This window comes from Bacillus sp. PK3_68 (assembly GCF_003600835.1).
Taxonomy (GTDB): Bacteria; Bacillota; Bacilli; order Bacillales; family Domibacillaceae; genus Pseudobacillus.
Genome location: NZ_NQYC01000001.1, coordinates 1,320,326 through 1,377,996, shown reverse-complemented (window position 1 = coordinate 1,377,996; position 57,671 = coordinate 1,320,326). Strand labels below are relative to the sequence as shown.

Below are 57,671 nucleotides of genomic sequence, written 5' to 3'. Positions count from 1 at the left end.
GTTGGACTGAACATAGGAATAGAGGAACTTGAAGCCCATATCCAGGCAGTAGCCGGGGGGCAAAATCCAATGCGTATGCAATTAATGATTATGCACCATCTTCTGAGAGAGAATAATGCATTTGGAGGGGTATCCGCCAAAGAACTGGATGAGGATATCCGTCTTCGGTCTAAAGGAAGAGCTCGTCTGGACAGTGCTAAATTGTTTCAAGATGGATCTATTCAAGGGCTGACGGCAGCGTTGCGAGAGCCTTATTATAGCAATTCTGAGTTATATGGTGACTTGATCCATGAGCAGAGGGATTTTAATTTAGAAGTGCTGGATCTGCACAAACGCGGTTATCGAGTGACAATACATGGCAATGGCGACCGGGCGATCGCATCTAATTTAGATGCTTTTGAGTTTGCTTTAACTAATCATCCCCGCAGAGACCATCGCCATCGCATCGAGCACGTGCAAACAGCGACAACGGCCGATCTGGACCGAATGAAGAAATTAGGTGTAGCCGGCTCATTTTTCATTAATCATGTTTATTACTGGGGAGACCGTCATGAAAAAATGTTTCTCGGACCGGAAAGAGCGGCCAGAATAAATCCAATAAAAGATGCGCTGGATCGTGATCTACTGTTTACGCTGCATTCAGACTGTCCGGTGACTCCTATCTCTCCGCTGTTTTCCGTTTGGGCGGCAGTCAACCGTTTAACGAAGGAGGGCAAAGTATTAGGAGCAGATCAAACATGTGATGTGGAAAATGCTTTAAAGTCGATGACGATGTGGGGAGCTGTGCTTAATTTTGATGAACAACATTCCGGCAGCATTGAATTAGGAAAAAGAGCGGACTTTACCCTTCTGGCAGAAGATCCTACAAAAGTTCAGCCGCAAGAAATTAAAGATATTGAAATCATGGCCACGTTGATCGACGGCGGTGTAGTCTACGAGAATAAAATGTGTGTATTGTAGTTACCCATTTATGGGAACCTGAAGTCCTGCAGAAGGCTAAATTTATTTGTTTTCTTAAGTAGGTAAACAAGTTTTTGCTGAATCAGCGGAAAGGTGGAGATGGCGTTGGCATCACGTCAAATAGGAAGTTTGTTCATCGGTATCGGCATACCGTTCCTGGCGATTTTGGGAGTTGTTCCGTTTATTGCTACAGCGGATGTGAGCGTTCTAGGGTTCCCTATTCTTTATTTTTGGATATTTCTCTGGTTTCCGTTGACTACTCTTTGTCTTTGCCTCTCTTGGCACTTCTTTGACCGGCATCAATACGAGGATGAAAAAAATTGACAAAAAAGGGGTAGTGAATGATGACAGTTTTCGTTTTCGGATTCATTTTACTTTTGTCATTGGGCATCGCACTAAATAGCCGTGGGAAAAAGAAGAAAATGGATGTGGAAGAGTACCTGGTTGGAGGCCGGTCATTCAGCGGGATTTTACTTTTCTTTCTGGCGGTGGGGGAAATATATAGCATAGGGACGATGATTGGCTTTCCGGGAGGTATTTATGCAAAAGGCCCAAGCTATGGACTATGGTTTTTAGGCTACATTCTATTAGCGTACCCTATTGGCTATTTTTTCGCTCCGTTGCTTTGGAGAACAGGCAAGAAGTATGGGGCAATGACGATTCCCGATTTATTTAAAGGTCACTATTCCAACCGCAGTTTAGAGTTGGTAGTGACGTTATCTGCGTTGCTTTTTTTGATTCCTTGGGGACAGCTGCAATTCGAGGGGCTCATTGTTGCCCTTAGCTCCTTGGGCTTTAATTTGTCACCTGCAGCAGCGGTCATCATTGCTGGATGTATAGCTTTTCTTTATATTTCAGTGTCAGGTGTGAAGGCTCCAGCAATGATTTCTATTTTAAAGGACATTTTAATGTTCCTAGCTATTATTATTGCGGGGATAGCTGTTATTAGGGAAGCGAACGGCATTTCTAACCTATTTTCCATGGCAAAAGAACAAGGGGCCTCAGTGACTATAGACCAGCCTGAAAGTTTAGTTTTCAGTTTGACAACCATTTTCTTTCAAGCATTAGCTTTATATTGCATGCCGCTTATTGCATCCGTCATTTTTACTGGCAAATCGGAGGGAACAATCAAAAAAACACAAAGATTTATGCCGCTTTATATGCTGATGTATCCTTTCTTAATTCTCTCTTCTTACTTTGCTTTAGTCCATATTCCAAATTTGCAAAATCCTAACCAAGCATTTATGGCTACTGTAATGTCTATTCTTCCCGAATGGGCGGTTGGACTTGTAGCCGCAGGGGCCGCTCTTTCTGGAATTTTGGTGCTGGCGATTACAAGTTTAACTGTCGGTGGACTCGTCTCGAGAAATTTAATGCCAGCCGTTCCGGAAAATTCTCAAAGAAAATGGGTGCAAACGATCGTTGTTCTTTATCTTTTAAGCTCAATGGCACTAACCTTGCTCGCACCAAGCTTAATGTTAAATTTAATCAATACAGCATACTATGGATATGGACAATTTTTGCCGGGGTTATTGGCTATCTTTTTCTCCCGTACCATCAAACCATTGGGAATAGCTGCTGGCTTAATTACCGGTAACGTATTTGCCTTAAGTATGCACTTGATTGAAATCAATCTGTTTAACATAAATATAGGATTGATTGCACTTGTCTTGAACTTTATTGTGACTTATATAGTAAGTATGGTTACGAAAAAACAATCAGCAGGAAAAGAGCCTGTGGCACGGAAATCAAATGGTTCAGATGCTAAATCCAAGGAGGAATTTAAAGGCACACCGCCTGTTGCAGCTAAATAAAGGAATGGTTAAAAAGTTCATCTTCAGTCATTCCTGTATAATATTTGACAGGAGCTGGTGTTCTCGGATAGGGAACACCAGCTTTTTATTACTTTTTCGTACAGGGATCTATAAATATCCGTATTGATATTTGCATGGGAGTTGCGAAGGCACTCCGTCATGCATGGTGTGGAGTCAAGGGCATCATTCAATATTCTACAGAATGACGGAGAGAGAGGATTGTGTTGAAAGCGACGCGGCTGGAGTGCAAATAAACACTCATTATTACGGAGTCTAATACATAAAAATCAATTCATGATAAAATATTTATAATATTCAGAAACAAGAGAGAGGGGGGATACATATTTGAAGATTAAAGTAGCTGTATTCGGGGCACCTGACCTGGTGGAACTAGTAATGATGGTTGGAAAACAGTTTGAAGATCTCGATTTGCTTCAAGCCGTTTATACTCATCCAGATCAGGTAGTAGAGCTGGTGGAAAAGTATCATGAGGAGGCAGATATTTTATTATTTGCGGCCCCTGTCCCTTATTTATTGGCGCGTGATTATTTAAATCACTTCGCTATGGAGTTGAATAAGCCAATGATTTTTATTCCGTATACTGAAGCTTCTTTTTACCGGGGGCTTTTTATGGCTTTTAAGCAAACAGGGGTGAGTGCGGATAAATTATATTTCAGCATTGATTACCTTCCTGAAACAGGTGCGCAGGAGTGCTTAGAAGAGTTAGAGATCAACGTCGAAAAAATGTATAAAAAGAAATGCAAGCTTTATCAGGATCTGGACAAACTTTTTCATTTTCATTATGAATTATGGAAGCAAGGGAAAATTGTGTCGGCTATGACGAGTTATTATCTTGTTTATGAAAAGCTAAAAAAAATGAAGATCCCTGTTTTTCGAGTTACACCAGCAAAATCAGCTATTCGACATACGTTACAGCAAGTATTGCTTGAAGGGAAAAGCCTCTACCAAACGGAAAGCCAAATTGCCATCATGATTGTCGGTTTTAATCGCAAGGCCGACCAATCGAAGGAGAGTGTAGCTAAACACACTAGTAAGCAAAGAGAAGAAATGTTACAACAGATTATTACTCAATACGGAGAAGATATCCAAGCTTTAAGTGACTGGTCAGAACAGGGTGACATCCGGCTTATTACGACGAGAGGGGAGATCGAGCAGCATACCCAATCTTTTCGAAAATTTCCTATGCTGCAACCTGTGCGCAACAAGTTAAACATCCCTGTTTTCTTTGGGATTGGATTTGGACATACAGCAAACGAAGCAGAACTAAAAGCGAACGAGGCTTTTTCTAAAGCTAAATCCACCGGCAATAGCAACTGTTTTGTTGTTGAATCAGATGGGAAAGTGCACGGTCCAGTTGGAGAACCTTTCCAACTGGAATATACAGTGCGTAGCAAGGACCCTAGCCGGCTTTTGATTGCCAAACAAGCCGGATTAAGTATTGGAACGATCAACAAGTTAATTTCATTTAATGAAAGCTGCGGAAATAAAACGATCACTGCCGGCGATTTAGCCGATGGTTTTGGGATCACATCGCGAAGTGCGCGCAGAATTTTAAGCAAGCTTGAGCAACATAACTACGCCCGAATCATTGGAGAGGAGCAGCCAGTCAATAAAGGGCGCCCCCGCCAAATATACCAATTGACCCTAGATGATAGGCCTTGATAGGAGGAGGTAAAATAACGCCTAAAAAGAAGAAAGACATTGTTGCGCTTTACAAGCCGATATCGGCTCTTTTCTAACTCATGAAAGTTCCTTAACTAACTGTTTGAAATATCTTTACCATACATGAAATTTTCTCTGCCACTAATACTAAGCAGAGGAGGTCATGTCATGATAAAAAAATTGCTTTTATGCTTCTTTTATTTTTGGCGGTATCTCCGCTTGTGCCTCAAGCACAGAGTTTTACCGTTACAGATGAAAATATAAATGAGACCGTTACGCGTAATCATTTTCTTCTTTTTCCAACAGAAACCTCATTTATGGACTTAAACAAGCTGCAAGTATTCATGAATCGTTTAGACAAAAAAGTGTATAAGGAACCGGTCAACGCTACCTTGAATGAAGGAGGAGAAATTGTTCCTGCACAGTCAGGAACAGCTCTTGACCGAGAGGAATTCATCAAGCAATTTTACACCTTTTTTTATGGGGGCCAATCAACCGCAATAGCCATTCCGAAGAAAGGAGTTTATCCAAAAGTTGACAGCGAGCTGTTGGCAGAAATTAGCACGAGGGAAATTGGCCGCTTCACTACTTATTTTGCGGAAAGCAACAAGGAACGTTCTTACAATATTTTTCTTGCAACAAAGGCGGTTAATAACTATGTGCTGTTTCCAGGAGAGACGTTTTCCTTTAATAAAGTGGTTGGCGAACGCACAGAAGCGAAAGGATATAAGCGCGCGCCAGTCATTGTTAAGGGAGAGCTTGCAGAAGATATTGGGGGAGGGATATGCCAGGTTTCTTCCACATTGTTTAATGCGGTAAATGTAAAGGGGATTCAAATTGTCGAGCGTTATTCACATAGTAGAAGAGTCCCGTATGTCCCGCCGGGAAAAGATGCTACAGTTAGCTGGTGGGGGCCGGATTTTGCATTTAAAAACGAATATAACTACCCCATCCTAATCAGGGCAACCTCAAGAAACGGTAAAATGATGATCCGGATATTATCATCGGAGGACGTCCGGATGAGGACTAATAATAAATAAAACGAAGGGTCTCCAGCTTTTTGTTTGTAAAAGTGAAACGGTTTGTCACTGGGCTTTGCCTTTTCCATATGGCAAAGCCTTCTTAGATGGTTTATAATTGAAAGGAATATTTTTAATATTCAAAATGAACGGGGAGGGATGGAAATGAGTATTCGGCCTTGGCTTGCGAATTATCCGGAAGAGATACCCGCTTCACTTACCTATGAAGAACAGCCTGTTCAATCGTATTTAACAAAAGCAGCAAAAGAGCACCCCAACAAAATAGCTATTCATTTTATGGGAAAAGAGTTAACATTTAAGGAAGTATATGAATCTTCTTTGAAAATGGGGCGCTATTTAAAAAAACTCGGTGTTAAAAAAGGAGAACGGGTGGCGATTATGCTTCCTAATAGTCCGCAGGCAGTGATCAGTTATTTCGGCGTCTTGTATGCCGGGGGAATCGTCGTTCAGACAAATCCTCTGTATACGGAAAGAGAAATCGAATATCAAATGAAGGACTCAGGCTCCATCGTAGTTATCACCTTGGACATTTTATATCCTCGTGTACGGCAGGTAATGAAACATACAAACTTGCAGCATATTATTGTAACCGCTATCAAGGACTATCTCCCCTTTCCAAAAAATATTATTTATCCTTTTATACAGACAAAACAAACGGGGTTGAGAGTGTATGTGGAAGAGCGGGGGACAAATCATGAGTTTACACGCATCATGGAAAGGGAGTCAGCCGAAGAGCTAACCGTTCCTTTCCGTTTTAATGAGGATCTTGCCCTGATCCAATATACTGGAGGAACAACGGGGTTTCCGAAAGGTGTTATGCTTACTCATAAAAACCTTATCGCCAATACATCAATGTGTGCTTCATGGATGTATAAGTGTAAAAAAGGAGAAGAAGTAATTTTAGGGATCTTGCCATTCTTTCATGTATACGGTATGACCACAGTTATGATATTGTCAATTATGCAAGCTTATAAAATGGTGCTTTTGCCTAAATTTGATGTAAAGACGACACTAAAGACTATTGAAAAGCAACGCCCTACACTATTTCCGGGTGCCCCCACGATTTATATTGCCCTGTTAAATGATCCTGATTTGAAGAAATACAACTTATCTTCCATTGGCTCATGTCTTAGTGGCTCAGCACCGCTGCCTGCAGAAGTGCAGCAAAAGTTCGAGAGAGTTACTGGAGGAAAGCTTGTGGAAGGGTATGGGCTATCTGAAACTTCCCCGGTCACTCATTCAAACTTTCTATGGGATAGCGAGCGGGTAAAAGGCAGCATCGGTGTTCCCTGGCCGGATACAGAGGCAGCTATTTTATCGATGGAGACTGGAGAGGTCCTGCCGCCAGGAGAAGTTGGAGAAATTGTAATTAAGGGCCCGCAAGTGATGAAAGGGTATTGGAACCGGCCGGAAGAAACGGAAATGGCTTTCAAGAACGGCTGGCTATTAACCGGGGATGTCGGCTATATGAATGAAGATGGTTATTTCTTTGTTGTTGATAGAAAGAAGGATATGATCCTTGCAGGCGGCTACAATATTTACCCTCGAGAAATCGAGGAGGTGTTATATGAGCATGAGGCGATACAGGAGGTCGTAGTGGCAGGCGTGCCAGATTCATATCGCGGTGAAACGGTGAAGGCCTATATCGTCTTAAAAGACGGCTATTCAACGACAGAAGAGGAATTAAATATATTTGCGCGCGCCCATCTGGCCGCTTACAAAGTACCAAGAATCTATGAATTCCGAAAGGAGCTGCCGAAGACAGCCGTCGGTAAAATTTTGAGACGCACATTAGTGGATGAAGAAAAAAGGAAACAAGAGAAAACAAGCTAAGTAGAGCCAAAAGAAAACTGCTTGTCCCCTCTTGACTCTTCTTTCTTAAAACGGTAAGATAAAAACATGAATGAATAGTCATTCATTTTATTGATGCTGAAAGATTGGGAGGGGGCAGCCTGTGAAAAGGAACAAACCAAAATACCACCAAATTATAGATGCTGCTGTTATAGCGATTGCAGAAAACGGCTACCACCAGGCTCAGGTTGCAAAAATAGCCAAGCAAGCTGGAGTCGCAGACGGCACAATCTATCTGTATTTTAAAAATAAAGAAGACATATTAATTTCATTGTTTCAAGAAAAAATGGGAAGTTTTGTGAAGAAAATTCAAGAAGCTTTAGCAGGAAAAAACACAGCCGCGGAGAAGTTATTATTATTGGTGGACCATCACTTTACCATGTTGTCAGAAGACAGGCATTTAGCTGTAGTCACCCAGCTGGAGCTTAGACAATCAAATAAAGAACTTCGCCTGAAAATTAATGCCGTGCTGAAAGGCTATTTGTTGCTGATTGATGAAATATTAAAGGAAGGCATCGAGAAAGATGAATTCAGGCCGTCACTGAACGTTCAGCTTGCAAGACAAATGATTTTTGGAACGATTGACGAAACGGTTACAACCTGGGTGATGAATGATCAAAAGTATTCTCTTCCAGCGCTTGCTCCTGAAGTAGGGGATATGCTGCTAAATGGTTTTTCTATTCACTGATCTATTGTCAGGCACAAGGGGAGGTAAGAAAATGGAGTACATATCATGGAAAAGAGAGGGCCGGACGGCAGAAATTCTTATTCAAAGACCGCCGGCTAATGCTCTCTCGAGTGCGTTGATCGCTGACATTGAGCAAGCGTTCAGCGAGATCGAACAAGATCATGAAGTCCGTGTCGTTCTTATCAGCGGAGAAGGAAGATTCTTTTCAGCCGGTGCAGACATTAAGGAATTTACAACAGTAAGCAACGGCAAAGAATTCACTGAGCTTGCTGCTCGTGGGCAGCGAGTATTTGAACGGATTGAGAATTTTTCAAAACCGGTTATCGCCGCTATTCATGGCGCAGCGCTTGGCGGCGGTCTGGAATTGGCGATGAGCTGTCATATCCGTCTTGTTTCAGAACAGGCCAGACTTGGCTTGCCAGAGCTTTCCCTTGGACTCGTTCCTGGATTTGCGGGATCACAGCGTCTTCCGCGATATGTCGGAACTGCAAAAGCGGCAGAATTACTGCTGACGAGTGAGCCAATTACCGGCATAGAGGCCGCTCAATTAGGGCTGGCCAATCACGCTTATCCGGAGGAAGAATTGCTCTCCAAGGCGCGCGAAATGGCCGCTAAAATTGCTCTTAAAAGTCCAATTAGCATGAAAGCAACGATTGAATTGCTTAATTTTTCAAAGCATGCCGAGTATTACAAAGGGGCAGAGAGAGAAGCAGAGCTGTTCGGTGAAGTATTCGAGTCTCAAGATGCCAAGGAAGGAATTAGCGCTTTTATTGAGAAAAGACAGCCGGAGTTTAAGGGGTAATTCATTTTTTCGAAAAAATATTTTCAATTTTTCAAATGAACAGAAAAGAATAAAGCGGGAGGGGAAATTATGAATATTTATGTACTTCTAAAAAGAACTTTTGATACCGAAGAGAAAATCAGTGTGGTAAATGGCCAAATTCAAGAGGACGGAGCAGAGTTCATCATCAATCCGTATGATGAGTACGCCGTTGAGGAAGCGATTCAAATTCGCGATGACAAAGGCGGTGAGGTGACGGTTGTTTCCGTCGGCAGCGAGGAAGCAGAAAAACAGCTACGGACCGCATTGGCAATGGGAGCTGACAAAGCCGTATTGATCAATACGGAAGATGATGTCGAAAGCGGCGATCAATATACAACAGCAAAGATCCTAGCTGAGTTTTTGAAAGACAAGGAAGCAGACTTGATTATCGCAGGAAATGTGGCGATCGATGGTGGCAGTGGGCAGGTGGGCCCGCGAGTAGCTGATCTGCTTGGCATTCCTTATGTGACCACAATTACGGATATTAAAATCGAAGGTGAAAGCGTTCACATCGTTCGTGATGTAGAAGGAGATTCCGAGAAAATTCAAACAACACTGCCATTGCTTGTAACGGCGCAGCAAGGGTTGAATGATCCGCGATATCCTTCACTGCCAGGGATCATGAAAGCGAAAAAGAAGCCACTTGAGGAGCTGGAGCTGGACGATTTGGGTCTTGATGAGGACGATGTAGAAGCAAAAACGGAAACCATTGACGTCTTTTTGCCGCCGAAAAAAGAAGCTGGTCGCATTTTGGAAGGGGAATTAAACGATCAGGTGCAAGAGCTTGTAAGTTTACTGCATAACGAAGCAAAGGTCATTTAAAGGATAAACTGGACAGGAGGGGATCAACATGTCAAAAAAAGTATTGGTATTGGGAGAAGTACGTGATGGGGCACTAAGAAACGTTTCGTTTGAGGCGATTGCAGCAGGTAAAAAAGTTGCACAGGGTGGCGAAGTTGTCGGGGTGCTGATAGGGGAATCGGTTAGCAGTCTTGCGGAGCAGCTTATTCAATATGGAGCAGACCGTGTGGCCACCGTAGAAAACGAAAAGTTAGCACAATACACATCGGACGGTTATTCGCAGGCATTGCTTGCGGTTGTGGACCGGGAAAATCCAGAGGCTATTATCTTTGGCCATACGGCACTTGGGAAGGATTTATCGCCGAAAATTGCATCAAGACTCCAGGCAGGGTTAATTTCTGATGCAACGGCAGTTGAAGAAGAGAGCGGAGAGGTTATTTTTACCCGTCCGATTTATTCAGGGAAAGCCTTTGAGACAAAAAAAGTGAGCGAAGGGCTTGTGCTAGCTTCTGTACGTCCAAACAATATTTCGCCCCTTGAGAAGGATGAATCCCGTTCAGGAGATGTCTACCCTGTCACTGTAGACATTACAGACATTCGCACCGTTATTCAGGAGGTCGTTCGCAAAACGTCAGAAGGCGTTGATTTATCAGAAGCAAAAGTAATTGTTGCTGGCGGACGCGGTGTCAAAAGTGAAGAAGGCTTTAAGCCGCTGCAGGAGCTGGCTGATGTGCTCGGCGGAGCGGTCGGTGCTTCCCGCGGCGCATGCGATGCGGACTATTGCGACTATTCACTGCAAATTGGACAGACAGGGAAGGTTGTTACGCCTGACTTGTACATTGCCTGCGGAATTTCCGGAGCGATCCAGCATTTAGCCGGTATGTCCAATTCAAAAATTATTGTTGCGATCAACAAAGATCCAGAAGCTAGTATTTTCGGTGTAGCCGATTATGGCATTGTCGGTGATTTATTCGAAGTGGTACCGATGCTGACAGAAGAATTTAAAAAGTTAAAGGTAGCTTCCTCTTGATTAGCTAAACAAAGAGCTGATGCTTTAAGCATCAGCTCTTTGTTTGTTCTTTTATGATAGGCTTTCAATTTGCGGTAAGATATTCTTATACAAGCTGGTAGAACAGGAGTAGAGGCACTTCAAAAGGGGAAAATAAAATGTAAAGCAAAAAAATAGCATCCAATTATAATCGGTGCTATACTGACCATAGTATACGTAACTTTAGGAGGGTTTTTGATGGCAATTGTAAAAGCGACTGACCAAAACTTTAATAACGAAACAGCTAGCGGCCTTGTGCTGGCAGACTTCTGGGCTCCATGGTGCGGACCATGTAAAATGATTGCTCCTGTATTGGAAGAACTTGATGCAGAGTTAGCCGACAAAGTAAAAATTGTAAAAATTGACGTAGATGAAAACCAAGAGACAGCTGGAAAATACGGTGTGATGAGCATTCCAACACTTATTTTGTTTAAAGACGGCCAGCCTGTTGATAAAGTGATCGGTTTCCAACCGAAAGAAGCATTAGCAGAATTAGTAAACAAACATGCTTAATTTAATTACAAAAAACCGTCTTCTGTCTGGGACAGAAGACGGTTTTTTGTACAAATAAAGTGATTGAACAAAAACTCGTCCGGGAGGTGGGAGAATGAATCTAACTATTAAAAATAAACTGGCGCTGCTTCCGGACAAACCCGGTTGCTATTTAATGAAAGATCGCCAAGGAACCGTTATTTATGTAGGGAAAGCCAAAGTGTTAAAGAATCGTGTCCGTTCCTATTTTTCCGGCTCGCATGATGCAAAAACGCAGCGACTCGTTAGTGAAATAGAGGACTTTGAATACATTATTACTTCATCCAATCTCGAAGCCCTCATCCTTGAGCTAAATTTAATTAAAAAGCACGATCCGAAATACAATATCATGCTGAAGGATGATAAAAGTTACCCATTTATCAAACTAACAGCGGAGAAACACCCGCGTCTTATTATCACTAGAAAGGTGAAAAAAGATAAAGCGAAATATTTTGGTCCTTATCCCAACGCTTATGCGGCTAATGAGACAAAAAAGCTGCTTGACCGCTTGTACCCGCTTAGAAAGTGTATCAACTTACCGGATAGAGTGTGTCTGTATTATCATATGGGCCAATGCCTTGCTCCTTGTGTGAATGAAATAACAGATGAGCAGTATAAAGAAATGACGAATGAGATTGTCCGTTTTCTAAATGGAGGGCATCAGCAGGTAAAAGAGCAGCTGACTGCAAAAATGCATGAAGCAGCTGAAAACCTGGAATTTGAACGGGCAAAGGAGTTCCGGGATCAAATTGCTCACATTGAGGCCACGATGGAGAAGCAGAAAATTAATACGACAGATTTTACAGACCGGGACGTATTTGGCTACGCTGTCGATAAAGGCTGGATGTGTGTGCAGGTGTTCTTTATCCGCCAAGGAAAGTTAATCGAGCGCGATGTGTCCTTATTTCCTATTTACGATGAACCAGAAGAAGAGTTTTTAACTTATCTCGGACAATTTTATGATCAGCCAAATCACTTTAAACCGAAAGAAATTCTTCTGCCTGAAAAAGTAGATGAGGCACTCGCTGAGCAGTTAATTGAAGTGAAAATGATTAAGCCTCAAAGAGGAAAGAAAAAAGAGCTTGTTCATCTAGCAGCAAGCAACGCCCAAGCGGCTCTGGCAGAAAAGTTTGCGTTGATTGAACGAGATGAGGAACGGACGATTAAAGCGGTGGAACAGCTGGGAAGGATAATGAATATTCACACACCGCTCCGCATTGAGGCGTTTGACAACTCAAATATCCAGGGAACAGATCCAGTCTCGGCCATGATTGTGTTCATTGACGGCAAGCCGGCCAAAAAAGAATATCGCAAATTCAAAATTAAAACCGTTCATGGACCGGATGATTATGCCTCGATGCGTGAAGTGATACGCCGCCGCTATAGCCGGGTGCTAAAGGAAGGGCTTCCGCTTCCAGATTTAATTATTATTGATGGTGGAAAAGGGCAGATTGAAACAGCAAAAGATGTCTTGCTTAATGAATTAAATTTGGATATTCCGGTTGCCGGCCTCGCAAAGGATGATAAACACCGGACGTCACAGCTTCTTTATGGGTCACCGCTCTCCGTTGTACCACTTTTGCACAATAGTCAGGAATTTTACTTATTACAGCGTATTCAGGATGAGGTTCATCGTTTTGCTATTACCTTTCACCGCCAGCTTCGTGGAAAGGGAACATTTCAGTCCATTTTAGATGACATTACTGGAATAGGGCCGAAGCGTAAAAAACAGCTATTAAAACATTTTGGTTCCGTGAAGAAAATCAAAGAAGCAACGAAGGAGGAACTGCGGGCTATCGGTATTCCCGAGAGAACCGCGGAGGATCTTCTTGAGCAGTTGCAGAGGAAAAACGAAGAAAAGTAAAGAGGTAAGGCTGTCCAAACGAAGAGAAACGGTCAATTGTAGGACAGCCTTTTTATGATGCCTTAAAACCTTATTCCCATTTTACAATGAGCGTGACTTTTTTCGTCCGTTTTTGTATATCAACGACTGATTCCGCCTCAGCCTGTTCGTTGGAGGAGATCTGTTCAGCTAAAAATCCGCTTTCAAGAGAGAAGGAGGGCTCGGATTGAACAGAAAATCTCCTTTCAATGAAAGGGCCGCTCAGTTCAAAAGTTTTTTCCCGTTTTGCTTCTTTTAAGAGGGTAAGCGTCCCCCAGCCAGCCTCTTCAAAAAAGGAGCAAAGGTCTTCGCTGTTTTGGCAAGGAAACTTTCTAGCAAGTGATTTACCTGCCCAGTAAAGAATTGGACCAGCCTCTTTTCCGAGCACATCTGCTAATAGAGCATCCCTGATTAATTCATAACCGAAAATAGGCACAGAGAGGCTTTTTGTCTCTTGTTGATCGAGTTGATTTGTCAATTTTTATCCCCACTTTCTGTTATCCATTATATACAACAGTTGGAAGAGAAAAAAGGAATTTATTAGCTTAGTATTGTGATATAATAAATCTCTAAAGAAAAACAAAAATACTGAAGAAACATTCAGTTTTGGTAGCTTTTTTACAATATAAAAAGAGCACACCTGTCCTTGACGCTTCATATGGATGAGAGTAAAATGGTCTTGTCACAAAATAGTTACAATATGAAGCTTTGCCGAAAGAAGAGAGGATTTGTCGGATGCTTCAAGATTAAGGGGGGTAAAACATGGCTGACAACCGAGAATTTTTTTATCGCAGGCTGCACTCATTGCTTGGTGTCATACCTGTAGGGTTGTTCTTAACGCAACACTTAGTCGTAAACCACTTTGCAACAAAAGGCGAGGAGGCATTTAACCAAGCTGCCGGTGTTATGGAAGGTTTGCCATTCCGTTATTTATTGGAAACATTTGTTATTTTCCTACCACTGTTATTCCATGCTATTTACGGATTGTATATTGCTTTTACAGCGAAAAACAACATTGGCAGATTCGGCTATTTCCGGAACGTTATGTTCTTCTTGCAACGTGTATCTGGTGTGATTACGCTTGTATTCATTGCGTGGCACGTATGGGAAACAAGAATTCAGGCGGCCCTTGGCGCTGAAGTGGATTTCCAAATGATGGCGGATGTATTTTCTAATCCATTAATGATTGGTTTTTACATAATTGGTGTCATCTCAACTGTATTCCACTTTGCTAATGGTCTGTGGTCTTTCAGTGTAAGCTGGGGAATTACTGTTTCTCCTCGTTCACAGCGCATTATGACATATGTCACAATGGTTATTTTTGTTGCGCTTTCTTATGTAGGTGTTAGTGCAATTCTTGCGTTCGTATAAGTAAGTTCTTGAATTAAGTTAAGTTTGGATTTGGGAGAAAAAGGAGTGAGTCTCAATGAGTAATGGAAAAATTGTTGTAGTCGGCGGCGGATTGGCCGGTTTAATGGCTACAATTAAAGCAGCAGAAGCAGGAACACAGGTTGACTTGTTTTCTCTAGTTCCCGTTAAACGCTCCCACTCTGTATGCGCGCAAGGCGGCATTAATGGTGCGGTTAACACAAAAGGTGAGGGCGATTCACCTTATATTCACTTTGATGACACAGTTTATGGCGGCGACTTTTTAGCGAACCAGCCACCTGTAAAAGCAATGGCAGAGGCTGCGCCGGGCATCATCAATTTAATGGACCGTATGGGAGTTATGTTTAACCGAACTCCAGAAGGATTGCTTGACTTCCGTCGTTTCGGCGGTACGCAGCATCACCGGACAGCATTTGCTGGAGCGACAACAGGCCAGCAGCTTTTATATGCATTGGACGAGCAGGTTCGACGCTTTGAAGTAGCAGGACTAGTTACAAAATATGAAGGATGGGAATTCCTCGGTGTAATTCTTGATGACGAAAACATTTGTCGTGGGGTCGTTGCTCAGAATTTACGGGATATGCACATCCAATCATTCCCTGGTGATGCCGTTATCATGGCTACCGGAGGGCCTGGTATTATTTTTGGTAAGTCTACGAACTCTGTTATTAATACAGGGTCTGCAGCTTCTATCGTTTATCAGCAAGGTGTAAATTATGCAAACGGCGAATTTATCCAAATTCACCCAACAGCTATTCCAGGAGACGACAAACTTCGTCTTATGAGTGAATCAGCACGCGGAGAAGGCGGACGGATTTGGACATATAAAGACGGTAAGCCATGGTACTTCTTAGAAGAAAAATATCCGGCATATGGAAACCTCGTACCACGTGACATTGCGACACGTGAAATTTTTGATGTGTGCGTAAATCAAAAACTTGGTATTAACGGAGAGAACATGGTATACCTTGATCTTTCTCATAAAGATCCGCATGAGCTTGATATTAAGCTTGGCGGTATCATTGAAATTTATGAAAAGTTTATGGGTGAAGATCCACGTAAAGTACCAATGAAAATCTTCCCTGCTGTTCACTATTCAATGGGTGGACTATGGGTGGACTATGAGCAACAAACAAATATTCCTGGTTTATTCGCAGCTGGTGAGTGTGATTACTCACAGCATGGTGCGAACCGCCTAGGTGCGAATTCCCTTCTGTCTGCTATTTATGGCGGAATGGTTGCCGGTCCGAATGCGGTAAAATACATTCATGGATTAGAAAAATCAGCGGATGCCATTTCTTCCTCTGTTTTTGATAGATATGTGAAACAAGAAGAAGCAAAATGGAATGATATCATGTCCTTGGACGGCAAGGAAAATGCCTACTTGCTTCATAAAGAGCTCGGTGAGTGGATGACAGCCAATGTTACAGTTGTCCGCTACAATGATAAGCTTAAAGAAACAGACAATAAAATTGTTGAGTTGATGGAACGATATAAAAACATCAATATTAACGATACAGCGAAATGGAGCAACCAGGGCGCGGCCTTTACACGTCAGTTGAAAAACATGCTTCATCTTGCCCGTGTAATTACAATCGGAGCTCTTAACCGCGATGAGAGCCGTGGAGCTCACTACAAGCCGGACTTCCCGGATCGTAATGATGAGGACTTCCTGAAAACAACAATGGCAACATTTAAAGGGGAGAACCAAGCTCCTGCTTTCCATTACGAAGAGGTAGATGTTTCCTTGATCCCTCCACGCAAACGTGACTATACGAAAAACAAGGAGGAGAAATAAAGATGAGTGAAAATAAAACAGTTCGCTTTATTATTACTCGTCAAGACGCACTGAATTCGGCTCCGTATGAAGAAGAATTCGTTCTCCCATATCGTCCGAATATGAACGTTATTTCAGCGCTCATGGAAATTCAGCGTAACCCGGTTAACGCTAAAGGTGAGAAAACAACACCGGTTGCCTGGGATATGAACTGTCTTGAAGAAGTCTGTGGTGCTTGTTCAATGGTTATTAACGGTAAGCCGCGTCAAGCTTGTACAGCTTTGATCGATAAGCTGGAACAGCCTGTTCGCCTGGCGCCAATGAGCACATTCCCGGTTGTTCGTGATTTACAGATTGACCGGGAGCGCATGTTTGATTCAATGAAACGAATCAAAGCTTGGATTCCAATTGATGGCACGTACGAACTTGGACCTGGTCCGCGTATGCCAGAAAGAAAACGCCAGTGGGCATATGAGCTATCTAAATGTATGACTTGCGGTGTTTGTTTGGAAGCATGTCCGAATGTAAACAGCAAATCTGACTTTATCGGTCCTGCATTCATTTCTCTTGTTCGCTTATTCAATTCCCATCCAACTGGTGCAATGAATAGAGATGAACGATTGAATGCATTAATGGGTGATGGCGGCTTGCAAGATTGCGGAAACTCTCAAAACTGTGTGCAGGCATGTCCAAAAGGAATTCCTTTAACGACATCCATTGCAGCAATGAACAGAGCAGCTACTGTGCAATCTTTCCGTAACTTCTTCGGAAGCGATCATCAAGTAGATTAATTGACTCCAGCCTTCAGCTGTTTCAGCTGGAGGCTGTTTTTTTGTAGAACAAAGGGGGAACAGTGATGAAGAAGTTTTCTTATATTGAAGATTTTGAACAGTGGCAAAAAGAATTCAGCTTTTTTCATCCAATCAAAGTGCGCTTTTCCGAAACTGATATGTTTGGTCATTTAAATAATACAGTGCCGTTTGTTTATTTCGAAGAAGCGCGCATTGAGTTTTTAGCAGCTAAAGGCTTGAAGGATGAATGGCTTAGCCAAAAAAGTGAAAGCATTCCGGTTGTCGCTGATTTACAATGTGATTTTTTAGAACAGGTATTTTTTGGCGAGAAGTTATCCATCGGTGTCAAAGTAGATAGTTTTGGACGTTCTTCCTGTGATATTCATTACAAAGGGACAACAGAAGACGGAAGAGTGTGCTTTGTCGGCAGAGGAACGCTTGTGCAAATTTCTCCAAAGACAGGCAAAGCGATTTCATTCACAACAGAGTTAAAGGAAAAATTACTCGGCCAGTAACCCGATAGAATGATAAAAATAAAAATAACAGGGAATTTTGTGACTCCACTGTCAATTCTCTGTTCCCTCACATATGATACCGTAACGGCCGTTCCATTGATTAAGTGATCAGAAGCTGGCGGAAGCGAGGAGGGTACATGTCAAGTGAGGGAGCATCGCTTTGATCGTAAACCGCTATTAACAAAGAGAGAAAAAGAAGTATTTGAATTGCTCGTGCAGGATCGGACTACAAGAGAAATCGCTGAGGAACTATTTATCAGTGAAAAGACGGTCCGCAACCATATTTCAAATTCCATTCAAAAGCTCGGGGTGAAAGGACGGGCGCAGGCAATCGTTGAATTGCTCAGGATGGGTGAATTAAAGCTTTAAGAAGACAGATGGCGTCCGCTGGACCGCCATCTGTTTTGCCTTTGCGTAAAGCGGCTGTTTTAAAAATATGATCGATAATAAAGCAGCATTCAATTGATAGAATGGCTGCATAAAAACTAGTTAGGGGACCAAAAAGATGTTGATTGCCAGTTTTGCCTCATGCTGTTCGGCTTTATAAGGGCCTATCTATGCTATCGTTAGGAAAACCATCGGATGAGCGGAAAAGCTTAATGAATATCACACCCATTCCTCCGATGAAAAAGGAATAATCGAAAAAAATCTGTCCTTTAATAAAGGGAGACCATAAGTCGCTCCACATAAAATAAACCATGTGGCTATAAAGCTAGTTATTTTTTTAAGGATCATTCTCCCTCTCCTCATACTGTGATTTCCATTTAATGAAGAATAAGTATAGTGAGGTAATTGTTATAGCTTGCGTTTTTATGCCTTCTTTACCTTGCATTTTACAAGGAAAAAAGCGAAAATAAACAGGTAAATGAGTTTTTAGGTGTGGTTTTGAAAAAGGGAACGATGAGTAAGGAGTGCAAAACATGGAAGCAGATTTTGAGCAGTCGCTCGACTTCGTCGCGGATATTGAAAAAGAATTACGATACATAAACGGGATTATTAAACAAAAAGGCCGAGAAATATTAAGTGATTACAAGATTACTCCTCCTCAGTTTATTGCTTTGCAATGGTTATTTGAAGAGGGAGATATGACCATTGGAGAGTTGTCCACAAAAATGTTTTTGGCTTTTAGTACAACGACAGACTTAATTGACCGAATGGAGCGAAATAAGCTTGTTGAACGGGTCAAAGATATGAATGATCGCCGGATTGTCCGCATTCATCTGCTAAAAGAAGGTGCGAGCATGATTGAAGAGGTAATAAAGAAGCGCCAGTTGTATGTCCAGCAGATTTTACAAGATTTCAGTGAAGATGAAATCTTGTCTTTAAAAAGCAACCTAGAGAAAATGCATCAGGAAATGAAAGTAAAATGAGGCGAGAAAAGTGAATAGACCGATCGGTGTAATTGATTCGGGAGTAGGCGGCCTGACGGTAGCTAAAGAGATCATGCGCCAGCTTCCAAATGAAACGATTTATTATACGGGAGATACTGCCCGCTGCCCGTATGGTCCAAGGCCGGCAGAGGAAGTTAGCGAATACACTTGGGAGATGACCCGTTTTTTAATAGAAAAGAAGATCAAGATGCTTGTTATTGCGTGTAATACGGCTACGGCGGTTGTGCTCGAAGAAATTCGGACAGCCTTGTCCATTCCAGTTATCGGTGTGATTCACCCAGGAGCAAGAGCGGCTATTAAGCAGACGAGAAACGATCAGATTGGCGTGCTCGGAACGATAGGGACGATAAGAAGCGGTGCTTATGAAAAAATGCTTACTTCGATAAATAAAAAGGCGATTGTTACTTCCCTCGCCTGTCCAAAATTCGTTCCTCTCGTGGAAAGTGGGGAATACAAGGGACCAATGGCTGAAAAGGTTGTGGCAGAGACGCTGACTCCTTTGAAAAATACTAATATTGATACGGTGATTTTAGGATGCACTCATTATCCTCTGCTCGAACCGATTATAGCTAAGTCTCTTGGTGACCGGGTACAGGTTATTAGTTCAGGGGAAGAAACGGCTCGTGAGGTAAGTGCTATTCTTGATTATAAAAAGCTGTTGGCCAAGGACACTCCTCGACTGCCACATGTTTTTTATACAACAGGCTCGAAGGAGTTATTTTACGAAATTGCTTCTGATTGGCTGCAGGAAAAGGAATTACACATCGAAGCGATCCGCTTAGGCAACTAAGCGGTTTTTTTGTTGTCTGTGCTGGTAAGAATAGAAGATTTGGCCAAGCCGGTTCTAAGTTTTCGAAACACCCGTATATTTAGTACAAACAGTTTTAGGAGGGGTAGTTATGCGAAAAAAGAAAACGGCAGCAGTGGCAGTCATTTTGATTTCTTCCGTTTATACAGCTGGCTGCGGATTATGGCCTGAAGAGAAAAAGGAAAAAATTGATCCTCCGCAATCCGTTGTTTATACGGACAGCTTGTCCGGTGAAGAGGGACAGAAAGCCGCGCAGAAAAAAGATATGGTCATGACAGAGTTATACTTAATCGATAAGAATGGCTATGTGGTTTCCCAAACGATGCCGCTTCCAAATACAAAAAGTTTGGCCAAGCAGGCGCTGGAGTATCTGGTAGCAGAGGGGCCTGTATCTAACAGTATTCCCAATGGTTTTCGGGCTGTTTTGCCAGCCGGTACACAAGTGAAGAGCGTAGACATTAAAGAGGGAACTGCAACAGTTGACTTTTCACCTGAATTTAAAGAATATGACGAGGCAGATGAAGAAAGAATTGTTCAATCCATTGCTTGGACATTAACACAATTTGATTCAGTGGAGAGGGTCAAGCTACAGGTGAACGGACAATCGCTTTCAGAAATGCCAGTTGGAAAGATGGCGCTTGATGAAGAGGGACTGACGCGGCAGGCTGGGATTAATATAGATACATCAGGAGTGGTTGACATTATCAATACAAGACCAGTAACTGTATATTATATGGCTCAGGAAGGAGAAGGCTATTATTACGTGCCTGTCACCAAACGTGTAAGTAATGCGGAAGAAGATCAAATTACCGCTATCGTTAAGGAGCTGGCAAAGGGGCCGCGCGCCAATTCAGGTCTTGTAACAGAGTTCTTACCGGAGGCTGAATTACTAGAAAAGCCTGTAATTAAAGAGGGGCGGGTTACCCTGAATTTCAATGAAGCCATTCTTGGGAGCTTTGAAAACAAAATGGTATCCGAGCATATATTAAAATCACTCGCTTTGTCTTTAACGGAAGGAACTCAAATTGAGAGTCTGGCTCTTCAAGTCGGCGGCAGTTCTAATATTACGACTGAACAAGGAAAGCCGCTGAGCAGCTCCGTAACACGGCCGGATGTGGTAAATCCGGTTGATTTGTGAAAGGCTCCCTTCCCTTTAACAGACCGTATATGCAAGTGACTTTTCTGATAATCATCTATCTAACCGTCTGCTGTCAGAGGGCTTAGGTGAATGATTTCTTTTTTATGTCTGAAAGAAAAGTGCTACTATAGGAAGATGCGGACCAAATGAAATAACGGAGGGAATTAGGATGAGATTTGATGGAAGACAAGCGCATGAATTGAGAGATGTACATATCGAGACTAATTATTTGAAACATCCAGAAGGATCAGTGCTAATCCAGGTTGGTGACACAAAAGTGATTTGTACAGCGAGCATTGAGGAGCGTGTGCCTCCATTCATGAGAGGAAGCGGAAAGGGCTGGATTTCCGCTGAGTATTCTATGTTGCCGAGGGCCACTGGACAACGAAACATTCGCGAATCCTCCAAAGGAAAAGTATCGGGAAGAACAATGGAAATTCAGCGCCTGATTGGTCGTGCCCTTAGAGCGATTGTAAATTTAGAAGTGATTGGCGAGCGGACCGTTTGGGTTGACTGTGATGTGATTCAAGCAGATGGCGGTACGCGGACAGCTTCTATAAGTGGAGCCTTTGTCGCTTTGACTCTCGCTTTAAATAAGTTGTATGAGGAAAAAGGATTGCCATCGTTTCCGGTTACCGACTTTCTTGCAGCGACAAGCGTGGGAATCGTCCAAGAGCATGGACCTGTGTTAGATTTAAATTATATAGAAGATAGCCAGGCGGAAGTAGACATGAACATAGTGATGACTGGCAGCAATGAATTTGTGGAATTACAAGGAACAGGAGAAGAAGCGACGTTTTCTATTAATGATCTACAGCAGCTTTTGGAGCTTGCCCAAACAGGAATAACGAGCTTGTTTACTATTCAATCAGCCGCTTTAGGAGAAATTGCCGGGAAAATCGGCAGTCAGGCAAAAGGAGCAGCGGAATGAAAACAGTAATTATAGCAACCAAAAACAAAGGAAAAGCAAAAGAGTTTTCAAGTTTATTTGCAGATTACGGGATGGAAGTAAAAACGCTGATTGACTATCCGGCGTTAGCTGATGTGGAAGAAACAGGTGAGACTTTCGAGGAAAATGCCATCCTGAAAGCAAAAACAATATCGAATGAGACGGGACAGCTTGTTATTGCCGATGATTCGGGGTTAAGTATCGACGCACTTGAAGGCCGTCCGGGCGTATACTCCGCACGCTATGCGGGTGCCGATAAGGACGATGAAGCAAATATTCAAAAAGTGCTTGCTGAGCTTCAAGGACTGCCGATGGAAAAACGAACAGCCCGTTTTCATTGTGTATTGGCGATTGCCCGTCCAGGCAAAGAAACGGTAACGGTATCAGGAACGTGTGAGGGCAAGATCACAATGATGAAAAAAGGGGAAAATGGCTTTGGGTATGATCCGATCTTTTGGCTGGAGGACTTTGAGAGAACAATGGCAGAATTGCAGCCGGAAGAGAAAAACAGCGTCAGCCACCGTGGAGTGGCTATGAGGAAATTGGGAAGAATGCTTCCAGAACTGATTGGTGGTGAAACTGGATGAAGGCATTAGTAGTGAGTGATAGTCACGGGTGGAGCGAAATTTTGGCAGAGATAAAACAGCGCTATGAAGAAGAAGTGGATGTCTTCATTCATTGTGGAGATTCTGAGCTTAGCGCTGATGATCCTGCTATTGAAGGCTATCTTGTTGTGAGAGGCAATTGCGATGCCGAAGAAGAATTTCCATATGATGTAGTAGAGGGAGTCAAGGGCAAGAGAATATTTATTACTCATGGCCATCGTTATGATGTAAAGATGTCCCTCATGAAATTAACTTATAAGGCACAGGAATATGGAGCAGATTTAACCTTTTTCGGCCACTCTCATATATTAGGAGCAGAAAAGATTGGTGGCACCCTCTTCTTAAATCCAGGGAGCATTGCGATGCCGCGCGGCCGGCGTGAGAAAACGTATGCTCTTGTAGAAACGGACAAGCAGCAGGCTGTGATCCGCTTTTTCGATGACACCCATCGGGAATTGACAGAGCTAAGTTGTACATTTTCATTTTAAAAAGTAGGTAGGTATACTTTGCTGGCTTTTCTGTATACAATAAAAGCAGTTATCAGGCGTTTATCCATGGACTTTTTTCATTGGCCGGTTCTATACTCTTGAAAGAAGCGGTCCGGAAAGCTTGATCTTCGCTAACTTTTTGGACCGAACTTCTCTTTTTCATGCAGAATAAGTTTTTTCTATACAATAAAAGAAAAAATTATCAAAAACGCATTGACAATTTTTTTATGGGTTGTTATTATAGTAAATGTCTTACATAACTAGTTCAAAATTTTTTAGAAATTGTCCCAGTAGCTCAGCTGGATAGAGCAACGGCCTTCTAAGCCGTCGGTCGGGAGTTCGAATCTCTCCTGGGACGCCATACATAAGTAAACCAACCTTCCAGGCAATTGCTTGGAAGGTTTTTATTCTGGAATTTATTTTATTATTCTTGCGTGTGTCTCTTATTTTAAGGTGAATGGAACTTTGCTCCTTCGCTCCTGGCTTTTTTTTTCGAAACAGACATGCTACACTTACAGAAATACAGAAAAAGGAATGAAAGCAGCTGCTGTTTTCATAGAGCTAAAGACAATCGGGTGACTGACTATGAAGAAAAAAAAGTGGGATAGAAAAGGAAATGTATTTATTTTTCCAGGAACAGCTCAAGCGCTTATTCAAAAAGGACGAGCGGCACTTGAGAAGAAAGACTATGATGAGGCGGCCTCCTTTTTATCGGAAGCGTTAAAATATCCGCTTGCTGAAGAAGGAGACGTAAAGACAGCCCTTTTATTAGCGCTATACGAAAGCGGCCGTTACGAAAGGGCCTTGGAATTATGCAGTGACATGCTTCATAAAGGTCTTGGGGACTATTATGATGTACTAGATATTTATGTACTCATTCTTATGCAGCAAAAACAATACAATACTATTTTCTCCACGCTGTCAGCTCTCATGGAGGAAAAGCAGCTGCCAGAAAACAAGCGAGACTATTTCGGTAGGCTGCTTGAATTGAGCCAAAAGATGATGGATTCTCCTGAAACAAAGTGGGAAATGTTATTTACTGGCGAAGAAAGCTTACGTGAACAAACGTTGAAATTAATGGAGCTTGCCCATGTAAATATTCATCCATATTATAATGAGCTAAAAGCAATGCTCGAGAAAGAGGATGCCCATCCTTTTCTGCAAACGCTCGTTCTCAATGTGTTAAAAGAGCATGGGATTGAAAAGATGGTCACGGTGAAGAAACTCTGTTTTGTGGGAACGGTTATTCCAGCGCAATTGGTAGATGCCTTTGAGAAGGATTATTTTAAACAAGTGGTTTCTTTTCTTGAGGAAGAGCTGGCCGATAAGGACCCTGTTCAACTGGAGCAGGCGAAAGAAATGGTAAAACGCCATTTTTTTCTTCTATATCCGTTTGAACCGGAAGAAATTTCTCCTGCGGGATGGGCAAAAGCATCGCTCTATCAGCTACGCTCATATTATGAAGGCGCAGGGGTGGTAAAGGAAAATGAGCAGGAAGAGGATGTGCAGCTGAGCCTTAATTTTATAAGAAAACTAGATGAAATTTCTTCACCGATCATGTAGGCTTTTGGTTGAAAGAGAAAAAACGTATGGTATAATGTAAAGGTCATAATGTGTCCTTTTTGTGTAAGATAAATATACATAGGGCGGCCGAACAACTTATAATGTTCATGATGATCAATTTATAGATTTTTGGAGGGAACTTTATGTCTGCTAAATGGGAAAAGCAAGAAGGGAACCAAGGGGTTCTAACAGTAGAAGTAGATGCGGAAACAGTAAACAACGGTTTAGATGCCGCATTTAAAAAAGTAGTAAAGAATATTAACGTACCTGGTTTCCGTAAAGGAAAAATGCCACGTGCTTTGTTTGAAAAGCGCTTCGGTGTAGAGTCTCTTTATCAAGATGCACTGGATATTATTCTTCCAGAAGCATACGGGAAAGCAGTTGAAGAAGCAGGAATCGATCCTGTTGACCGTCCTGAGATTGACATTGAGCAAATGGAAAAAGGCAAAGAGCTAATTTTCAAAGCGACTGTTACAGTAAAGCCTGAAGTAAAGCTTGGCGAATATAAAGGGCTTGAAGCAGAACAGTTAAGCACAGAAGTAACAGATGAAGACGTTCAGGAAGAACTGACTGCTCTGCAAAAGCGTCATGCTGAACTTGTTGTAAAAGAAGATGGCAAAGTAGAAGATGGCGACACTGTTGTCCTTGACTTTGAAGGTTCTGTTAATGGAGAAGTGTTTGAAGGCGGTACAGCAGAAAACTATTCTTTAGTAATCGGCTCTGGCACGTTTATTCCTGGGTTTGAAGAGCAGTTGATCGGCGTAGCTTCTGGTGAAGAGAAAGAGGTAGAAGTTACTTTCCCTGAAGAGTACCATGCAGAAGAGCTTGCAGGCAAACCAGCTGTATTCAAGGTGAAAATTCACGAAATCAAAGCACAAGAGCTTCCTGAACTGAATGATGAATTTGCAAAAGAAACAGATGAAGATGTGGAAACACTTGATGAATTGAAAGCGAAAATCCGCACTCGCCTTGAAGAGCAAAAGAAAACAGCTGCAGAACAAACACTTCGTGATACGCTTGTAGAAAAAGCAGCTGCGAATGCTGAAATCGATGTACCAGAAGTGATGGTTGAAAATGAAATCGACCGCATGCTTCAAGAGTTCACACAAAATCTTTCAATGCAAGGAATGAACCTTGACCTGTATTATCAATTCTCTGGTCAAAGTGAAGCAGACCTTCGCGGACAAATGAAAGAGAATGCAGAAACACGCGTACGCACAAGCTTGACGCTTGAAGCGATTGCAGATGCAGAAAACTTAGAAGCAACGGAAGAAGATACAGAAAAAGAATTAAGCAAAATGGCAGAGCAATTTAATTTGTCCGTAGAAGATATCAAAAAAGCATTGGGCAACTTAGATGGCATGCAGGCTGACTTGAAAATTCGCAAAGCAATCGAATTTCTTGTGGAAAACAGCAAAACTAGTGCATAATAATAGATAAAGGTAGACAAGGCGCGAACTGCTCGTGCCTTGTTTTCTACCTACTTGTTTTACTATCATACATATGAATTCTATAGGGATAGGGAAATAACAAGCTGCAATGATACTCTTTGCAGCGTTTGATTTCATCTTCCTAAATAGATAAAGCTTGACAAGAAAATGTGAAAAAATGTTTTAGTAATAGTCAAGCTGGTAACACATTATATATACAAAAGACCTTTTGTTTTTTGAACAGAGAAAAATGTGGTACAATGCAATACATAACTTTTTTACAAAGAGCCAACGGCGCTCGTTCAGTATGTGCGTTGATGCTTGTAGCTGAACAGGGGAAGAGAGAATAATTACCTGTCCCGCCGCAGTAAACCGTTAAAGCTGGATAGGGCAAATAAACAGCGAAGCGTGCCTGTTAGAGAAGAGAAACAAATGTCGTTTTCAAAAAAAGACGTCTGTTTACTCTGAAGGAATGGAGCGTTGCAGCTGGACACGAAAAGCAGAAGGCGCTCGATTAGTGTGATAACGGATTAGGGCTCTGGATGAGGAGTCGCTTTTCAGACTCCGACAGAGGGAGCGAAATCAGTGTACGCGCTAGCGCCTGTAGCTGGACAAGCGATTATTATTTATAAGGGGTGAAACACATTGTTCAAGTTTAACGATGAAAAAGGACAGCTAAAATGTTCTTTCTGTGGTAAAACACAGGATCAAGTGCGCAAACTTGTAGCTGGTCCCGGTGTATATATATGTGATGAGTGTATCGAGCTTTGCACTGAAATAGTGGAGGAAGAGCTTGGCACTGAGGAAGAAGTAGAATTTAAAGATGTACCAAAGCCGATGGAAATTCGTGATATTTTAGATGATTATGTTATTGGGCAAGAACGTGCTAAAAAGTCGCTCGCTGTAGCTGTTTATAATCACTATAAACGTATTAATTCCAACAGCAAAGTGGACGATGTTGAGCTGGCTAAGAGTAATATTTGTTTAATCGGGCCAACAGGAAGCGGGAAAACGCTCCTTGCTCAAACGCTTGCACGTATTCTAGATGTTCCATTTGCGATTGCTGATGCTACCTCTTTAACAGAGGCAGGCTATGTGGGGGAAGATGTGGAAAATATTCTTCTCAAACTGATCCAAGCGGCTGACTATGATGTGGAGAAAGCAGAAAAAGGCATCATTTATATCGATGAAATTGATAAAGTGGCACGTAAATCTGAAAATCCGTCCATTACGCGTGATGTTTCCGGTGAAGGTGTACAGCAGGCTCTTTTGAAGATTTTAGAAGGAACTGTGGCAAGTGTCCCTCCACAAGGTGGACGAAAGCATCCTCATCAAGAATTTATCCAAATTGATACGACAAACATTCTTTTTATTTGCGGGGGAGCATTTGATGGAGTGGAGCAAATTATTAAACGCCGCCTTGGCCAAAAGGTCATTGGCTTCGGCTTTGAAACGAAGCAGGAAGAAGCGGCAGATGGCTCTCTTTTATCTAAATTAGTACCGGAAGATCTTCTTAAATTTGGACTGATCCCTGAATTTATTGGTCGTCTTCCAGTTATTGCGAGCCTTGAGCAGCTTGACGAAGAAGCGCTCGTTGAAATTTTAACGAAGCCAAAAAATGCGCTCGTTAAGCAATATCAAAAAATGATGGAACTGGATGAAGTCGACCTTGAATTTGACGAGGGAGCACTTCGTGAGATTGCCAAGAAGGCGATCGAACGCAAAACAGGTGCCCGTGGGCTCCGTTCCATTATTGAAAGCATCATGCTCGATGTGATGTATGACTTGCCTTCTCGAGAGGATATTAAGACATGTGTCATCACAAAGGAGACTGTTCTTGACAATGCTGCACCAAAATTGCTTGGAGAAAATGGACAAAAGATAGATTTGACGAAAACATCCGCTTAAGCAGGGAAGCACCAGGCGAAAAGTAAGAAAAAAATAAACTAAATGAAAAAACAGGACAGCTTAGGATGAGAAGGCTGTCCTGTTTTTTCCGTGGAGAGAAGAACTTCCGGATGAATTGCTGTTTATGAGTATCAAAATGAGGCGATACTGGCGAATAAGAAAACGGTTGATTAACAATTAAAGGGAAGCAGTCGAATGAACAGAAGACCGTAAACCTTTGGAGAAAAGTCAGCCGTCTATGCAGGGTTCACTTTGCTGGTATGGGAGGATACGATATGAATTGGACAGCAATTGCAATCGCGGGTCAGCTTGTGTTTGGGCTGATTATCAGTCTTTATTTTCTCACGATGCTCAAAAAACAGCATACGAGCAGAATAACGATTGACAAGGAATCGAAAAAGGAAATGGAAGCTATGGGAAAAATGCGGGCAATTTCTTTGACAAAGCCGCTTGCTGAAAAAATCCGTCCGCAAAATTTTTCAGATATCATTGGTCAGGAAGAAGGCATTAAAGCATTGCGAGCAGCTCTTTGCGGCGCCCATCCACAGCATGTCATCATTTATGGGCCGCCGGGAGTGGGGAAAACAGCAGCGGCCCGTCTCGTGCTTGAGGAAGCAAAAAAGAATAAGCGCTCTCCGTTTGCTCCGTCTGCAGTGTTTGTGGAACTGGATGCCACTACAGCCCGGTTTGATGAGAGAGGCATTGCCGATCCGCTTATCGGCTCTGTACACGACCCGATATATCAAGGGGCTGGTGCTCTGGGGCAGGCAGGTATTCCTCAGCCTAAAAAAGGGGCAGTAAGCAATGCACACGGCGGTATTTTGTTTATTGATGAAATTGGGGAATTGCACCCTATTCAGATGAACAAGCTATTAAAAGTGTTAGAGGATCGAAAAGTACTTCTTGAGAGCGTGTACTATAGTGAGGAAAATGATAATATTCCAAGACACATCCATGATATTTTTAAGAAGGGACTGCCAGCGGATTTTCGATTGATTGGTGCAACGACTAAACAGCCCGAGGAAATCCCAGCTGCCATTCGTTCTCGCTGTCAAGAAGTGTATTTCAATGAATTAGATAATAAACATTTAACAGATATCGCTCGTAAAGCTGCCGAAAAGGCGGGGATGAATCTCTCTGAAAAAGGACTAGCTCTGATCGCTGGGCATACCCGTAACGGCCGGGAAGCTGTAAACCTTGTACAGATGGCTTCCGGCCTAGCGATGATGGAGAATCGAAAAGAAATATACAATGAGGAAGTGGAATGGGTGATCCGCTCAAGCCGACTAGCACCAAAATGGGAATCGCGGATTCCTGAAGAGTCAAGAATTGGTCTGATTAATGGACTAGCTGTAACCGGGCCAAACAGTGGAGCTCTTCTCAGTATTGAGGCCGCTGTTCTTCCTGCGGCAGACAAAGGGACAGTAACAGTGACTGGGATTGTTGAAGAAGAAACATTCAACCAGCCAGCAAAATCAATCAAACGAAAGAGCATGGCCAAAGGGTCAGTAGACAATGCGGTGACCGTTCTAAAATCGCTGGGTGTGCCGGTGGAGCAGTTTGATATTTTTGTTAACTTTCCCGGAGGCATGCCTGTAGATGGCCCGTCTGCCGGAGCGGCGATAGCACTATCCATTTATTCAGCAATATACAATCATCCGGCGGATCGAACAGCAGCGATTACGGGAGAAATCGGCCTCCACGGGCAGATAAAACCGGTCGGGGGCGTTTTACAAAAAGTGATAGCCGCTAAAGAAGCGGGGGCAAAAAAGGTGCTTTTTCCAAAAGAAAATGACACACTTCTTTTACAGAAAGTGGAAGGGGTGGAGCTCATTCCAGTTTCCCAGCTTAAAGAAGCATTTGATCATTTCTTTGATAAGCAGGCAGAACAGAAAGGACTCGTTCAGCCGGGGAATATTTTATCGAAGGAAAAGAAATCAATATAGCATAGCAGAAGAAAGGCTGCCTTATAAAGTGATCATTTTTTTACTTTTAAGGCAGCCCTGTTGTTTGTTTTCTGCCAAAGTGAGGAATAGGTAAAAAGACGGGAACGTGATATCCCGTTCAATAATGGACACTCCTATTTAAATAAGATAAGATTGTACAAAACACCTATTTTGCGGCAGAAAGCGTAAAAGAGAGAACAGGCAGCTATTTCGCCTGATGTTTGAAGTGATGGAGGTTATGTTTATGAGTAATCAAACTGTTCACACTGTGCCCCTCCTGCCACTCCGGGGATTATTAGTGTACCCTACAATGGTTCTGCACCTGGATGTTGGCCGTGATCGCTCGATCGAGGCGTTGGAGCAGGCAATGCTAGACAATCATTTGATTTTTTTATCCACTCAAAAAGATTCCAATATAGACGATCCTTTACGAGAGGATTTGTTTGAAACAGGAACATTAACGAAAGTAAAACAAATGTTGAAGCTACCAAATGGAACCATCCGTGTACTCGTTGAGGGCTTAAACCGCGCGGTTATTAAGCAGCTTGATGATAAAGAAACTTTTTATTTGGCAACAGTTGAAGTGCACGAGGACGATGCAGCAAAAGATATAGAAACTGAAGCGCTGATGCGCACACTGCTGGAGTACTTTGAACAGTATATCAAGCTGTCGAAGAAAATTTCTGCAGAAACCTATTCTACGGTAGCCGATATTGACGAACCGGGCCGGTTGGCCGATATCATCGCTTCTCACTTGCCGATTAAAATGAAAGATAAACAAGAGATTCTTGAGACGTTTGATGTAAAGAACCGTCTTAACCGAATCATTGATTTATTAAATAACGAAAAGCAAGTGTTGAATTTAGAGAAGAAAATCGGTCAGCGTGTGAAAACATCTATGGAGCGCACACAAAAAGAATATTTTCTGCGTGAGCAAATGAAGGCAATTCAGCAGGAGCTGGGCGATAAAGAAGGCAAAACCGGTGAAGTCGAGGAGCTGTTGAAACGAATCGAAGAAGCGGACATGCCTGAGCATGTGAAAAAGACCGCCTTAAAGGAATTGAATCGTTATGAGAAAATTCCTTCAAGCGCGGCAGAAAGTGCCGTTATCCGCAACTATCTTGAATGGCTCGTTACACTGCCGTGGACGAAAGCGACGAAAGATGACCTGGATATTGAAAAAGCAGAAGCCATTTTAAATCGCGATCATTATGGATTGGAAAAAGTGAAAGAGCGTGTGCTTGAATATTTGGCTGTTCAGCAGCTTACCCAGTCTCTTAAAGGGCCTATTCTATGTTTAGCAGGACCGCCAGGGGTCGGTAAAACATCATTGGCACGCTCCATTGCCGAATCACTTGGCAGAAACTTTGTCCGGATTTCTCTTGGCGGCGTGCGTGACGAATCAGAAATCCGCGGCCACCGCCGCACATATGTCGGAGCCATGCCTGGCCGGATTATTCAAGGTATGAAAAAAGCAGAGACAATTAACCCAGTCTTTTTACTTGATGAAATTGATAAAATGTCAAGTGACTTTAGAGGCGATCCGTCCGCAGCCATGCTCGAAGTGCTGGACCCTGAGCAAAACTTTAACTTTAGTGATCATTACATTGAAGAAACATACGACTTATCGAAAGTGATGTTCATTGCGACAGCTAATGACCTGGCAACGATCCCAGGCCCTCTTCGCGACCGGATGGAAATCATTACAATTGCGGGCTATACGGAGCTGGAGAAAATTCATATTGCAAAATCTCATTTGCTTCCGAAGCAAGTGGAGGAGCATGGGCTCACAAAATCTCAGCTTCAGGTAAGGGATGATGCGATTCAAGATGTGGTCCGTTATTATACACGTGAAGCGGGCGTTCGTAGCCTTGAGCGTCAGCTTGCAGCAATTTGCCGAAAAACAGCCAAAATGATCGTCTCGGAGGAAAAAAAGCGTGTAGTCGTAACGAGTAAGAACTTGGAAGAATTTTTAGGAAAGCGCATCTTCCGCTATGGACAGGCTGAAACGGTTAACCAGGTTGGTGTAGCCAACGGACTGGCTTATACAGCTTCCGGCGGAGATACACTGCAAATAGAAGTGTCCTTGTCCCCAGGAAAAGGCAAGCTAATCTTAACTGGGAAGCTCGGGGACGTAATGAAAGAATCCGCACAGGCTGCATTCAGTTATGTTCGTTCCAAGGCCGAAGAACTGAATATTGAAGCTGACTTCCACGAGAAATATGACATTCATATTCACGTCCCGGAAGGCGCTGTGCCAAAGGATGGCCCATCTGCCGGCATTACAATGGCTACGGCGCTTGTCTCAGCATTAACAGCCCGTCCAATTCGTCGGGAAGTTGGAATGACCGGTGAAATCACTCTTCGTGGCCGTGTGCTGCCCATTGGCGGTGTGAAAGAAAAATCGCTTGGTGCCCATAGAGCCGGGCTCAAAACAATTATCCTGCCACAGGATAATGAGAAAGATATTGAAGATGTGCCAGAAAGTGTGCGCAACGATTTAACATACATTCTTGCCTCTCACATGGATGATGTATTAAAAGTTGCGCTGACAGGAGAAAATTATGAAGGTTAATCAAGTAGAACTTGTTATCAGTGCAGTAAAACCAGCACAATATCCGGAAGGTTCTCTTCCGGAATTTGCGCTGGCTGGACGCTCTAATGTAGGAAAGTCCTCTTTTATTAATAAAATGATTCAGCGTAAAAGCATGGCTCGGATCTCATCTAAGCCGGGGAAAACACAGACGCTCAATTTTTATAAAATTGAGGAGTCCCTTTATTTTGTTGATGTACCGGGATATGGATTTGCGAAAGTTTCCAAAAAAGAACGGGAATCATGGGGCAAAATGATTGAAACGTATTTAACGACAAGGGAACAGTTGCGGGCATGTGTGCTGATTGTTGACTTGAGGCACTCTCCGACAGAAGACGATGTCATGATGTATAATTTTTTAAAGCATTATGAAATCCCTGTTGTGGTCGTGGCCACTAAAGCCGATAAAATACCAAAAGGCAAGTGGCAAAAGCATTTAAAGGTAGTGAAAGAAGCGCTCGAATTTGAACCGACAGACGATATCGTTATTTTCTCTTCCGAAACTGGACAGGGAAAAGACGAAGCGTGGAGTGTTATTCATAAAAGAATGAAGAAAGCAAAGCTGTCCGCTGAATAGTGGGCAGCTTTTTGTTCGGAGAAAAAGCGACGGACTGCCAGCTTGTTGCCGAGAAACGTGAATCTTGGCGCTATATCTTTGAAAAGAATAGACATCCTGCCAAACAGGTGAGAGAAGACCAGTTTCTTAAATGAAAGTCTCTGTTAAAGAGGAATATTGTTTTTTCAATAGTTGATTGTAGCGGAAGGTGGAGACTCCAGGAAAGATCAACAGAGCCAAGCAAAAAAAGAGGAATTCCTATGAAAGAAATTCCATCTAAAGGCAGCAGCTGTGTTTTCTTTAAATCTTTTATAAAAGGACTTAAGAAGGATAAAGTGATACCGAACAAGGGAATAGAAGGAAGGGTAGCCCGTTAAATAGACCTAATAAAAGTGTGGCGGGCTGCTGCAGTTTCAAAAGGGCTTTAAAGTATGTATTTGGGTGGTCTGTTTTCCTTCTCTATTCGCTCAATTTATTTCTTTTTCACAAATAGTAAATAACCGCCAATGACAATTAGAATAACAGGCCAAAATTGCCAGAGGGAGAGCGCTCGATTCTCAAGCAAGCCAAGCCACTCGATTACTTTATCATAAAAGAGGGTGATAACGGCAAGAATAAGAAATAGCAATCCTTGAAACAGACCGTTTCTCGTTTTCTGATACTGAAGCAAGAATCCGAGTGCAATGATTAAGATAAAGACGCCAGTGTCATTAGACCAAAAGCCAAAATGATTCACCACATGAAAGTGAACACCAAAGCCTGTCAGAATAACACCGGGCAAAATATTATTCCCTTCTTTGCCGCTGTAAGCGTCCGCTAAGAACGCAAGTCCGATAACAATCAAAAGTGTTGGCCAGCTTAAAAAGGGCTGAAACCAGACGATAGCAGCCTGCTGCAAAAAGAAATATAAACCGAATCCGATTAAAATGGTTCCCGGAAAAATTCGCTGCTGCTTCATAAATAGTTTCCCCGCTTTCCATATTCCTAACTTGAATCTTAGTTCTTATTTTGTTACGCTTGCTATTGGGTTTAAAAAGGTTTATTGGTTTTAATGTTAGCATATGTTCACAATTTGTGAATAAGGAAAATTTGTTCCGTGTTATAATGAATATAACAGATTTTTATGGGGGTGCTGAGAACGTGCATATTATTGTGGTGGGACTAAACTACAAAACAGCCCCAGTGGAGATACGTGAACGATTATCTTTTCAGGACACGGACTTAGAAAAAGCCATGTCAGAGCTCCGTAAGCAAAAAAGCATTTTGGAAAATGTCATTCTTTCCACTTGCAACCGGACAGAAATTTATGCGGTCGTCGATCAGCTCCATACAGGGCGTTATTATATTAAACATTTCTTATCTGAATGGTTTAACATGGAAAAGGAAGAATTCACTCCTTTTCTATTTATTCATGAGCAGGAAGCGGCAGTCGAGCACTTGTTGAAAGTAACAAGTGGATTGAATTCCATGGTCCTTGGCGAGACGCAAATTTTGGGACAAGTTCGTTCGAGCTTTTTAAGAAGCCAGGAGATTGAGGCAACGGGCACGGTCTTTAATCATTTATTCAAACAAGCCATCACACTGGCCAAGAAAGCGCATGCGGAAACGGAAATTGGCGCGAATGCGGTATCTGTCAGCTATGCGGCTGTAGAGCTCGCTAAGAAGATTTTCGGCAGTCTTTCCGGCAAGCACGTGCTTGTTGTTGGTGCTGGCAAAATGGGTGAGCTTGCCATTCAAAATCTGCATGGCAGCGGAGCTACAAAAGTGACAGTTGTGAACCGGACGTTTGAAAAAGCAGTTGCGCTTGCTGAGAAATTTGACGGCAATGCCAAAACTTTGGCAGAGCTTCAATGTGCTCTCGTGGAAGCCGATATTTTAATCAGTTCTACGGGCTCAAGCGGCTATGTTATTACGAAAGAAAGAATGGCCGTCGTGGAAAAAATGCGTAAAGGAAAACCATTGTTTATGGTTGATATCGCTGTTCCGCGTGATCTTGATCCGGCCATTTCTGATCTGGAAAGTGTTTTTCTTTATGATATCGATGATCTGGAAGGCATTGTACAAGCAAACATGGCAGAGCGTCAGAAAGCGGCTGAAAAGATTGAATTGATGATCGAAGCAGAAATCGTCGCTTTTAACGATTGGATTAATATGCTGGGAGTCGTTCCGGTTATTTCCGCTCTTCGTCAAAAAGCGCTTGCCATCCAGGCAGAAACAATGGTCAGCATCGAACGAAAAATGCCTAACCTAACAGATCGTGAACGAAAAGTATTAAACAAGCATACAAAAAGTATTATTAATCAGCTGTTAAAGGATCCAATTTTACAGGCGAAGGAACTCGCTGGGGATAAACGTTCGGCTGAAAAGCTGGCTCTGTTTACACAAATCTTTAACATTGAAGAAGAAGTGAAAGCAGAGAAGCAGGTAAAAACAGCGGAACAGTCTACCCAGCAGATTCAGACAAAGCCATTATTCCAAGTGTAAGCGGGGTTACTTGATGTTTGAACAAGGAATGGCCAGGCTCCACGAATTGATGGTAATTTTATATGCGCTGAGTGTTATGCTGTATTTTATCGACTTTTTAAATCAGAACCGGAAGGCGAATAAAGTCGCCTTCTGGACTTTATCGATTGTTTGGGTTCTTCAAACAATTTTTTTGTTTTTATATATGTTCAAAACCGGCCGTTTTCCGGTTCTTACCCTTTTTGAAGGGCTTTATTTTTATGCGTGGATCTTAATTACGCTTTCATTGGTTATTAACCGGCTGCTGCGTATGGATTTTACCGTTTTCTTTACTAATATGATTGGCTTTGCCATTATGGCGATACACACATTTGCCCCTGTGCAAATGGAATCTCAGGCGATGGCGGAACAGCTCGTTTCTGAATTGCTGCTTATTCATATTACAATGGCCATTTTGTCGTACGCTGCATTCTCGCTTTCTTTTATTTTTTCTGCACTTTATTTGCTGCAGTACAGGCTATTAAAAATGAAAAAATGGAGTCAGCGTTTATGGCGTCTAGGTGATTTAGATAAGCTAACGAAATTTTCATACGTATCAAATGCAGTCGGAGTGCCAATGCTGTTGCTAAGCTTAATTCTTGGGTTGATCTGGAAGTTTATTAAACTGCCGGATGTAAGCTGGTATGACGTGAAAATTATTACTTCTTTTATTCTGTTGATTATTTACGGCATTTACCTTTACCTGAAAGTTCGCAAGGGCCTTTATGGCAAATCATTGGCACTGTTGAACACTGCTGCCTTTTTAATTATTTTAATTAACTTTTCCTAGTGAGCCGATTTTCGTCGTTTCACTTTTGGTACACTTAAAAGCAAAGCAGGGGGATATTATGAGAAAAATTATTGTCGGCTCCCGCCGAAGCAAGCTAGCTTTAACACAAACAAACTGGGTGATTAGCCAGTTGAAAAAGTTAAAGCCGGAATACGACTTTGAAGTAAAAGAAATCGTTACAAAGGGCGATCGCATCCTGGATGTTACGCTCTCTAAGGTGGGCGGGAAAGGCTTGTTCGTCAAGGAAATTGAGCAGGCCATGTATGATAAGGAAATTGATATGGCCGTGCATAGCATGAAAGACATGCCAGCTGAGCTTCCCGAGGGATTGACCATTGGCTGTATTCCAGTGCGGGAAGATCACCGTGATGCTTTCATTTCAAAAAATCATGTAAAGCTTAAGGATATGCCAGCAGGGGCCGCTATCGGTACGAGTAGTCTGCGCCGCAGCGCCCAACTGTTAGCTGCTCGCCCGGATTTGGAAATTAAATGGATTCGAGGCAATATCGATACGCGTTTAGCAAAGCTTGAAACTGAGGAATACGATGCGATTATTTTGGCCGCGGCAGGCTTGTCACGCATGGGATGGGCCTCTGACGTTGTAACAGAATTTTTGGAGCCAGAACTTTGCCTGCCGGCAGTAGGCCAGGGAGCCCTTGCTATTGAATGCCGGGAAGATGATAAAGAATTACTTGAGCTGCTCGCTGCTTTTGCCAACGAGGAAACGACGAAAACGGTGACTGCTGAGCGGGCTTTCCTTCACAAGATGGAAGGCGGCTGTCAGGTGCCCATCGCCGGGTTTGCTGTAGCTGACGGCAATGAAACCGTGCTAACTGCTCTTGTCGCCTCACCAGATGGAAAAACGATTTATAAGGAAACAGTAAGAGGCAGCGATCCGCAAGCTGTGGGTGTAGAAGCAGCAGCTTTGCTTTCGGAACGTGGCGCTAAAGAATTGATTGAAGCGGTGAAAGCAGAGCTTGATGCCGAATGACACCCGGTCGGCCGCTTGTAGGCAAGCATATATTAGTGACCCGTCCAAGAGGACAAGCAGCTTCATTTATTGATAAAATAGAAACAGCCGGGGGAATCGTTCACTTCGTTCCCCTGATCGCTTTCCAGCCTTTCTCAGATGATCGTGAGGAAGAATGGTTGCAGCAATTGTCTACATATGATTGGATTATCTTAACGAGTAAAAATGGTGTCGATTTTTTCTTTCAGCAGCTAAAGAATAGAAACATAGACCGCACAGTTATACGTGGCCGTTTTGCTGCTATTGGAACGAAAACAGCTGCTGTGCTCCAAAACTACGGATTTCATGCTGAGTATATTCCCGAGAAATTTTCCGCTGATCAGTTTGCAGAAGAAATTACCGGAGGGCGCTTTGAAGCGAAAAAGGTGTTAATTCCGAAGGGGAATCTTGCCAGAACAGCTATTGCTGACGCCCTCAGGGAAAAAGGGATGACGGCTGACGAATGGATCGTTTATGAAACATATTTCCCCGAAGAAGCAAAACAGCAATTAATTGATTTACTTGTAACGAATAAAGCGGACATCCTCACATTCACAAGTCCTTCTGCTGTCCGTCATTTTATGAAAGCAATAAAGGAAGTGGGCATGCACACACTGGAACATTCAGTTGTTGCCTGCATCGGCCCAGTAACTAAAAAAGAAGCGGACCGCTTCGGTCTTCATACGCAGATTTGCCCAGAGGTATATACGAGCGAATCGTTGGCAGAGGCAATTGCCCGCTATTTCAGAAAGGAAGAAGAGTAATGGAATTACAATTTAAACGTCATCGCCGCTTGCGCCAATCAGCTAATATGCGTGCATTGGTACGTGAAACTTATCTTCATAAAGAGGACTTTATTTATCCTCTCTTTATTGTAGAAGGCGAAAACATAAAAAAAGGAGTCCCTTCCATGCCTGGTGTGTATCATTTGTCAATGGATCGCTTGAAAGCAGAAATGGACGAAATTATAGCGCTCGGGTTAAAATCTGTCATTTTATTCGGCGTACCAGCTGAAAAAGATGCAGAAGGAACGGGTGCCTATCATGATCACGGCATTGTTCAGCAGGCAACACGCTTTATTAAGGGGCACTATCCGGATATGGTGGTTATCGCTGATACGTGTTTATGTGAGTATACAGACCATGGCCATTGCGGAGTGATCGAGGGCAGCAAAGTGTTAAACGATCCATCATTAAGTTTGCTTGCTAAAACAGCAGTCAGCCAGGCTGAAGCAGGTGCCGACATCATTGCTCCATCTAATATGATGGATGGGTTTGTCGCTGCTATTCGCCGTGGATTGGATGAAGCAGGCTTCACTGATGTACCGATCATGTCTTATGCCGTTAAATACTCATCAGGCTTTTATGGGCCTTTCCGTGACGCAGCCGAGTCTACTCCGCAGTTTGGTGATCGAAAAACCTATCAAATGGACCCGGCTAATCGCCTGGAAGCTTTTCGTGAGGCAGAGTCAGATGTAGAAGAAGGGGCTGATTTCTTAATCGTCAAACCCGCTCTTTCTTATTTGGACATCGTGCGTGACATGAGAAATGAATTTAAATTGCCAATTGTCGCTTATAATGTGAGCGGTGAATACTCCATGGTGAAGGCTGCGGCATTGAACGGCTGGATCGATGAAAAGGCAATCGTTATGGAAAAAATGATCAGCATGAAAAGAGCAGGTGCCGATCTAATTATTACGTATTTTGCTAAAGATGCAGCCCGCTGGCTGGATGAACAATAAGGGGGTTCTTGTATGCGTTCTTACGAAAAATCAAAGCAAGCCTTCCAAGAGGCGGTTAAATTAATGCCAGGAGGGGTGAACAGCCCAGTTCGCGCCTTTAAGTCCGTAAATATGGATCCAATTTTTATGGAACGGGGGAAGGGCTCTAAGGTTTACGATATTGATGGCAATGAGTACATTGACTATGTTTTATCGTGGGGGCCACTTATTTTGGGCCATGCGAATGATCAAGTTGTAGAAGCTTTGAAAAAGACGGCTGAAACTGGGACGAGCTTTGGTGCTTCGACTCTCATTGAAAATGAACTAGCGAAGCTTGTGATCGAGCGTGTTCCGTCTATTGAAGTGGTTCGTATGGTCTCTTCTGGGACGGAGGCCACCATGAGTGCGCTTCGTCTTGCCCGCGGTTTTACAGGCCGCAGTAAAATAGTAAAATTCGAAGGCTGTTATCATGGTCATGGAGATTCCCTCTTAATTAAAGCTGGTTCTGGTGTGGCTACTTTAGGATTGCCAGATAGTCCAGGCGTTCCTGAGAGCGTGGCGAAGAACACAATTACCGTACCTTACAATGATCTTGACGGTGTTAAATATGCTTTTGAACAATTTGGTGAGGACATTGCTTGTGTCATTGTTGAACCTGTTGCAGGCAATATGGGCGTTGTACCGCCACAGCCTGGTTTCTTGGAAGGACTTCGTGAAGTAACGCAAGATAACGGTGCTCTCCTTATTTTTGATGAGGTTATGACTGGTTTCCGTGTCGGTTATAACTGTGCGCAAGGATTCTTTGGTATCACGCCTGACCTTACGTGTCTTGGCAAAGTAATCGGCGGTGGGCTGCCGGTTGGTGCCTATGGTGGCCGGGCAGATATTATGAATCAAATTGCTCCAAGCGGACCAATTTATCAGGCAGGCACTCTTTCTGGAAATCCAATGGCGATGGCTGCCGGATTGGAAACACTCCGGCAGTTAACACCAGAGATATACGAGGAGTTCGGACGCAGAGCAGATCGCCTGGAAGAAGGATTGACCGAGGCTGCACAAAAGCATAACATTCCGATTACATTTAACCGCGCTGGTTCGATGATTGGCCTCTTCTTTACTAACGAACATGTAACCAATTATGAAAAGGCAAAAACATCTGATCTTGCACTGTTTGCTGAATATTACCGGGAGATGGCAAATGAAGGTGTGTTTTTGCCGCCATCTCAGTTTGAAGGGTTATTTTTATCCAGCGCCCATACTGAAGAAGATATTGAGCATACGATTGCTGCAGCTGAAAAAGCGTTCAGCCGCCTAAAGAAATAATAATAGAAAAAACCGCCTGGCTATATGCTGGCGGTTTTTTTTCGTATTCTAAATAGAATGAGGCAATCTTTCATATTTCTTGGAGAAGCGTCATACAAATAAATTGTGAAAGAAGATCAATAGGAATATCTTGCCGTTGTATAAACAAATGGATGGCATAAGGCCGATGAATAGAAAGGAGGAAATGAAGTGGCGTCTCAAGACCTGTCATATTTGCGGTTTTCATTAGAAGAAACTGTCCGTTTTACGAGTGGTCAGGAAGTAGGAGAATTATATTCTATTTCTCTTGATCCGCAAATTCAAACTGAAGAAACAGATGAATTTATTAGAATGCACGGTTTCTTGGAACTTTCTGGAGAATACGCTCCATCAGAGCAGCAAACCGAACCACTGGATACACCTACTTATAAATATGTGCAACAAGTGCTGGAGCGCGGAGAGAATGAGTGTGAGTTCTTTCATCACTTTCCGATTGATATAACGATTCCTAAATCACGCATTGCTAAAATGGAAGATGTGGAGATTTACATTGATTCGTTTGACTATGAATTCCCTGAAAAAGCAAACTTGAAATTAACAGTCGATCTATCAATATCAGGGATCATGGAAGAGGAAGAAGAGAAAGAAAGAGAGCAGGTGAATGAATTAGTTGAAATGACACCAGCAGACGAAGAGTTACAAATAGAACAAGAAGAAAATGTAAAAAATGACGAACCAGAGTTTTCAATTTTAAAGTTGGATGTGAATGATGCAGGCGGCTCAGAGGAAACAGGAAGGGAGACAGATTTTTCGGTTGAAGTCAAAAGGCAACCTGATGTGCTTGAGGAAGAGAAGGAGGAAGTTTCAGTTCCGCCAATGAGTGAGCAAAGAGAAGAAAAACAGCAGAAAGAATCTCCAAATATTGTTTTAGAGATGGAAAGCAATCATTCCGCAGTTGCAGCAATCGAAGAATCTCCTAATGTGCTTGAATCATTGTCCATAATGGAGTCTGCTTCCGCGAGTCCGTCATCTCATCATGAAGTTCCTAATGTTTCAGAGCTAACAGAGTCTCCGGCTCAAGAGCCAGCCCATATGGCAGAGTCGTCCTCAAAGGAAATGGAGGAGGAGAACACACAGAAAAAGAAAAAGTCATTTAGCTTGAAAAAAACGGAAACGATGTCGCTAGCAGATTTCTTCTCAAGGAAAGAGTCAGAGGAAGCTGTAACCTGGAAGGTTTGTCTTGTGCAGAGAGATGATACACTCCAAAAGATTGCTGAGCGGTATGAGTTACCGGTAGCTGACTTAGTCCGAGAAAACAAATTGGAGACCAGCCAAAGCATTGAAGAAGGCCAGGTACTCTATATACCGAATTCTCGTTAATGATCCGGCTGTTCCCGATTAAAGGTGGGACAGCCTTATTTTTTATAAAGCGGGTGAAGAAAGTGGAACAGCCCTATTCAGCTATTTGGAGAAGCTACGGATTAACCCCTTTGCACATAGAAACATTAGGCCACGTGCAAAAAATATCAACAGATAAAGGGAATTTTGCTTTAAAAAGAATTCCTTCAGTACAAGGGATGGATTTTTTATTCAATATGCAAAAGCTTTACCAGACGGGTTATCACCGATTTGTTCCTGTTTATCCGGCTTTGGATGGCAGATACGGCATTTTAGAGGGAGCTCATATTTATTATTTAATGCCGTGGATCGAAAGTGGTGAGCAAGAAATAGCCGAGAGAGAAAAAAAGATGATTCGGGAGGTTGCCAGGCTGCATTTCGTTTCTTCCACGGATGTAGCTGTAGCGAAGGAGGCGCGGATCTATCAATATGAACAGGTCAAGGCTTTGTGGGAAAGACAGGAAGAGCACTTAGAGCAATTTTTAGAGCTTTCAGAAAGGGAAACATATATGTCTCCGTTTCAATTGTTGTTTTGTCTTTATTATACAGATGTTCGCCAAGCTTTTTTCTATGCAAAGGAAAAGTTGAAAGAATGGAAAGAGGCAACAGAGGAAGAGGAGAAAGAGAGAATGGTCCAGGTTCATGGCAAACTGGACCCAGGTCATTTTCTTATTGATCGAGGGGGGGAGGCTACTTTATTAACTTGGAGCAATCTCGCAGAGCCACGCCGATTCATGATTTAATTCCCTATTTCTCCCGTACATTGAAGGGGTACCCAGAAAGATCAGCTTTAGCGAGAGAGTTATTCAGTTACTATACAAATTTTTTTCCGCTGAAAAAAGGGGAGAAACTTTTATTCCAAAGCTATATTGCTTACCCGGGAGCGCTTTATGAGACAGCAGCTGCCTATTTCTCGGCACAAAGAAAACAAAACGAGTATCGCTATACGGATCAGCTGCAGCAAAATTATTGGCAGTTAAAAAATATCGAGTATTTCGTCACAGACTTAAAAGAAGAGGAAGAATAAAAAATGGCTGGAGGAATGAAATTCCTCCAGCTCTGACAAGGTGTAATCGTAATCCTCGTATAATGTCTTTGATAAAATTTTACTTCTGCTTTAGCAATAACCTATTAGTCCCTGTTGAAATCACATTCTTCCAAAGGAATGACTTTCGTTTTGTGTTTGATTTTGTAAGCAATCCAAAAGATCAAGAATAGAGGAAGACCAATATAGGAAACAAGGACTCCATTCCAGTCAATTTGGCCTCCCATAAACGCTTGGAAATTTTGGCCCAAAATGACGAAAGTACATAGAATAAGTGCCAATAATGGCCCAATTGGAAACCATCTTGCACGATAAGGAAGAGTGGTTACGTCCCCTCCTTGAGCGATAAAAGCCCGACGGAAGCGATAGTGACTAATGGCGATCCCGAGCCATGTGACGAAACCAGCCATTCCGGAAGCGTTTAACAGCCAAACATAGACAGCGCCGTCGCCAAAGAAAGTAGTTAGAAATGCGAGAGAACCGACCAATGTGGTAATAATGAGCGCATTGACCGGTACCCCTCTTTTGTCAAGGCGAGCCAAAAATTTTGGGGCCTGTCCATCACGTGCCAAGTCCCAGAGCATACGGGTGGAAGCATACATGCCTGAATTGCCCGCGGACAATACAGAAGTGAGTATGATAGCATTCATAACAGAAGCAGCAAAAGCAAAACCTGCCCGTTCAAACACTAGCGTGAAGGGACTTACAGAAACAGAGTCACTTAGCAGACGTTCGTCTGTGTATGGGAGAATCAATCCGATCACAAGAATAGCTAAAATATAAAAAAGCAAAATGCGCCAAAATACAGAATTAATAGCTTTAGGAATATTTTTTTCTGGTTCTTCACTTTCACCGGCGGCTACTCCGAGCAGCTCCGTGCCTTGGAAAGAGAAGCCAGCTGCCATGAAAACACCTAAAACAGCTAAAAACCCGCCATTGAAAGGAGCGTCTTTAATTGTAAAGTTTGTGAGGCCAATGGCTTCGCCGCCCATAATACCAAAAATCATAAACAACCCGGTAACAATAAATAAAATAATAGTGACTACTTTAATAAGTGCAAACCAAAACTCTGATTCTCCAAATCCTTTGGCAGACATAAAATTCAAGCCAAACATAATTAAAAGTGCGAGACCGCTCCAGAGAATGGAAGGACTGTCAGGGAACCAAAATTTCATAATGAGCACTGCAGCGGCAAGTTCTGCAGCAATGGTAATCGCCCAGTTGTACCAATAATTCCAGCCGATGGCAAATCCAAGGGCCGGATCAACAAATTTTGATGCATATACCTTAAAGGAACCAGCTACCGGCATATAGGCCGCCATTTCTGCAAGGCTCGTCATTAAGAAATAGACCATTACTCCGATTGCTGCATAAGCGAGCAGTGCCCCTCCAGGACCGGCATTATGAATAGCTCCGCCGCTTGCTAAAAATATCCCTGTTCCGATGGATCCTCCGAGAGAAATCATCGTTAGATGGCGTGCTTTTAGAGTCCTCTTCAACTGATTGGGCTTTGATGATGATGTCGATGATGCTGACGTAACTGTATTCCTCAATATTGTGCACTCCTTTTCGTGATAAAGATTGAATCATTTCAAGGGCAAATAAAAAACAGCCGTCGAAGAAGATCGACGGCTGTTAACAAGTCCGTTTAATCCTTCCGAAGATAGCCCTCCACGTTAAATAACGCGACAGTGATGTTCCTGTTCGAAAACATCCCCAGCATGAACAGACAATGACCTGTCCACACTTCGGCAGTTTATCCTTTCAAACGGAGTCATAGATGTCATTGTCTCTCTTCCGCTTTACTCATATAAGCTGCAGCCTCTATCCCATCGGTAAATGGGAATATTTAATTGACACTAGAATTATAGTCAATTCTTATCAATCTTGCAATGGTTAATTTTAGCTCTTCTTCTCTGGAATATGCACAAAGCCCTGTCATCCTCTCGAAGAGGTGTTTCGTAATTTGAGTAAAGATTATTTTTTAAATCGATAAGGGACGGTAGTGACAATGACATTCTTTTGATAAAGAAGGTAGATTCTTAAACGTAAGCTCGACTGATTGTGTAATATGTCCTGCCATCTCTTCTTCGTAATGAATTGTGGAATAAGTACGGTTAAGGTATGGTTCCTTTCATTCGCTTTTTCCACGGCTATGTCAATAAACCGGGCGAGAGGCCTCATTAAGCTTCTATATTGAGAATGCAGAGTAACAAGACGGACATTAGGCTTCCACTTTCTCCATCTCTCCTCCATTTGTCGTTCGCTTTCACGGTCAAAAGCGACGTAGACAGCAATGACAGTATCACCGATTAGTTCGGCATAATTTAAGGAATTTTCAACTACCTTTGTAATGCCGGCAACCGGGACAATGACGACATTTCCTTTAAATTGAAGTGCTTCTTCTCCGGATTTAATTCTCAGTTGTTCACCTGTTGCCATATAATGACTTTTAATTCGATGAAACATAAAGATAATAATCGGTAAGAAAACTAGCACAGGCCACACTTGAGAAAACTTAGTGGTAAAGAAAATCACCACAACAGTTAAGCTAATGAGCGCGCCGATTAAATTAACTGTTAATTTATACGCCCAGCCAACAGGCTTCTCTTTTACCCACTTTACAATCATGCCTGATTGGGAAAGGGTGAAGGGAATAAATACACCAACGGCATACAATGGAATAAGCTGTTCAGTTTCCCCCCTAAAAGCCACGATAAGTAGAATAGACATGATGCCGAGCGTGACGATTCCATTTGAGTAACCAAGCCGGTCTCCACGCATGAGAAACATCCGTGGAATATACTTGTCCGTTGCTAAGTTAACGGCTAGCAATGGAAAAGCAGAAAAACCAGTATTAGCCGCAAGAACTAAAATAAGAGCTGTAGTTCCTTGAACAAAGTAATAAATGAAATTTCTACCGAATACTTCAGACGAAATTTGTGATACCACTGTTTCTTCTGCTTTAGGAGTGATTCCTAGCCAATAAGCTAAAAACATAATGCCAGAAAAAAGAATCGCCAAGATAATCCCCATCATTATTAAGGTGTTTGCTGCATTTTTAGCAGCGGGTTCCTTAAAGTTAGGAACCGCATTAGAAACAGCCTCTACTCCAGTAAGAGCTGAACAGCCGGATGAGAAAGCTCTGAGCAATAAAAACAGACTGATGCCAGGAACGGCTGTTCCGATCGGAGAGTGCAGATCACTCGGTATTTGTCCGGTTGCAATTTTCCATAAACCTACGGCTGAAAGAAGAAGTAAGGCGGCTACAAATAAATATACTGGATAAGCAAGAACAGAAGCAGATTCTGTTACCCCTCGTAAATTCAAAATCGTAATTAATACAACTAGTAAAGCAGCAATCGCTACATTATGTTCGTGCAATTGCGGAAAAGCAGAGGTGAGAGCGTCGGTTCCGGCTGATACACTCACCGCTACGGTTAAAATATAATCTACTAATAGGGAGCCTCCTGCAATGAGTCCGGCATTTTCTCCCAAGTTGTTTCTCGAGACAATGTAGGCCCCACCACCGTGCGGATAGGCATAAATAATTTGGCGATACGAAAGAATTAAGGCCGTTAAGAGAACCAGTACTCCAATGCCAATAGGAACAGAATACCAAAAAGCAACTAGACCGATTGTAGACAGCACAATTAAAATTTGTTCAGGTCCATAAGCTACAGACGAAAGGGCGTCTGAGGATAAAATAGCCAGCGCCTTTAACTTACTGAGTCTCTGTTCTCCTAGTGCACTTGTTTTAAGCGGCTTGCCAATCAGGGCTTTTTTCATTAGTGAATAACGTGTCATGATGACCTCCAGAAAAGTAAATCAATCATATAGTGAGAAAGCATACGTTTATTTTTACTGTAAGAAAGCTCTTCTGTAAAAAGTTGATAAAATTATAATTCCCCCTTTGATCGTTACCAATCCTAGTAAAAGCTCACAGAGCGCTTTTAATTCTAAAGAAAACACAAAAAAGAACACTAAGGTGTTACTTAGTGCTCTTTTAAGACAACACAAAGCAAACCTCCTCTCCAAACGCTTATGAGGTTAGCTGTCGGGTTCGGGCCATGAGAGTAGCCCTACCTTCTTAATGAAGGATTCACCCCAAGTGACGATGCACAAAAATGGGTCCCCCACTCCTTAGGGATTAAGCGATATAAGGTATAATTGAGTTTACATATAAAATTTATTTAGCTAATATACTCCTGAAAGATTGGTTTGTAAAGAGAAAATTTATATTATTTTTTAGTTGGCTGAATAGCTAAAGAAAGAATAGAACCCCTTAAGTCTATACATATTTAAAAAGACGTCTGCTCATACAAGACGTCTTTTTAAATCCATTCAAGGTAAAGAGCTACAGCAAGTAACACGAGGATAGATAGCAGTATCACATCAAATGTCGTTGGAAAAAAGATCGTTCGAATCCCCTGAAATATGCAAAATGGAACGGCTAGCTGGCAGCAGACCGCTCGGACTGTTCGAAGCCATGGAGGTAACGAGTAAGGATTGTATCTTCTTCTCAATTATTACACCTGCCTGTGAATTCATAGGCACGAGTAGCGTGCTATGAAAGGTTCTTCTTTTACTATATGTATGGAAACAAAGAGAGGTGATTTTAGAGGAGGAGAGCAGGAACGTTGACAGCGTTTAAAAGGTGATTTACGTTAAAAGAAGAACGGGTCTATACATACGCTTTTTATATGACGAAGCAAACAAGGAAGGAAGGATAAGATGATAGATTTATTGAAGTCTCATGCATCTGTTCGAAAATACACAGACGAACCCATTTCAGATGAAGTATTTCACGAGTTGTTGGAAGCTGCCCAACATGCCGCAAGCTCTCATTTTGTGCAGGCTTATTCCGTTGTGCGCGTGAAGAATGAGGAGAAGCGCCTGAAGCTTGGAGAGCTGTCTAAAAATAAACAGCAATTTGAATCTGCGGCCTTGCCGCTTGTTTTCTGTGCGGATTTAAAACGTCTGGAAAAAGCCGTCACCCTTCATGGGAAAAAATTCGAAGGTAGCACGGCAGAAAATCTGCTTGTAGCTGTTATCGATACGGCTCTATTTGCCCAAAATTTTGTAGTAGCCGCCGAATCCAAAGGATATGGCATCTGTTATATTGGTGGAGTTCGTAATAATCCGCAGGCAATCAGCGACTTGCTTCAATTGCCTGACTATGTGATTCCATTATTTGGATTGACGGTAGGTGTGCCAGCAGAATCAAACGAAGTAAAGCCACGCTTGCCAATGAAGGCAATTTTGCATGAAGATGTATATGATGAGGAAAAGTATAGTCGCCTACTTCCTGAGTATGACGAGCAAATGCATAAATATTATGCAAGCCGTACAACAAATAAGAAAGACGCAGGCTGGACGAGCGGCATGGCAGCTTTTTTATCCGAGCCACGGCGGGCATATATGCTTGAATTCTTGCAATCAAAAGGCTTTCTAAAAAAATAATAGAGGAAAGATTGACGCCCCTGCCTGTTTTCAGATAATATATGAATGATAATGAAAAGCGAAGACCGGGAAGAGTACAAAGATAGTGCTTGCTTGCAGAGAGGAAAACTCATGGCTGAAAAGTTTTCCGCAAGAACCCTTTGGAATGTCCCCCGTGAGCTGCTTCTGTGAACTGTTTAGTAGTGGAAGCCGGTTGCCAGCCGTTAATGGATTGAGAGCCAGATAGGTCTGCCAGTAGGCAGCTGTCTGTGAAAAAAGGTGGTACCGCGAACAACTCCTTCGTCCTTTTGACGATAGGAGTTTTTTTGTTGTTTAAAAACAGGCAATCACATATGGCGGATAACTGACCAGAATGTTTGTACATTTATTGTGTAATGAGGAGGAAATCTTGATGGAAAACAATGAATTGTCCATGCCAACAAAATATGATCCAAAAGCAATTGAACAGGGACGGTATGACTGGTGGGTAAAAGGGCAGTATTTTGAAGCGAAAGACGATCAAACCAAACCCCCTTATACTATCGTAATCCCGCCGCCGAATGTGACAGGGAAACTGCACCTCGGCCATGCATGGGATACGACACTGCAAGATATCTTAACACGCATGAAGCGGATGCAGGGCTACGATGTGCTTTGGCTTCCAGGGATGGACCATGCTGGAATTGCCACACAGGCGAAAGTGGAGCAAAAGCTTCGTGAAGAGGGAAAAACACGCTATGATCTTGGCCGTGAAAAGTTTTTAGAAGAAGCATGGAAGTGGAAAGAAGAGTATGCAAATTTTATCCGCCAGCAATGGGCAAAGCTTGGCCTTGGTCTGGACTATAGCCGTGAGCGCTTTACATTGGATGAAGGTTTATCAAAAGCAGTCCGTGAAGTATTCGTTTCGTTATATGAAAAAGGTTTAATTTATCGCGGTGAATATATTATCAACTGGGATCCAGCAACAAAAACAGCTTTATCGGACATTGAAGTTATTTACAAAGATGTCCAGGGGGCATTTTATCACATGAAATACCCGCTTGCAGATGGAAGCGGCCATATTGAAATTGCGACAACTCGCCCGGAAACAATGCTTGGTGATACAGCTGTAGCGGTTCATCCGGAAGATGAGCGTTATAAACACCTCATTGGTAAAAAGGTTGTTCTGCCAATCGTTGGCCGAGAAATTCCAATCGTCGGTGATGACTACGTTGACATGGAATTCGGTTCTGGAGCGGTGAAGATTACACCGGCTCATGATCCAAATGACTTTGAAATTGGCAATCGCCACGATTTAGAGCGCATTCTTGTGATGAATGAGGATGGTACGATGAATGAGCGTGCGGGCAAATACAACGGCATGGACCGCTTTGACTGCCGCAAACAGATCGTGAAAGACTTACAGGAAGAAGGCGTCCTCTTCAAGATTGAAGACCATATGCATTCTGTCGGTCACTCAGAGCGCAGCGGTGCGGTTGTAGAGCCATACTTATCGACTCAATGGTTCGTAAAGATGCAGCCGCTTGCTGATAAAGCAATCGAATTGCAGTCCAAAGAAGACAAAGTACATTTCGTGCCGGACCGTTTTGAGAAAACATATCTTCACTGGATGGAAAATATCCGTGATTGGTGTATTTCCCGTCAGCTTTGGTGGGGACATCGTATTCCAGCCTGGTACCATAAAGAAACAGGCGAAGTATACGTTGGCCAGGAAGCTCCAGCAGATGCGGAGAACTGGGAACAGGACAAAGATGTACTCGACACATGGTTTAGCTCGGCATTATGGCCGTTTTCTACGATGGGCTGGCCGGATAAAGAGGCGTCAGACTTTAAACGCTACTATCCAACAGCTGCACTTGTTACCGGTTACGATATTATTTTCTTCTGGGTCTCTCGGATGATCTTCCAAGGGCTTGAGTTTACCGGTGAACGTCCGTTTAACGATGTATTGATTCATGGGCTTGTCCGCGATTCAGAAGGGCGGAAAATGAGTAAATCGTTAGGTAATGGCGTGGATCCGATGGAAGTGATTGATCAGTATGGGGCTGACTCTCTGCGCTACTTCTTATCAACTGGCAGCTCTCCAGGACAGGATTTGCGTTTCTCTGTAGAAAAAGTAGAATCTATTTGGAACTTCGCCAATAAAATTTGGAATGCTTCCCGTTTTGCCCTAATGAACATGGATGGCTTGAAATATGAGGAAATCGACTTAAGTGGTGAAAAATCAGTTGCTGATAAATGGATTTTAACGCGTTTGAATGATACGATCACAAACGTCACCAAACTTGCTGACCGATACGAGTTTGGTGAAGTCGGCCGCGTGCTCTACAACTTCATTTGGGATGATTTCTGTGATTGGTATATTGAAATGGCGAAGCTGCCGCTTTACGGTGAAGATGAAGCAGCCAAGAAAACGACCCGTTCTATCCTTGCTTATGTGTTAGATAACACGATGCGTTTATTACACCCATTCATGCCGTTTATTACCGAGGAAATATGGCAGAATCTACCGCATGAGGGGGAAACGATCGTCACAGCTAAATGGCCAGAAGTGAATGAAGAGCTATCTGACCAACAAGCAGCAGAGGAAATGAAGCTGCTTGTAGATATTATTCGTTCCGTACGTAATATCCGCGCGGAAGTGAATACACCGCTTAGCAAGAAGATTAAGTTAATCATCAAAGCGAAAGATGACACTGTATTGAACACATTAGAAAGCAACCGTGCTTACATCGAGCGTTTCTGTAATCCGGAGGAACTTGTATTATCAACGACTGCTGTAGCCCCTGACAAAGCGATGACGGCTGTTGTCACAGGTGCCGAACTATTCTTGCCGCTTGAAGGGTTAATTAATATCGAAGAGGAAATTGCCCGCTTGCAAAAAGAATGGGATAAATGGAACAGTGAAGTTGAACGTGTTCAAAAGAAACTTGGCAATGAGCGCTTCGTCAGCAAAGCTCCACAAAAAGTTGTTGATGAAGAGCGCGCCAAGGAAAAAGACTATCTAGAAAAACGTGCCGCTGTTGAAGCGCGCATGAAGGAAATGCAAGGGTAAGTAGGGGAATGAGACGAATCTGCCGGGGGCAGATTCGTCTTTTTCACAGAGCTCAGCAAGCAAATTTATTAACCAAGTCAGTAAACCATAAAATTTGGCCAATATGTTAAAAACAGAATCGAAGGGAGAGAGAAGATGAATACATATGAAGAAGCGATCGATTGGATTCATAGCCGGCTTCAGCTTGGCATTAAGCCCGGCTTGAAGCGAATGGAGTGGCTTATGGAGAGAATGAATCATCCGGAGCATCATCTGCGTGCTGTCCATATTGGGGGGACGAATGGCAAAGGATCGACTGTTGCTATGATGCGTTCTATGCTGCAGGAAGCGGGATATGAAGTAGGAACATTCACCTCGCCATATATAGAACAGTTCAATGAGCGGATCAGCGTGAACGGTGAGGCAATCAGTGACGAGGAAATTATGAAATTAACTGCTGTGATCAAGCCGTTGGCAGAGGAATTGGAAAAAACAGAATTAGGCAGTCCGAGTGAATTCGAAGTGATTACGGCGATGGCTCTTTATTATTTTGCCTGGATTCGCCCTGTTGATATCGTTTTGTTTGAAGTGGGGCTTGGCGGCCGATTAGATTCAACAAATGTGATTCAGCCATTGTTGTCTGTGATTACCACAATTGGCATGGACCATATGCAGTTTTTAGGAGATACACTTGAAGCGATTGCTTTCGAGAAAGCTGGAATCATAAAAAATGGGGCACCAGTTGTTAGCGGTGTGAAACAGGAGGCGGCTCGTGAAATTATTCAACAGCGTGCCAAAGAAGTGAAGTCTGCTGTTTATCAGCTGGGAGAGCAATTCAAGGCAGACTGGCAAAGGTCATTGCCTCAAGGAGAAATGTTCCATTTTGAATCTGTTTTTGCCAATATGAGAGACTTGCCAACAGGTTTAAATGGCCTTCATCAAACAGAAAACGCGGCAACAGCCGTGATGGCTATTTTATATTTACGTACTTTTTACGCATTTCTAGTGGAAGAAGAACATATTCGTGCTGGTCTACAATCAGTGAGCTGGCCAGGGAGAATGGAGTATGCCATGGAGCAGCCCGTCGTTCTGTTAGATGGCGCTCATAACCCGGAAGGAATGAAGGCGCTTGTTGCATCGCTTGCTGAGCGTTTTCCTGACAAGAAAATCACTGCTTTATTTGCCGGCATGAGGGATAAAAAATTAGATGAAATGATAGCTATTTTAAAGCAGGCAGCTCATCGAGTGGCCTTCACAAGTTTTGACTTTCCGCGGGCGGCTGGCAAAAAAGAGTTTCAAGCTTTTTTAGAAAATCAAATGTGGATAGAGGATTGGCAACGGTTTATTGAGGAGTTTCAGACAACAGCAAAAGAAAATGAAGTACTGATTGTAACAGGCTCTCTTTATTTCATTTCAAATGTAAAGAAATTTATAAAAGAAAAATAATAGAGATCGGCAACTTCTTTTGTTTAAAACAGGGGTTGCCTTTTTCTATGTAAAAACTTTTTATTTTAGTTTACGAACAACAGTGACAAGTTTTCTGCACGGCAACTTTTTAAGTGAATTCCTTTATTTATCAAAATATTCTGTAAAATCAGAAGGCATATCAGTATAATAGAATGTAGACAAGAACATAAAGATCTTCTCCTCCAAGCTCCATCTCCCCACCGATTCATTTTCACTAATCCCCTTCAAGCCTGTCTTTAAACGATCTTTTCGCACTCTGCATTCCAAGAATGAAGCAGCGAGCAAGCACTCTGCTGGACTGGTAGTCACTGCTTTTGAGCAAGTAAGAAAACCTTTTAGTTAAAGGTTGAACATGTAAAAAAAAGGAGTTGAAAAACTTGTGGTTGGTCATCCATAAAATTAAAATAGGAGGAACAGTCATGCCTCAAATGAGAAAAAGATATGGGTCCCAAGCAGTGGAAGTAGCTGCCAAGACAGAATGATAGAATTGTTTGTTTTAATGTATGGTTTTGTATTTGGTTCATTTTTTAACGTCGTTGGCTTGCGTGTACCGAAAGGCCAATCGCTTTTCTGGCCGCACAGTGCTTGCCCTAGATGCAATCATAAGCTGCATTTTGCGGAACTTATACCGGTGTTCTCTTATGTATGGCAAAGAGGAAGGTGCCGCGTATGCAGGATAAGAATATCTCCTCTCTATCCTCTGATAGAATTCGTTACAGCCCTCTTGTTTTGGTGCGCGTATATGTCGTTTGGACTGACGGCAGACTTTTTCATCGCTTTAATACTTATGTCTCTTCTTCTTATTATTATTGTTTCAGACCTTACTTACATGGTTATCCCCGACAAAATACTGTTCATTTTTTTATTTCTCTTTTTGATGGGAAGGACCTTTCATCCGCTTGAGCCTTGGTGGGACATGTTTGTGGGCGGTGCGGTAGGCTTTTTCATACCTTTGCTGGTTTCTCTTGTATCAAAAGGCGGCATGGGGGGAGGAGATATTAAATTGTTTGGTGTCATTGGCTTATTGAGCGGCTTGAAGAAAGTGCTAGTTATTTTCTTTCTTTCATGTGCATTAGGGGCTGTCTGTGGTGTAGTGCTTATGATGTTTCACATTATAAAAAAAGGCAAGCCAATGCCCTTTGCACCATTTATTGCGCTCGCCACGCTCGCTGAACTATTTTATGGCGAAATACTCATTCACTGGTACCTTCAGCTTATTAATTATGGAGGATAAAAAGATTGCCGAAATTTTTCCAGGACAGGACGACAAAAGTCTTGTTCTTTTTTTAATTTGCTGTGTTAGCATGAAGGCAACTTCAAAGTAGGCGGAAGGATGGTCGCAAATGATGGACAAGGATAAGCCAAAAAAACCAGAAGGAATATTCTTAACAATCGGCAGTAAACAAAAAAAGAGTTTATTGGGCCAGAGTGGAAAAATGGAAAAAAAGAGAGTGCGGCAGCCATTGAGCCGAAAAAAGAAGAAGAGGAGTTCCAATGGTTGTTTCCTGAAGAAGGAGAGCAGAAAGCCGATGTAATCGAACAATATGCAACGATGCAAAAAACTACAGCTAAACGGGCAACTGGCAAGCTCTTTATTATTGTAATGAGTGCTGTCATTGTTGGTGTATTGCTTGGCTACGCATTAGTGAAAGTTGTCACTCAAAAGGAAGAGGGACGACCGCAAGCTATTTTAAAAGAAGAAAACCTGTGAAGGAAAGAGAAGTAACTACGCCGAAAGCTGCCCCACCCGCAAAAAGTGAGAAGAACTCGCTCTTTTCAATAGAGACCGCTGTTGTTCAAGGAGGGGTTTTTTCGACGGAAGATGCAGCTAATTCTGTGAAACAAAAAATGAATGGCTTAGGCCTGCCTGCTGAAGCAGTATTGCAAAACGGCCAATATCTTATCTTACTTGCTGCTTCCTCCACTATCGAAACAGCAAAGTTGATTGAAGGTATATATGGCACAGCCGGAGCGGACACTTATACAAAGCAATTGGCGATTTCGCCTTCTAAAAAGCTTGAAGAATCATCTGGAGAAATGGCTGCCTTATTTTCAAGTATTGCGGAAGAGAGTGGCAAAAAAGCTGCCGGACTGGAAGCGGATAAGAATAAACTTAAGGAGGCGGAAAGCAAATTAGACGCTGTGAAAGTAGAGCCGAGCGATGAAACATCCGCCGAATTGAAAAAGTTGCTGACAGGAGCGTTAACTGAAGCCAAAAGCAATCAGCCGCAAGCTGCCAAAGCTGCGCAGGAGAAGCTTCTGGCTTTTTTAGCTGTTTATAGTCAATAGGGTGCTTAAGCATTCTTGCCAATTCTTCACTTTTGGCAACTCGCCCAGTCATATTTGCTTGAAGGATGCTAAGGCATCCTTTTTTTGGGTGAAACTAAGAGATTATATGTAGAACCTGTTGATAAACCTTTGCTCGTTAAGCCTGCTTTAAAAGTTTGTAGTGTTTTGGCACTTTTGATATGATAACGATGTATCTCCCTTATTTTTGAAAGATAGGTGAATCGATTTGACGCAATTAATTTTAGCTTCGGGCTCCCCAAGACGGAAAGAACTCCTCGAACAAATCGGCTTGTCGTTTACTGTGAAAGTAAGCCATGCTGATGAAACGATCCCCTCTGGAATGACTCCGGAAGAAGCCGTTATGCATTTAGCTTCCATCAAAGCCGCTGCAGTCGCAGCAAACCATGAAGATAGTTTTATTATCGGAGCGGATACAGTTGTTACCCTCGATGGGGAAATTTTAGGCAAGCCGCAGAATCGAAAGGAAGCAAGAGATATGCTTCAGCGTCTTTCTGGCCGTACGCATGCTGTATGTACAGGAGTGGCTGTAAGGCATGGAGCAGATGAATACCTATTTTATGAAAAAACAAAAGTCACTTTTTGGGAGCTTACAGAAGAAGAGATCAACGGCTATTTAGAGACAGATGAACCATTCGATAAAGCCGGTGCATATGGTATTCAAGGAGCAGGTGCCATTCTGGTGAAAAAAATTGATGGTGACTATTTCTCTGTTGTTGGCCTGCCGATTTCTTCCCTATATAGGCATCTAAGACGGCTCGGCTGGCAAGGTGCCGCTTTCTTCTTTCCTTCCTGAAAGGTCGAAAGGAGAAAAGTATGTCGAAAGAAACATTTATAATCCGCGACGTTCCGGCAGAAGAGCGTCCACGGGAACGGCTGGTTGCCTACGGTGCAGCCAGCCTGTCCACCCATGAACTCCTCGCTATTATTTTACGGACTGGAACAAAAGATGAATCCGTCCTGCAACTGGCTAACCGTCTTTTGAAAACGTTTGAAGGCCTCCGCTTGTTAAAAGAAGCCTCTCTCGAAGAAATGACCTCCATTAAAGGTATTGGTGAAGCAAAAGCTATACAAATTATATCTGCGCTTGAGCTTGGAAGGCGTGTCAGTCAGCTGAGATTTGAGGAGCGCTATGTCATTCGCTCACCGGAAGATGGGGCCGATTATGTCATGGAAGAAATGAGATTTCTTACCCAGGAACATTTTGTTTGCTTGTATTTGAACACTAAAAATCAAGTTCTCCATAAGCAGACTTTATTTATTGGTAGTTTAAATGCTTCTATTGTTCACCCTCGTGAAGTGTTCAAAGAGGCTTTTCGCCGATCTGCTGCTTCTATTATCTGTATTCACAATCATCCATCCGGTGATCCCCAGCCAAGCAGGGAAGATATTGATGTGACTAAGAGATTAGCTGAATGCGGCAAAATCCTTGGCATTGAACTGCTTGATCATTTAATTATCGGAGAGAAGAAATTCGTCAGTTTAAAAGAAAAAGGCTATTTATAACGCTAGGATTTTTTTTTCCTTCGGTTATAATATAAGTTATGATTTTTCCTAGTTGTTTTTGTCGAAAAATAAAAGAATAATGTCAAATCAATCATGATAAAAGTAATGGACCGAGAAAGGGAGATACTTGTATGTTTGGAATTGGAAGCCGAGATCTTGGAATAGACTTAGGAACGGCTAATACGCTCGTTTATGCTAAAGGAAAGGGTGTCGTTGTACGTGAGCCATCGGTTGTGGCATTGCAGACGGATACGAAACAAATTGTGGCCGTTGGAAACGATGCTAAAAAAATGATTGGCCGTACACCGGGGAATGTAATAGCTACGCGCCCTATGAAAGATGGGGTAATTGCTGATTACGAAACAACAGCCACAATGATTAAATATTATTTAAAACAAGCAACAAAAAATGGAAAAGGTTTGCTTTCCAGTAAGCCATATGTAATGGTTTGTGTACCATCCGGCATTACAGCCGTTGAAGAACGGGCTGTTATTGATGCTACTCGCCAAGCGGGTGCCCGCGACGCTTATACTATTGAAGAACCGTTCGCGGCTGCTATTGGTGCTAACCTTCCTGTTTGGGAACCGACAGGCAGCATGGTCGTTGATATTGGCGGCGGAACAACAGAAGTAGCTATTATCTCACTTGGCGGCATTGTGACAAGCCAATCTCTTCGTACAGCAGGAGATGAAATGGACGATGCCATCGTCGCATATATTCGCAAACAGTACAACCTGTTGATTGGTGACAGAACGTCTGAGACAATTAAAATGGAAATTGGCTCGGCCGGCGATTTCGAGCAATTGCCAAGCATGGAAATTCGTGGCCGCGACCTGTTAACAGGATTGCCAAAAACAATTGAAATTACTGGCGAGGAAATTGCTGATGCCCTAAAAGATACAGTAACTGCTATTGTAGATACGGTAAAAAGTACATTAGAGCAAACTCCACCGGAGCTAGCAGCAGATATTATGGATCGGGGAATTGTCCTTACAGGCGGCGGTGCGTTGCTTCGTAATCTGGATAAAGTAATTAGCAAAGAAACGAATATGCCAGTGATTATTGCAGAAAATCCGCTTGATTGTGTAGCAATCGGGACAGGAATGGCACTCGATCATATTGATTTGTTCAAAAATAAAAATAAATAAAAACAAACATGATCTAACAGCATCATGGCTGAA

Annotated in this window: 51 protein-coding genes, 1 tRNA gene, 2 pseudogenes, 2 riboswitches and 1 other annotated feature (1 of these 57 cut by a window edge); of the genes and pseudogenes, 49 read left to right on the top strand and 5 right to left on the bottom strand. The window is 42.6% G+C overall.

The window, feature by feature from the left end; all coding sequences use genetic code 11:
- The 12 genes from CJ483_RS07225 to uvrC form a co-directional block, all read left to right on the top strand.
- Positions 1-960, top strand: the 3' portion of a protein-coding gene (locus CJ483_RS07225; protein ID WP_342753830.1) for an amidohydrolase. 705 nt of this gene lie to the left of the window's left edge; 960 of the gene's 1,665 nt are visible here — the last part of the coding sequence; its start codon lies beyond the left edge, outside the window; its stop codon occupies positions 958-960.
- Between the two features lie 105 nt (positions 961-1,065).
- The gene (locus tag CJ483_RS07220; protein ID WP_220702325.1) at positions 1,066-1,284 is read left to right on the top strand and encodes a DUF3311 domain-containing protein; all 219 of its coding nucleotides are present in this window, start codon (positions 1,066-1,068) and stop codon (positions 1,282-1,284) included.
- Positions 1,285-1,301: 17 nt separating this feature from the next.
- Complete coding sequence (locus CJ483_RS07215) at positions 1,302-2,774, top strand: sodium:solute symporter family protein (RefSeq protein ID WP_220702324.1); 1,473 nt, start codon at positions 1,302-1,304, stop codon at positions 2,772-2,774.
- 345 nt (positions 2,775-3,119) lie between these two features.
- On the top strand, positions 3,120-4,457 hold the full coding sequence (locus CJ483_RS07210; protein WP_120033538.1) for a helix-turn-helix domain-containing protein: 1,338 nt from the start codon (positions 3,120-3,122) through the stop codon (positions 4,455-4,457).
- A 188-nt stretch (positions 4,458-4,645) separates the two neighbouring features.
- Positions 4,646-5,497: a VanW family protein gene (locus CJ483_RS07205; protein ID WP_120033536.1), complete on the top strand. Its 852-nt coding sequence runs from the start codon at positions 4,646-4,648 to the stop codon at positions 5,495-5,497.
- Between the two features lie 144 nt (positions 5,498-5,641).
- Complete coding sequence (locus CJ483_RS07200; RefSeq protein ID WP_120033534.1) at positions 5,642-7,330, top strand: long-chain-fatty-acid--CoA ligase; 1,689 nt, start codon at positions 5,642-5,644, stop codon at positions 7,328-7,330.
- 121 nt (positions 7,331-7,451) lie between these two features.
- On the top strand, positions 7,452-8,036 hold the full coding sequence (locus CJ483_RS07195; protein WP_120033532.1) for a TetR/AcrR family transcriptional regulator: 585 nt from the start codon (positions 7,452-7,454) through the stop codon (positions 8,034-8,036).
- 31 nt (positions 8,037-8,067) lie between these two features.
- On the top strand, positions 8,068-8,838 hold the full coding sequence (locus CJ483_RS07190) for an enoyl-CoA hydratase (RefSeq protein ID WP_120033530.1): 771 nt from the start codon (positions 8,068-8,070) through the stop codon (positions 8,836-8,838).
- Between the two features lie 69 nt (positions 8,839-8,907).
- On the top strand, positions 8,908-9,681 hold the full coding sequence (locus CJ483_RS07185; protein ID WP_120033528.1) for an electron transfer flavoprotein subunit beta/FixA family protein: 774 nt from the start codon (positions 8,908-8,910) through the stop codon (positions 9,679-9,681).
- A 28-nt stretch (positions 9,682-9,709) separates the two neighbouring features.
- On the top strand, positions 9,710-10,690 hold the full coding sequence (locus CJ483_RS07180; RefSeq protein ID WP_120033526.1) for an electron transfer flavoprotein subunit alpha/FixB family protein: 981 nt from the start codon (positions 9,710-9,712) through the stop codon (positions 10,688-10,690).
- 216 nt (positions 10,691-10,906) lie between these two features.
- Positions 10,907-11,221 (top strand): thioredoxin, encoded by a 315-nt coding sequence (gene trxA / locus CJ483_RS07175; protein WP_120033524.1) that lies wholly within the window; start codon positions 10,907-10,909, stop codon positions 11,219-11,221.
- 94 nt (positions 11,222-11,315) lie between these two features.
- A complete protein-coding gene (gene uvrC, locus CJ483_RS07170) occupies positions 11,316-13,103 on the top strand; it encodes an excinuclease ABC subunit UvrC (protein WP_120033522.1) in 1,788 nt (595 codons plus the stop codon).
- 70 nt (positions 13,104-13,173) lie between these two features.
- Here uvrC and CJ483_RS07165 read toward each other — a convergent pair whose 3' ends face one another.
- Positions 13,174-13,599, bottom strand: coding sequence for a YslB family protein (locus CJ483_RS07165; protein WP_120033520.1), 426 nt, complete (start codon positions 13,597-13,599; stop codon positions 13,174-13,176).
- A 284-nt stretch (positions 13,600-13,883) separates the two neighbouring features.
- On the opposite strand from CJ483_RS07165, the gene CJ483_RS07160 reads away from it, so the two are divergent.
- From CJ483_RS07160 to yihA, 18 genes are all read left to right on the top strand, one after another.
- Positions 13,884-14,492 carry a succinate dehydrogenase cytochrome b558 subunit gene (locus CJ483_RS07160; protein WP_120033518.1) on the top strand — a complete coding sequence of 203 codons (609 nt, stop codon included), beginning with the start codon at positions 13,884-13,886 and terminating at the stop codon, positions 14,490-14,492.
- A 55-nt stretch (positions 14,493-14,547) separates the two neighbouring features.
- Positions 14,548-16,308, top strand: coding sequence for a succinate dehydrogenase flavoprotein subunit (gene sdhA, locus CJ483_RS07155; protein ID WP_120033516.1), 1,761 nt, complete (start codon positions 14,548-14,550; stop codon positions 16,306-16,308).
- Between the two features lie 2 nt (positions 16,309-16,310).
- On the top strand, positions 16,311-17,078 hold the full coding sequence (gene sdhB / locus CJ483_RS07150; RefSeq protein WP_120033514.1) for a succinate dehydrogenase iron-sulfur subunit: 768 nt from the start codon (positions 16,311-16,313) through the stop codon (positions 17,076-17,078).
- Positions 17,079-17,143: 65 nt separating this feature from the next.
- Entirely contained in the window at positions 17,144-17,593 is a 450-nt protein-coding gene (locus tag CJ483_RS07145) for an acyl-CoA thioesterase (protein ID WP_120033512.1), read from the top strand.
- Positions 17,594-17,737: 144 nt separating this feature from the next.
- Positions 17,738-17,962, top strand: coding sequence for a helix-turn-helix domain-containing protein (locus tag CJ483_RS07140; RefSeq protein WP_041097586.1), 225 nt, complete (start codon positions 17,738-17,740; stop codon positions 17,960-17,962).
- 551 nt (positions 17,963-18,513) lie between these two features.
- Positions 18,514-18,963: a MarR family winged helix-turn-helix transcriptional regulator gene (locus CJ483_RS07135; RefSeq protein ID WP_120033510.1), complete on the top strand. Its 450-nt coding sequence runs from the start codon at positions 18,514-18,516 to the stop codon at positions 18,961-18,963.
- Between the two features lie 10 nt (positions 18,964-18,973).
- Positions 18,974-19,774 carry a glutamate racemase gene (gene racE / locus CJ483_RS07130; RefSeq protein ID WP_120033508.1) on the top strand — a complete coding sequence of 267 codons (801 nt, stop codon included), beginning with the start codon at positions 18,974-18,976 and terminating at the stop codon, positions 19,772-19,774.
- Between the two features lie 109 nt (positions 19,775-19,883).
- Entirely contained in the window at positions 19,884-20,930 is a 1,047-nt protein-coding gene (locus tag CJ483_RS07125; RefSeq protein WP_120033506.1) for a GerMN domain-containing protein, read from the top strand.
- A 169-nt stretch (positions 20,931-21,099) separates the two neighbouring features.
- Positions 21,100-21,861: a ribonuclease PH gene (rph, locus tag CJ483_RS07120; protein ID WP_120033504.1), complete on the top strand. Its 762-nt coding sequence runs from the start codon at positions 21,100-21,102 to the stop codon at positions 21,859-21,861.
- Positions 21,858-22,466: an XTP/dITP diphosphatase gene (locus CJ483_RS07115; protein WP_120033502.1), complete on the top strand. Its 609-nt coding sequence runs from the start codon at positions 21,858-21,860 to the stop codon at positions 22,464-22,466. The genes rph and CJ483_RS07115 overlap by 4 nt, the downstream gene beginning before the upstream one ends.
- Positions 22,463-22,972 (top strand): metallophosphoesterase family protein, encoded by a 510-nt coding sequence (locus CJ483_RS07110; protein WP_120033500.1) that lies wholly within the window; start codon positions 22,463-22,465, stop codon positions 22,970-22,972. The genes CJ483_RS07115 and CJ483_RS07110 overlap by 4 nt, the downstream gene beginning before the upstream one ends.
- Positions 22,973-23,256: 284 nt before the next feature.
- Positions 23,257-23,333: transfer RNA gene (locus CJ483_RS07105), tRNA-Arg, on the top strand.
- 224 nt (positions 23,334-23,557) lie between these two features.
- Complete coding sequence (locus CJ483_RS07095) at positions 23,558-24,535, top strand: tetratricopeptide repeat protein (protein WP_120033495.1); 978 nt, start codon at positions 23,558-23,560, stop codon at positions 24,533-24,535.
- Between the two features lie 143 nt (positions 24,536-24,678).
- On the top strand, positions 24,679-25,965 hold the full coding sequence (tig, locus tag CJ483_RS07090) for a trigger factor (RefSeq protein WP_120033493.1): 1,287 nt from the start codon (positions 24,679-24,681) through the stop codon (positions 25,963-25,965).
- Positions 25,966-26,610: 645 nt separating this feature from the next.
- Positions 26,611-27,873, top strand: coding sequence for an ATP-dependent protease ATP-binding subunit ClpX (gene clpX / locus CJ483_RS07085; RefSeq protein WP_120033491.1), 1,263 nt, complete (start codon positions 26,611-26,613; stop codon positions 27,871-27,873).
- A 275-nt stretch (positions 27,874-28,148) separates the two neighbouring features.
- Positions 28,149-29,819 (top strand): ATP-dependent protease LonB, encoded by a 1,671-nt coding sequence (lonB, locus tag CJ483_RS07080; RefSeq protein ID WP_120033489.1) that lies wholly within the window; start codon positions 28,149-28,151, stop codon positions 29,817-29,819.
- Between the two features lie 244 nt (positions 29,820-30,063).
- Positions 30,064-32,394 (top strand): endopeptidase La, encoded by a 2,331-nt coding sequence (gene lon / locus CJ483_RS07075; RefSeq protein WP_120033487.1) that lies wholly within the window; start codon positions 30,064-30,066, stop codon positions 32,392-32,394.
- A complete protein-coding gene (gene yihA / locus CJ483_RS07070) occupies positions 32,384-32,989 on the top strand; it encodes a ribosome biogenesis GTP-binding protein YihA/YsxC (RefSeq protein WP_120033485.1) in 606 nt (201 codons plus the stop codon). Before lon ends, yihA begins: the two co-directional genes overlap by 11 nt.
- Positions 32,990-33,440: 451 nt before the next feature.
- Here the strand turns inward: yihA and CJ483_RS07065 are convergent, their stop codons facing one another.
- Complete coding sequence (locus tag CJ483_RS07065; RefSeq protein ID WP_120033483.1) at positions 33,441-33,926, bottom strand: LiaI-LiaF-like domain-containing protein; 486 nt, start codon at positions 33,924-33,926, stop codon at positions 33,441-33,443.
- A gap of 182 nt (positions 33,927-34,108) precedes the next feature.
- On the opposite strand from CJ483_RS07065, the gene hemA reads away from it, so the two are divergent.
- The 9 genes and pseudogenes from hemA (at position 34,109) to CJ483_RS07020 (ending at position 42,716) form a co-directional block, all read left to right on the top strand.
- Positions 34,109-35,452 (top strand): glutamyl-tRNA reductase, encoded by a 1,344-nt coding sequence (gene hemA / locus CJ483_RS07060; protein WP_120037843.1) that lies wholly within the window; start codon positions 34,109-34,111, stop codon positions 35,450-35,452.
- 13 nt (positions 35,453-35,465) lie between these two features.
- Positions 35,466-36,298: pseudogene (locus CJ483_RS07055) on the top strand (cytochrome C assembly family protein).
- A gap of 20 nt (positions 36,299-36,318) precedes the next feature.
- Positions 36,319-37,251 carry a hydroxymethylbilane synthase gene (gene hemC / locus CJ483_RS07050; protein WP_120033481.1) on the top strand — a complete coding sequence of 311 codons (933 nt, stop codon included), beginning with the start codon at positions 36,319-36,321 and terminating at the stop codon, positions 37,249-37,251.
- On the top strand, positions 37,248-38,033 hold the full coding sequence (locus CJ483_RS07045) for a uroporphyrinogen-III synthase (protein WP_120033480.1): 786 nt from the start codon (positions 37,248-37,250) through the stop codon (positions 38,031-38,033). The genes hemC and CJ483_RS07045 overlap by 4 nt, the downstream gene beginning before the upstream one ends.
- Positions 38,033-39,010, top strand: a complete 978-nt coding sequence (hemB, locus tag CJ483_RS07040; RefSeq protein ID WP_120033479.1) for a porphobilinogen synthase — start codon at positions 38,033-38,035, stop codon at positions 39,008-39,010. Before CJ483_RS07045 ends, hemB begins: the two co-directional genes overlap by 1 nt.
- A 12-nt stretch (positions 39,011-39,022) precedes the next feature.
- The gene (gene hemL / locus CJ483_RS07035) at positions 39,023-40,312 is read left to right on the top strand and encodes a glutamate-1-semialdehyde 2,1-aminomutase (protein ID WP_120033478.1); all 1,290 of its coding nucleotides are present in this window, start codon (positions 39,023-39,025) and stop codon (positions 40,310-40,312) included.
- Between the two features lie 189 nt (positions 40,313-40,501).
- Complete coding sequence (gene spoVID / locus CJ483_RS07030; protein ID WP_120033477.1) at positions 40,502-41,671, top strand: stage VI sporulation protein D; 1,170 nt, start codon at positions 40,502-40,504, stop codon at positions 41,669-41,671.
- A 62-nt stretch (positions 41,672-41,733) separates the two neighbouring features.
- On the top strand, positions 41,734-42,432 hold the full coding sequence (locus CJ483_RS07025; RefSeq protein WP_142927215.1) for a protein kinase family protein: 699 nt from the start codon (positions 41,734-41,736) through the stop codon (positions 42,430-42,432).
- Positions 42,393-42,716, top strand: coding sequence for a hypothetical protein (locus CJ483_RS07020; protein WP_120033475.1), 324 nt, complete (start codon positions 42,393-42,395; stop codon positions 42,714-42,716). Before CJ483_RS07025 ends, CJ483_RS07020 begins: the two co-directional genes overlap by 40 nt.
- Before the next feature lie 104 nt (positions 42,717-42,820).
- Here the strand turns inward: CJ483_RS07020 and CJ483_RS07015 are convergent, their stop codons facing one another.
- The 3 genes from CJ483_RS07015 to CJ483_RS24995 all read right to left on the bottom strand — a co-directional run bounded on the left by CJ483_RS07015 (position 42,821) and on the right by CJ483_RS24995 (position 47,260).
- Positions 42,821-44,287 carry an amino acid permease gene (locus CJ483_RS07015; RefSeq protein ID WP_259455584.1) on the bottom strand — a complete coding sequence of 489 codons (1,467 nt, stop codon included), beginning with the start codon at positions 44,285-44,287 and terminating at the stop codon, positions 42,821-42,823.
- Between the two features lie 103 nt (positions 44,288-44,390).
- Positions 44,391-44,569: riboswitch (Lysine riboswitch) on the bottom strand.
- Between the two features lie 142 nt (positions 44,570-44,711).
- On the bottom strand, positions 44,712-46,541 hold the full coding sequence (locus CJ483_RS07010; protein WP_120033473.1) for an APC family permease: 1,830 nt from the start codon (positions 46,539-46,541) through the stop codon (positions 44,712-44,714).
- Between the two features lie 218 nt (positions 46,542-46,759).
- Positions 46,760-46,901, bottom strand: a riboswitch (cyclic di-AMP (ydaO/yuaA leader).
- Positions 46,902-47,068: 167 nt separating this feature from the next.
- Positions 47,069-47,260, bottom strand: a complete 192-nt coding sequence (locus CJ483_RS24995; RefSeq protein WP_065409421.1) for a hypothetical protein — start codon at positions 47,258-47,260, stop codon at positions 47,069-47,071.
- A gap of 208 nt (positions 47,261-47,468) precedes the next feature.
- Here CJ483_RS24995 and nfsA point away from each other — a divergent pair, with 208 nt between their 5' ends.
- The 10 genes and pseudogenes from nfsA to CJ483_RS06955 all read left to right on the top strand — a co-directional run bounded on the left by nfsA (position 47,469) and on the right by CJ483_RS06955 (position 57,638).
- Positions 47,469-48,197, top strand: a complete 729-nt coding sequence (gene nfsA / locus CJ483_RS07000; RefSeq protein WP_120033472.1) for an oxygen-insensitive NADPH nitroreductase — start codon at positions 47,469-47,471, stop codon at positions 48,195-48,197.
- Positions 48,198-48,249: 52 nt separating this feature from the next.
- Positions 48,250-48,487 (top strand) — a binding site (T-box leader).
- Positions 48,488-48,588: 101 nt separating this feature from the next.
- Positions 48,589-51,231 carry a valine--tRNA ligase gene (locus CJ483_RS06995; protein ID WP_120033469.1) on the top strand — a complete coding sequence of 881 codons (2,643 nt, stop codon included), beginning with the start codon at positions 48,589-48,591 and terminating at the stop codon, positions 51,229-51,231.
- A gap of 135 nt (positions 51,232-51,366) precedes the next feature.
- Entirely contained in the window at positions 51,367-52,656 is a 1,290-nt protein-coding gene (locus CJ483_RS06990; protein ID WP_120033467.1) for a bifunctional folylpolyglutamate synthase/dihydrofolate synthase, read from the top strand.
- A 499-nt stretch (positions 52,657-53,155) separates the two neighbouring features.
- Positions 53,156-53,416: pseudogene (locus CJ483_RS25460) on the top strand (prepilin peptidase); the annotation flags it as partial.
- 3 nt (positions 53,417-53,419) lie between these two features.
- A complete protein-coding gene (locus tag CJ483_RS06985; RefSeq protein ID WP_342754535.1) occupies positions 53,420-53,911 on the top strand; it encodes a prepilin peptidase in 492 nt (163 codons plus the stop codon).
- A 264-nt stretch (positions 53,912-54,175) separates the two neighbouring features.
- A complete protein-coding gene (locus CJ483_RS06975) occupies positions 54,176-54,388 on the top strand; it encodes a hypothetical protein (protein ID WP_120033460.1) in 213 nt (70 codons plus the stop codon).
- Positions 54,385-54,966 (top strand): hypothetical protein, encoded by a 582-nt coding sequence (locus tag CJ483_RS06970; protein ID WP_120033457.1) that lies wholly within the window; start codon positions 54,385-54,387, stop codon positions 54,964-54,966. Before CJ483_RS06975 ends, CJ483_RS06970 begins: the two co-directional genes overlap by 4 nt.
- A gap of 226 nt (positions 54,967-55,192) precedes the next feature.
- Positions 55,193-55,780 carry a Maf family protein gene (locus tag CJ483_RS06965; RefSeq protein ID WP_120033454.1) on the top strand — a complete coding sequence of 196 codons (588 nt, stop codon included), beginning with the start codon at positions 55,193-55,195 and terminating at the stop codon, positions 55,778-55,780.
- 20 nt (positions 55,781-55,800) lie between these two features.
- Positions 55,801-56,490 carry a RadC family protein gene (gene radC / locus CJ483_RS06960; protein ID WP_120033451.1) on the top strand — a complete coding sequence of 230 codons (690 nt, stop codon included), beginning with the start codon at positions 55,801-55,803 and terminating at the stop codon, positions 56,488-56,490.
- Between the two features lie 131 nt (positions 56,491-56,621).
- Positions 56,622-57,638 (top strand): rod shape-determining protein, encoded by a 1,017-nt coding sequence (locus CJ483_RS06955; protein WP_120033448.1) that lies wholly within the window; start codon positions 56,622-56,624, stop codon positions 57,636-57,638.
- The last annotated feature ends 33 nt before the right edge of the window (positions 57,639-57,671 follow it).

What these genes read in the sequence shown, in the direction of transcription:
- uvrC (WP_120033522.1), top strand. Translation starts at nt 11,316, where the DNA reads ATGAATCTAACTATTAAAAATAAACTGGCGCTGCTTCCGGACAAACCC.
- CJ483_RS07200 (WP_120033534.1), top strand. Translation starts at nt 5,642, where the DNA reads ATGAGTATTCGGCCTTGGCTTGCGAATTATCCGGAAGAGATACCCGCT.
- CJ483_RS06985 (WP_342754535.1), top strand. Translation starts at nt 53,420, where the DNA reads ATGTCGTTTGGACTGACGGCAGACTTTTTCATCGCTTTAATACTTATG.
- CJ483_RS07160 (WP_120033518.1), top strand. Translation starts at nt 13,884, where the DNA reads ATGGCTGACAACCGAGAATTTTTTTATCGCAGGCTGCACTCATTGCTT.
- yihA (WP_120033485.1), top strand. Translation starts at nt 32,384, where the DNA reads ATGAAGGTTAATCAAGTAGAACTTGTTATCAGTGCAGTAAAACCAGCA.
- CJ483_RS06995 (WP_120033469.1), top strand. Translation starts at nt 48,589, where the DNA reads ATGGAAAACAATGAATTGTCCATGCCAACAAAATATGATCCAAAAGCA.
- lon (WP_120033487.1), top strand. Translation starts at nt 30,064, where the DNA reads ATGAGTAATCAAACTGTTCACACTGTGCCCCTCCTGCCACTCCGGGGA.
- CJ483_RS07185 (WP_120033528.1), top strand. Translation starts at nt 8,908, where the DNA reads ATGAATATTTATGTACTTCTAAAAAGAACTTTTGATACCGAAGAGAAA.
- CJ483_RS06990 (WP_120033467.1), top strand. Translation starts at nt 51,367, where the DNA reads ATGAATACATATGAAGAAGCGATCGATTGGATTCATAGCCGGCTTCAG.
- CJ483_RS07180 (WP_120033526.1), top strand. Translation starts at nt 9,710, where the DNA reads ATGTCAAAAAAAGTATTGGTATTGGGAGAAGTACGTGATGGGGCACTA.
- tig (WP_120033493.1), top strand. Translation starts at nt 24,679, where the DNA reads ATGTCTGCTAAATGGGAAAAGCAAGAAGGGAACCAAGGGGTTCTAACA.
- hemC (WP_120033481.1), top strand. Translation starts at nt 36,319, where the DNA reads ATGAGAAAAATTATTGTCGGCTCCCGCCGAAGCAAGCTAGCTTTAACA.
- CJ483_RS07125 (WP_120033506.1), top strand. Translation starts at nt 19,884, where the DNA reads ATGCGAAAAAAGAAAACGGCAGCAGTGGCAGTCATTTTGATTTCTTCC.
- sdhB (WP_120033514.1), top strand. Translation starts at nt 16,311, where the DNA reads ATGAGTGAAAATAAAACAGTTCGCTTTATTATTACTCGTCAAGACGCA.
- CJ483_RS07010 (WP_120033473.1), bottom strand. Translation starts at nt 46,541, where the DNA reads ATGACACGTTATTCACTAATGAAAAAAGCCCTGATTGGCAAGCCGCTT.
- hemB (WP_120033479.1), top strand. Translation starts at nt 38,033, where the DNA reads ATGGAATTACAATTTAAACGTCATCGCCGCTTGCGCCAATCAGCTAAT.
- CJ483_RS07205 (WP_120033536.1), top strand. Translation starts at nt 4,646, where the DNA reads ATGCTTCTTTTATTTTTGGCGGTATCTCCGCTTGTGCCTCAAGCACAG.
- CJ483_RS07110 (WP_120033500.1), top strand. Translation starts at nt 22,463, where the DNA reads ATGAAGGCATTAGTAGTGAGTGATAGTCACGGGTGGAGCGAAATTTTG.
- lonB (WP_120033489.1), top strand. Translation starts at nt 28,149, where the DNA reads ATGAATTGGACAGCAATTGCAATCGCGGGTCAGCTTGTGTTTGGGCTG.
- CJ483_RS07115 (WP_120033502.1), top strand. Translation starts at nt 21,858, where the DNA reads ATGAAAACAGTAATTATAGCAACCAAAAACAAAGGAAAAGCAAAAGAG.
- trxA (WP_120033524.1), top strand. Translation starts at nt 10,907, where the DNA reads ATGGCAATTGTAAAAGCGACTGACCAAAACTTTAATAACGAAACAGCT.
- CJ483_RS07135 (WP_120033510.1), top strand. Translation starts at nt 18,514, where the DNA reads ATGGAAGCAGATTTTGAGCAGTCGCTCGACTTCGTCGCGGATATTGAA.
- nfsA (WP_120033472.1), top strand. Translation starts at nt 47,469, where the DNA reads ATGATAGATTTATTGAAGTCTCATGCATCTGTTCGAAAATACACAGAC.
- CJ483_RS07190 (WP_120033530.1), top strand. Translation starts at nt 8,068, where the DNA reads ATGGAGTACATATCATGGAAAAGAGAGGGCCGGACGGCAGAAATTCTT.
- hemL (WP_120033478.1), top strand. Translation starts at nt 39,023, where the DNA reads ATGCGTTCTTACGAAAAATCAAAGCAAGCCTTCCAAGAGGCGGTTAAA.
- CJ483_RS07065 (WP_120033483.1), bottom strand. Translation starts at nt 33,926, where the DNA reads ATGAAGCAGCAGCGAATTTTTCCGGGAACCATTTTAATCGGATTCGGT.
- CJ483_RS07095 (WP_120033495.1), top strand. Translation starts at nt 23,558, where the DNA reads ATGAAGAAAAAAAAGTGGGATAGAAAAGGAAATGTATTTATTTTTCCA.
- CJ483_RS07045 (WP_120033480.1), top strand. Translation starts at nt 37,248, where the DNA reads ATGACACCCGGTCGGCCGCTTGTAGGCAAGCATATATTAGTGACCCGT.
- CJ483_RS06955 (WP_120033448.1), top strand. Translation starts at nt 56,622, where the DNA reads ATGTTTGGAATTGGAAGCCGAGATCTTGGAATAGACTTAGGAACGGCT.
- CJ483_RS07215 (WP_220702324.1), top strand. Translation starts at nt 1,302, where the DNA reads ATGATGACAGTTTTCGTTTTCGGATTCATTTTACTTTTGTCATTGGGC.
- CJ483_RS07145 (WP_120033512.1), top strand. Translation starts at nt 17,144, where the DNA reads ATGAAGAAGTTTTCTTATATTGAAGATTTTGAACAGTGGCAAAAAGAA.
- sdhA (WP_120033516.1), top strand. Translation starts at nt 14,548, where the DNA reads ATGAGTAATGGAAAAATTGTTGTAGTCGGCGGCGGATTGGCCGGTTTA.
- radC (WP_120033451.1), top strand. Translation starts at nt 55,801, where the DNA reads ATGTCGAAAGAAACATTTATAATCCGCGACGTTCCGGCAGAAGAGCGT.
- rph (WP_120033504.1), top strand. Translation starts at nt 21,100, where the DNA reads ATGAGATTTGATGGAAGACAAGCGCATGAATTGAGAGATGTACATATC.